This is a genomic window from Aureimonas sp. N4 (assembly GCF_001463925.1).
Lineage (GTDB): Bacteria > Pseudomonadota > Alphaproteobacteria > Rhizobiales > Rhizobiaceae > Aureimonas > Aureimonas ureilytica_A.
On record NZ_BBWS01000010.1, the window covers coordinates 1 to 54,872 of the forward strand.

Below are 54,872 nucleotides of genomic sequence, written 5' to 3' on the forward strand. Positions count from 1 at the left end.
CTGTCTACCTTGCGGAGCCTGTGAAAACAGGGCCGCGACATAGCGAGTGCGCTCGTGAAACACAAGCACCGCCCGAATCGCCGTCCCTAACGAAAGGTGAAAACATCGGCTGAAATTGTGTTCTCAACCGAAAAAGGGACCTGCCTCCTGGCAAGTCCCTTCATTCCCGCAGTTCCATCGTTCCTTGCAGTCCCGTCGGATCAGGTGGCGGCGGCTGCGTCCATCCATTGTTTGTGGCGGTCTTCGTCCGCGAAGGCTTTTTGGAAATAGGCCCGCGCTTCGGCGGGTGCGGCGTCGTTCCTGGAGGCCTGATCATAGGCCATCTTGGTCTCGATCTCGTTGGTCGCCATGGCTTTCAATACGGTCCGATCGCCGACGAGACCGGCCAGAACGACCTTGCCCTTGGTCAGCAGTTCCTTGGCGTCGCCTTCCGTGGGCGCCTCGATCCCGAGCGGTGAGGCCATGCGTCGCAGTTCCCGCGCATGAGCTTCGTGATCCTGCTTGAAGGCCGCGATCTTTTCGCGCGAGGCAGGGTCTTCAAGCCGGTCGATCGTCGCCTGATAGGCGGACATGGCGTCATGTTCGAGGATCAGCAGATTCTGCACCATCTTGTCGAACGTGGATTCGGTTCCGACCGTCGTGACCATGGGTCTCTCCTTGTTGGAAGTCCAAGGAGAAGAAGCGAGCGGATCGACCGTTCCGAACGGCTTTGGTAATCGCGCAATGTTAGGAGACCAACAGGCGCAGCCAAACAGCCTTTGCGTCATGCCATCATGCATGATCGATTCGGACGTGGGATGGACTACAGATCCGTCTCGGTCTTGCTGAGAACCGATCAAAACCCTTCTGATTTCGCGTCAGCGATATGGAGCGGGTAGCGGGAATCGAACCCGCATATTCAGCTTGGAAGGCTGCTGCTCTACCACTGAGCTATACCCGCATTCGTATTCCCTGGAACATATGGTGGAGGGAGTTGGATTTGAACCAACGTAGGCTAAGCCAACGGATTTACAGTCCGTCCCCTTTAACCACTCGGGCATCCCTCCATACTGCTTCAGGGTCTAGAAGCAGGAAGCGTTCGGCTCGCCGTCGCTTCGTGTGCCGGCCTTATGCAGCGCCGCGCCGCGCCTGTCAACACGTCTTCACAAACAAGCCGCAAGCTCGTTTCGAAGCGGTGCTCAGGCGCTACCGAAAGCCCGCGCAGCCGGGCTTTCGAGCGCACACAGCCTATTCAGACGGCCCCTCCATGCTCTAGAAAGAGGCATGAGCGACGACACCCCATCCTCGCGCACCCCCAAGGATGCGCATTACGCCAAGCTTCGACGCGCCCATCGCGAGCGCACACGAGGCCCCCTCCCCGCCGATTCGCGCAAGAAACCCGCGCCCCGGCCCGGCAAACCCGGCCCGGCCGACCGCGTGAGGCTCTATGGCATCCACACGGTGGAAGCGGCTCTCGGCAATCGCGAGCGCGTGCTGCATCGCCTCTATGCGACGCGCAACGCCCTCAACCGTCTCGAAATCGACGAGGCGAACCCGCCCTGCCCGCTCGAAATCGTGGAGCCGCGCTTCCTCGATTCAGAGCTGGGCAGCGACGCCGTACACCAGGGCGTGATGCTGGAGGCCGATCCGCTTCGCGCCAAGCGCCTGTCGGATCTGGGCGCAAGCGACCTGATTCTGGTCCTGGATCAGGTGACGGACCCGCATAATGTCGGCGCGCTACTGCGCTCGGCCGTGGCCTTCGGCGCGGGCGCTGTGGTGACCACCAGCCGCCACTCGCCGCAGGAATCGGGCGTTCTCGCCAAGTCGGCTTCCGGCGCGCTCGAATTCATACCCTATGTCCAGATCACCAATCTCGCCGATGCGCTGAACGAGATAGCCGAACTCGGCTTCCAGACGATCGGGCTCGATTCGGAAGGCGAAGGCGAACTCGAACCTGCATTGAGCGGAACACGAATCGCCCTTGTGCTCGGTTCGGAAGGCAAGGGCCTGCGTCAGAAGACGCGCGAGACCGTCTCGGTGCTCACGCGGCTGGAAATGCCCGGCGCGATTCGCTCGCTCAACGTCTCCAATGCCGCCGCCGTCGCGCTCTATGCGGCGCGTCGCTTCATGGGCAGCGCGCAGCGCGGCTGACCCAACCCTATCGGGCGGCGCGCCGGCAGGCCGCCCGATACACATCCCCCAAGTTCGCGAGGGGCTCGGTGGGCTCGGGCGCTTCGTCCCGGCTCTGGCGTCCTTCCAAACGTTGCAACACGAGACGCTCAAACAGAAGCCGCTGCTCCAGCGTGCTTACCAGACGCCGCTGCCGCTCCACCCGCTTCTCCAGTGTCATCGTCACATTCCCGTCAGATCGCTGGCTGCCTGCCTCGGCTCGCCTTTTAGCGCCCGTGGCTTACGGTAAAAAGGCTGGCATTATCCGGGGCTTGTGGCATAGGCCACACTTCATAAACCATGCGAGGGATGACAGGCTCGTCACCTTCCGCGTGTGGACTCGCGCGGGGGAGTCCTTGGGGGGAACGGATGAAAGCACTTCTCTTCGTCAGCCAGTGCATAGACCGGCTGTCGGCCGGCTTCGCCGTGATCGCGGACTATCTGGTCCTGATCGCGGTTCTGATCAGCGCCGGTAACGCGCTGTTGCGATACACCTTGAACATGAGCTCGAACGGCCTCCTGGAAATCCAGTGGTACATGTTCGCGGCGATCGTTCTCCTGGGCGCAGCTTATACGCTGCGCATGAACGAGCATGTACGCGTCGATCTTGTTTATTCCATGCTTTCGGTGCGCGGACGGCTGCTGATCGACATTTTCGGCTTCGTCGTCCTGTTCCTGCCGGTGATCGGCTATCTTTTCTGGCTGACCTTCCCCTTCTTCTGGCGCTCCTTCGTCACGGGCGAAGCGTCGATGAATGCGGGCGGCCTCATTCTCTGGCCAGCGAAGCTCACCCTGCCGCTCGGCTTCGGGCTCTTGTTCCTTCAGGGCCTGTCCGAGCTGATCAAGCGCCTTGCGGCGCTGAACGGCCTGATCACGCTCGAAACCAAATACGAAAAGCCGCTTCAGTAACTCGGCGTCCGGGGGGACATTTTCATGTTTGAATACGGTCCGATGCCGCCGATGATGTTCGGCGCGATGATCGTCTTTCTGCTGCTGGGCTTTCCGGTGGCGTTCTCGTTGGCTGCCGTCGGCATGTTGTTCGGCGTGCTCGGCGTGGTCTTCGACCATTTCAGCCCTGCGCTTCTGAACGCGCTGCCCTTGCGCTTCTACGGCACGATCTCGAACGATCTGCTGCTCGCAATCCCCTTCTTCACCTTCATGGGCGCGATTCTGGAGCGCTGCGGGCTGGCGGAAGACCTGCTCGAGGGCTCCGGCCAGCTCTTCGGGCCGGTTCCGGGCGGCCTCGCCTATGCGGTCGTGATCGTCGGCGCGGTGCTCGGCGCCATCACCGGCACGGTCGCCGCGTCCGTGATCGCGATGGGCGTCGTCTCGCTGCCCGTGATGATGCGCTACGGCTACGATATGCGGCTGGCGACCGGCGTCATCGCGGCGTCGGGCACGATCACGCAGGTGATCCCGCCCTCGCTGGTTCTGATCATTCTGGCCGACCAGCTCGGCCGCTCGGTCGGCGACATGTATGCCGGCGCGATCGGCCCATCGCTCCTCCAGATCGCCCTGTTCCTCGGCTTCATCTTCGTCGTCTCGAAGATTCAGCCGCATCGCATGCCGCCGCTGCCGCCCGAAGCGCGCACCAAGAGCGGGCGCGAGCTGCTCTGGCAGGTGGCCAAGGGCATGGTGCCCTCGCTGGCGCTGATCTTCCTCGTGCTTGGCACGATGTTCATGGGCCTTGCGACGCCGACGGAAGCGGGCGCGATGGGCTCGGTCGGGGCGATTCTCCTCGCGGCGCTGCACGGCCGTCTGTCCTGGTCGCTGACGCGTCAAGCCATGGCGATGACCATGCGCCTCACCGCCATGGTCGTCTTCATCCTGATCGGCTCCACCGTCTTCAGCCTCGTCTTCCAAGGGATGGATGGCGGCCACTGGATCGAATATCTCCTGTCTCACATCCCCGGCGGGGTCGTGGGCTTCCTGATCTTCGTCAACATCTTCATCTTCTTCATCGCCTTCTTCCTCGACTTCTTCGAAATCGCCTTCATCATCGTGCCGCTTCTGGCGCCGGTAGCGGACTCGCTCGGCATCGATCTCGTCTGGTTCGGCGTGCTGCTCTGCGTGAACATGCAGACGGCCTTCATGCACCCGCCCTTCGGCTTTGCGCTGTTCTATCTGCGCGGCATCGCCCCGCCCAACGTGAAGACCTCCGACATCTATCTTGGGGCCATTCCCTGGCTCGGCCTCCAGCTCATTCTCGTGCTGGTGCTGATTCTCTGGCCGCAGTCGGTGACCTACTTCCTCAAAAAGGAAGCCGTGGTGGACCCGAGCACCATCCAGCTCAACGTCCCGATGCCCGGAATGCCAGCACCGGGCGGCGCGCCCGCGCCGGGAGCCGCGCCGAGCTTCGGCCAGCCAGCGGCCCCGAGCTTCGGTCAGCCCGCAGCGCCCAGCTTCGGCGCTCCCGCGCCGGCACCTAGCTTCGGCCAGCCGGCCGCGCCGTCCTTCGGGCAGCCGGCTTCCCCCGCTCCGGCCCCCGCGCCCAGCTTCGGCGCTCCGGCGACGCAGCCGTGACAACAAAAAAGCCGGCGGTCTCCCGCCGGCTTTTTTGTTCTGTCGGAGCGCGACCCTATCTACCTGCCGCCTGCTGCGAATAGACATAGGTGTCATAGGAATATTCCGCGACGCGGAACCACTCGTAGCTCTGCGAGCGGAACGTCTTCCAAGGGTCGTAGATCGCCTTCCACTTCGGATTGCTCTCCGACAGCGAAGCGTAAAGCTTCATCGCCGAATCGTAGGCGCCGTCCAGAATGTCGCGCGGCAGCGGGCGCAGCTGAACGCCCTTGCCGACGAGCGAGCGGATCGCCTGCATGTTCTTCACGTCGTAGAGCGCCAGCATGTTGATATTGGCGGCTTTCGCGGCCGTATCCAGCGCCACCTTGTAGCTTGCCGGCAGCGTCTCGTAGCGCTCCTTGTTGAAGAGGAAATGGACGGTCAGCCCGCCCTCCCAGAAGGCCGGGTAATAGTAATACGGGGCGACTTGATAGAAGCCGAGCTTCTCGTCGTCATAAGGGCCGATCCATTCCGTCGCGTCGATCGTCCCGCGTTCCAGCGCGGGATAGATGTCACCGCCGGCCAGCTGCTGCGGCACGACGCCGAGCGGCTCCATCACCCGGCCCGCAAGGCCCGCAATGCGCATCTTGAGGCCCTTGAGATCGGCCAGCGAGTTGATCTCCTTGCGGAACCAGCCGCCCATCTGGACGCCCGTATTGCCGCCCGGCAGGCCCTTCACGCCGTATCCGGCCAGGAACGTGTCGAACAGCTCGTTGCCGCCGCCATGGTAGAGCCAGGCATTCTGCTGGCGCGCATTGAGGCCGAAGGGAATGGTCGCGCCGATCGCGAAGGTCGGGTCCTTGCCGACGTAATAATAACAGGCCGTGTGCGCCGCCTCGACCGTGCCGTCCTGCACGGCGTCGAGCGCCTGAAGGCCCGGCACGAGTTCGCCGGCCGGAAACACGTCGATCTTGAAGCGACCATCCGTCATTTCGGAAATGGTCTTGGAGAGAACCTCCGCGCCGCCGAAGATCGTATCGAGCGTGTTGGGAAAGCTCGACGTCAGACGCCAGCGAATTTCCGGTGCGCTCTGCGCCAAGGCCGGCTTGGCGAGTGCCGAGCCGGTCGCCAACGCGCCACCCGCCAAGCCCGCCTTGAAAATGAATTTACGACGATCCACGCCGAGTCCTCCCTGAACACCCCCTCCGCGGGGCATGGCATTCTGGGAGGACATCAGCTCCACACGCAAGGCGCGTCGGTACCTTCACGAAAGCGTGTCAGAGGCGGCGGACCGCCTCTGACGAGATCACGAAGCCCGGCTTATTTCCCGGCGGCCTGCTGGGAATAGACATAGGTGTCGTTCGTGTATTCCGCGACACGGAACCACTCGTAGATCTGCGTGCGGAACTGGCTCCACGGATCGTACATCGCCTTCCACTTCGGGTTCGACGCGTCGAGCTTGGCGTAGAGCTGCTGGGCCGACCCATAGGCCGCGTCGAGCACATCGCGCGGCAACGGGCGAAGCTGCACGCCCTTGCCCACGAGCGAGCGAATCGCGCGCATGTTCTTCACGTCGTAATCGGCGAGCATCCGCGTGTTGCAGACGGTGGAAGCCGCCTCCAGTGCCGCTCGGTAGGTCGCCGGCAGTTCCTCGGTCTTGGCCTTGTTGAAGATGTAGTGGACGGTCGGCCCCGCTTCCCAGAAAGCCGGGTAATAGTAGTACGGGGCAACCTGATAGAAGCCGAGCTTCTCGTCGTCATAGGGGCCGACGAACTCGGTCGCGTCCAGCGTGCCGCGCTCCAGCGCCGGATACACGTCGCCGCCGGCCAGCTGCTGCGCGACGACGCCGAGCGGGGCGAGCACTTGGCCCGCGATGCCGGCGATGCGCATCTTCAGACCCTGAAGATCGGCCAGCGAGTTGATTTCCTTACGGAACCAGCCGCCCATCTGCGTGCCGGTGTTGCCGCCGGGATGCGCCACCACGCCGTAATCGGCAAGGAACGCGTTCACCGCTTCGTTGCCCCCGCCATTATAGAGCCAGGCATTCTGCTGGCGGGCGTTGAGGCCGAAGGGGATGGCCGAGCCGATGGCAAAGGTCGGATCCTTGCCGACGTAGTAATAGAGAACGGTATGCGCCGCCTCGACCGTGCCCCCCTGCACGGCGTCGAGCGCCTGAAGGCCGGGTACGAGCTCGCCGGCCGGAAACACGTCGATCTTGAACTTGCCGTCGGTCAGGTCCGACACCGTTTTGGAGAAAAGCTGCGACGAGCCGAACAGCGTGTCGAGCGTGTTCGGAAAGCTCGACGTCATGCGCCAGCGCAGATCCGGCGTGCCTTGCGCCAAGGCGGGTGCCGCCAGCGTCAGGCTGGCGCCGGCCGTCAGCCCGGCCGACCGAATGAATGTACGACGATCCATGGAATTCCCCCCAGCGGCCCGGCTCGTGATGGAAAGCCTAGGCCGGTGCAATCTCTGCCAACCTCGCGCGGCCGATGAGAGTGGCCGCGTCGCTCTTTCCCTACACGAAACTTGCGCGATCGAAAATTAGAGGTGTCATCCGCCGGACATCGTGATATGGACGCGTCGTGGCCGGCTTAGCTCAGCTGGTAGAGCACCTGATTTGTAATCAGGGGGTCGCGGGTTCGAGCCCTGCAGCCGGCACCACGGGTCCACAAACTTCCCCTTCATCGTTGATCTCTGTGGTTTTTCCCGCGTTTGACGGCGTCGGGTAAATTTCTGAGCATGGCAGTTTGCTCCCGATGTCTCGGTCGAGCCTTGCCTCTTCTTCTGACCCTCACCAATATTGATTGAATCGTATTTTCAATAAAACCCGCCAATGAGAGCAAGCATGTTTTCGCCATAGGCGGCAGACATGCAAATGGCGTGGCCGTTACTGATCAGTTGGTTCGATCTTTAACGGTTTTTTCCATCCCACCTGAACGGCCGGTGGCCAATCTGGCCCCACGCTGAACATGCTGATGGAGCCTATCGATGGCCAAAAAAACGAAAACGAAAGCCGTGAAGGTCGAGACCGGCGAGCCGACGACCAAGCGCGGCCTGTCGCGCAAGGTCAAGATTCTGGCCGGCTGCGCCACGATGTTCGCCATCGTTTCAGGGGCCGGTGGGGCCTATCTTCTGACGCAGTCGCCCGCCCATGCCGTCGAGACGGTTGAAGCCGGCCCGCCCGCCATTCCGGTTCCGATGCCGGTGGAACTCGTCGCGTCCGCTGCGCAGCTTCAGGCAAGCGATTATCAGATCGTGTCGATCTTCCGGAACGAGGCGATCGTCGCGACGCGCGACAATCTCGTTCGCCTGAAGATCGGCTCGTCCGCGCCGGGCATCGGCACGGTGACCGCCATTCAGGCCGGCGACAATGGCGGCGGCGCCATCGTCGGCACGGACGCGACTTTGAAAAGCCTCTGACGGCACGCGAGGCCCGATCTCGGGCGGAGATGGTCCGTCTTCGCGAAATCGATCGTCTCCCCTTCTCGCGTTCCTTCCCAACTCACCATTCGGAAAGGCCAGCCTTCGGGCTGGCCTTTCGCGTTTGCGGCTTCGTTTCGGGGATGACGCCCCTTTTCGAATGGCGGGCTCCGCTATATCCATTCGGACATATCGGATCAGCTGAGGGGTCGTCCGTGACGAATCGTAGATGCCTGTTTCGTCTTTTGACTGCCGTGGCCCTCGTGATCGGCGGGCTGTGCCAGGCTCCCGCTCACGCGCAGGACAAGGCTCCCGTGGTCTTTGCGGCCGCGAGCCTCAAGAACGCGTTGGACGATGCGAATGCGGCTTGGAAGCAGGCCGGCGGCTCCGGCGCGACATTGTCCTATGCCGCGAGTTCAGCGCTCGCGAAGCAAATCGAGGCCGGCGCGCCGGCCGATCTCTTCGCCTCCGCCGATCTCGCCTGGATGGACTATCTCACGGGGCGCAAGCTGATCCGGCCGGACAGCCGCGTCGATCTTCTCGGAAACGATCTGGTTCTGATCGCACCGGCAAACTCGACTGTCTCGGCCGAGATCGCATCGGGCTTTCCGCTCCGTTCGATGCTTTCAGGGGGCAAGCTCGCCATGGCGAATGTGGATTCGGTGCCGGCGGGCAAATATGGCAAAGCCTCGCTGCAAAAGCTCGGCGTCTGGAGCGATGTGGAAGGCAGCGTGGCACAGGCCGAAAACGTGCGCGCCGCGCTGCTCCTCGTATCTCGCGGCGAAGCGCCGCTCGGCATCGTGTATAAGACGGACGCGGTGTCCGACCCGAGTGTTCGAATCGTCGCGACCTTTCACGCCGATTCGCACGAGCCGATTGTCTATCCCTTTGCCCTGACGGCGGACACGAACTCGACGCAAGCCGAAGCCTTTCTCACCTTTCTGAAAAGCGACGCCGCCGCCGCGCTGTTTCGGAAACAGGGTTTCACGATCCTCGATCCGGCCCGCCCGTAAGCGTCGGGCGAGGTCGAGGCATGGAAACAGCGTGGGGCTTCAGCGCGGACGAATGGACGGCCGTGCGGCTCAGCCTTCGCGTGGCGAGCGTCGCGACGCTGGCCAGCCTGCCCTTCGCGCTCCTGGTTGCCTGGCTCCTCGTGCGCACCCGCTTTCCTGGCAAGGCGCTGCTGAACGGTCTCGTTCATCTGCCGCTGGTTCTGCCCCCGGTGGTCACGGGCTACGTTCTGCTGCTGCTGTTCGGGCGGCGCGGGCCGCTGGGCGTGTTCTTCGAGTCCTGGTTCGGACTGGTCTTCTCGTTCCGCTGGACCGGCGCCGCGCTCGCCTCCGCCGTGATGGGCTTTCCGCTGATGGTGCGGGCCATTCGATTGTCGCTGGAGGCGATCGACCGCCGGCTGGAGGATGCCGGCGCGACGCTCGGCGCGGGCCCAGTCTGGGTGTTCCTTCTCGTGACCCTGCCCCTCGCCCTGCCCGGCATTCTGGCGGGCCTCATTCTGGGTTTCGCCAAGGCGATGGGCGAATTCGGCGCGACCATCACCTTCGTCTCCAACATTCCCGGCGAAACGCAGACGCTTCCGGCCGCGATCTATACGCTCACCCAAGTACCGGGCGGCGACGCGGCGGCGCTGCGCCTGACGGCACTCTCCGTCGCTCTCTCCATGGCCGCACTGATCGCCTCCGAATGGCTGGCGACGCGGCTCAGCCGACGCGTCGGCTCTGCATGAGCCTCGATGTGTCCGTGCGTCAACGCCTCGGCGCGTTTCAACTCGACATCGCCTTCCGCGCCGAAGGCGGGCTGACCGCGCTGTTCGGACGCTCGGGCTCGGGCAAGACCTCGCTGGTGAATCTCGTCGCTGGCCTCACGCGGCCGAATGAGGGGCGGATTGCGATGGGAGACCGTGTGCTGGCCGATACGAAGACCGGACTGTTCGTCCCCGCCCATCGACGCCGGATCGGCTATGTCTTCCAGGACGCGCGCCTGTTTCCCCATCTGACGGTTCGACAGAACCTTGTCTTCGGCCGATGGTTCGCCCCTTGGGCGGAACGACGCACGGATTTCGACGGCGTGGTCGATCTCCTCGGCCTGTCATCGCTTCTCGCGCGCCGTCCTCAGCGCCTCTCGGGCGGCGAAAAGCAGCGGGTCGCCATCGGCCGCGCGCTTCTGACCAACCCTCGCCTTCTCCTGATGGACGAACCGCTGGCGGCACTGGACGAAGCGCGGAAGGCGGAGATCATCCCCTATATCGAACGGCTGCGCGACGAAGCGGGCATGCCGATCCTCTATGTCAGCCATTCCGTTTCCGAAGTACGCCGTCTCGCCTCGCATCTGGTGGTTCTCGCTGACGGTCGCGTCGTCGCCGACGGGCCGGCTGCCGGCGTGATGGATCGTCTCGACCTGTTTCCGCTCGCAGCCGATCAGGAGCCGGGCCGAGAACTCGATGCACAGGTCGTCTCGCATGACCCATCCTATGGACTGACCACCGTCGCATTGGCAGGCGCGCGGTTTCATCTCCCCACCGTCGCCGCTCGAATCGGCAGTCCTCTGCGGCTGCGCATCCGCGCGCGCGACGTGATGATCGCGACACGAGCGCCGGAGGGTATCAGCGCGCTGAATGTCGCGCGCGGACGGATCGTGTCCGTCCGGCCCGATGGCCCCAGCGGCATGGATCTGGTGCTGGATTGCGCCGGCGACGAAATCCTCGCGCGCATCACGCGCCGCTCGTTCGACGAACTCGGCCTGCATCCCGGCACCACGGTCTATGCCGTGGTCAAGGCGGTGGCCTTCCGCCCGGCCGGCGAGCGCCGGCCAGAGGACTGATCTCAGACGAAGCGCAGCGTCGCCAGCGGCTTCAGCGCAGCCGCCAACGGATCGATGGCGGCGGGCGGGCTTTCATCCACTGCGACCACGCAGGACGCAAAGGCGACGGGCTCGCGCAAAAGAGCCGCAAAGGCCGTCGCCCAATCCTGTGTGTCTTGTCGGACAGGAATACTGGTTGATGTGATCTGCGCCAATTTAGGATCGGCGAGAAGTCCAGCCAGCCGTGCGGGTGCAAGCTCCAACAAAGCGGCCGGGGTAATGAGGCGGCCCCTGAAGCCGGCCGGCCGATAGCCATCCGCGATCAGCCAATCGGCGAGGCCGGGCGCACGCCCCGCCGCCTGGAGAAGCGGGCCTACGCGCATCCAGGCTGCCTCGGCGCGGCGGCCGGGCACGGTGACGAGAAGAATCGTCCGAGTCTCCATGCTGTTGGCCTGTGCGCCCCAGGGACGGGCCACGACCCCGCCAGCCAACGCCAGCCCACCAGCCAGAACCGCGCGGCGTGTCGGACCACTCGTCACGCCTTTCATGATCCGCCTTCCTCGATCTGGATGGTCTGGCGTAGAAGCCGCGTGCGGTCGGCCGAGGGGCCGACGAGGATTTCGTATTCGCCCGGCTCGACGGAGGGCGTCAGATCAGGGCCGGGAAAGGCGAGCGCGGCCACGGGCAGCGTCAGCATCGTGCGGGCCTCCTCGCCCGGACGCAGCGCCAGGCGATTGAAGCCTTTGAGTTCGAGCAGCGGCCGGGCGACGCGCGCCACGGGCTTCCGCACGAACAGGAAGACCGTTTCCTCCGCCAGATGCTCGCCGTCATTGGCGAGATCGACCGCGACGGTGATCGTCTCGTTGCCCTTCGGCCGCTTCGGCTCGACGGTGAGCGAGGCATAGCGGACCTGTCCATAGGTCAGACCATGGCCGAAGGCGAAGAGCGGCGTCGTCGGCAGGTCGATATATTTGCTGGTATAGTGCCCATCGGATGCGGGCCGGCCCGATGGCCGTTCGCCGAAGAAGATCGGCACCTGCCCGACCGAGCGCGGCCAGGTGATCGGCAGTCGGCCCGAAGGCGAGGCGCGCCCGGTCAGAAGATCGGCGACTGCATGACCGGCCTCGCTGCCGAGGAACCATGTCGCCAGAACCGCATCGGCGCGGGCAAAAAGCCAAGGCACGGCGATCGGCCGGCCGGAGGACAGGAGCACGACGGTCGGCCGGCCGAGATCGAGAACGGCGCGGGCGAAATTGGCTTGATCACCCGGCAGGTCGAGCCCCGTGCGGCTTGCGGCTTCGCCGCTCATGTCGCGCGCCTCGCCGATGGCCAGGATCACGAGATCGGCCTCGCGGCAGAAGGCCAGCGCCGCTTCCGGCCCGCCCTCTTCCGCCTCGTCCACACCGACGCCGCGCGCGTGGGAAATGGCGCAGTCCGGCCTGGCCTCACGCAGCCCTTGCAGAAAGGTGACGCACTCGCCCGCCTCCCCCGCGCCGGACCAGCTTCCCATCATGTCCGTCGCCGCATCGGCCAAGGGGCCGACCATAGCGATCCGCTGCGGACGCTCGGACAGGGGCAGAACCGAACGGCGATGGCTCAGCAACACGGCCGAGCGCCGCGCCGCCTCGCGCGCCAGCGGGCGGTGCTCGGGCAGAAGCGCCCCGGCGCCCTCACCGCCGGGCGCAAGCCCGCGCATCGGATCGTCGAAGAGGCCGAGACGCTCCTTCAGCGCCAGGACGCGGCGCGTGCTCGTCTCGATCTCGCCAAGGGTCACAAGCCCGCGTTCCAGGGCAAGAGGCAGCCCTTGCTCATAAGCGCCGCTCATCATGTCGATATCGACCCCGGCCTTCAGCGCCAGTGCGGCGGCTTCGGTAAGATCGGTCGCGACGCCATGCGCGACGAGTTCCGCAATCGCGTTGTAATCGCTGATGACGACGCCATCGAACCCCGCCTCGCCGCGCAGCCAGCCGTTCAGGAGCGGGCCATTGGCCGTCATCGGAACGCCCGATAGATCGGAAAAAGCTGGCATGACGGCCGCGCAGCCCGCCGCGATGGCCGCTTGAAACGGTGGCAGATAGGCTTCGCGCAGCGTGCGCTCGGACATGTCGGTCGAGGCATAGTCGCGCCCCGCCGAGGCCGCGCCATAGGCGACGAAATGCTTCACGGTGGCCGCCACGCTCCTCGGATCGGACAGATCGTCCCCTTGAAAGCCGCGTACCTTGGCCGCGCCGAACAGCGACTGAACGTAAGGGTCCTCGCCCGCGCCCTCGACCACGCGGCCCCAGCGCGGATCGCGCGAGACGTCGAGCATGGGTGCGAAGGTGAGCGCCACGCCGTCGACGGCCGCTTCACGCGCGCTCGCCCGCGCCGTCGCCTCCCAAAGCGACGGGTCGAAGGCAGCGGCTTCGGCCAGCGGCACGGGAAACACCGTGCGATGCCCGTGCACCACGTCGAAGCCCAGCAGCAGCGGGATTTTCAGGCGCGATTCTTCGATCGCGACGCGCTGGATATCGCGCACAGATCTTGGGCCGAAGACGTTGAGGAGGCTCCCCGCCCGCCCCTCGCGCACCGCGCCGGACGCATCGCCGCCGAGAATCGGCCCGGTGACGGAAAAGCCGGCGGCCAGCATGTTGAGCTGGCCGATCTTCTCCGTCAGCGTCATCTGCGACAGAAGCGCGTCGATGCGCGATGCGGACATGGGCAGGTCTCCGTCTCGAGAGATGTCTTGGACCATGGCGATGGGCCGCCTATCAACCGGTCCTGCGACGAGAATGAGGCCGCGCGTAGGGGCCTGCCCCAGGCGCGGGCCGCTTGCCGGCTGACCATCTCCATGGATAAGCATGGTCTTTCGTCCATGGGAGAGGTGCGCGGATGGCCGTCTTTTCGGTTCGTCACAAGACGGTGTTCTACTACGCTCGGCCGGTCTCGTTCGGTGAGCACAGGCTCCTGTTTCGCCCGCGCGACAGCTACGACCAGCGCCTTCTCAACTCCACGCTCGATATCGATCCGGCCCCGGCCGACATTCGATGGATGCACGACGTCTTCGGAAACTGCGTCGCTCTGGTCCGCTTCGACACGCCGGCCAAGCGCCTGTCCTTCGACGCGCGGCTGACGGTGGATCACGCCCCGCAGGCCGCGCCCGACTTCCAGATCGACCCGGCCGCCCTCACCTATCCGTTCGACTATGGCGCGGACGATCGGCTCGATCTCGGACGGACCATCGAGCGCCATTATCCCGACCCGCAGGACGAGGTCGGCAAATGGGCGCGGCGCTTCCTCGCCCACGGGGACCGGCACACGGATACGGGCAAGCTCCTGATGACGCTGTGCTACGCGATCCGCGAGTGCTTCTCCTATGCGCGCCGACACGAGCGAGGGACGCAGACGCCCTACGAGACGCTGCTGCTGCGCAAGGGCACCTGCCGCGACTTCGCGTTGTTCATGATGGAGGCCGTTCGCTCGCTCGGCTTCGCCGCCCGCTTCGTCACCGGCTATATCTATGTGCCGGATCGGGATGGGTCGGATACGCTGGGCGGCGGCGCCACTCATGCCTGGTGCCAGGTTTTCCTGCCGGGCGCCGGGTGGATCGAATTCGACCCGACCAACGGCATCGTCGGCAATCGTGATCTGATCCGGGTGGCCGTGGTCCGCGACCCCACGCAGGCGACGCCCTTGTCCGGTACCTTCAGCGGCGCCGCTGCCGACAGTCTCGGCATGACGGTGCAGGTCAACGTCATCACCGAAGGTAGATTGGAAGGGACACTGCCTATCGAAGAGGCAATTTGTAAAAAGATTGGAACATAAGCAGCGTTCGTGCCTTCATAGCGAAACGGCGCACTCCGCGCCGCGCGAAGGGGACTCACGAATGCGGATCAAGGCAGGCTTCACGCTGGGATATGAATGCGCGCAGCCCACGCCCATGCTTCTCGTCCTGAATATCCACCCATCGCGACGGGTCGATCTTTTGAGTGAGCAGGTGCTTTACTTCGACCAGCAAGTGCAGCCTTGGACCTACACGGACGGGTTCGGCAACTCCTGCACGCGCATTCTCGCGCCGGCCGGCACGACGCATATTTCTACGAGCTTCGAAATCTACGACTCCGGCGAGCCTGACGCCGTTGCCTGGAACGCCGTGCAGCACGAAATTCAGGACCTGCCCGACGAGGTGCTCGTCTATCTTCTTGGCAGCCGCTATTGCGACACCGACAAGCTCGCGAACTTTGCCTGGCAGCAATTCGGGCACACCGCGCCGGGCTGGGGCCGAGTGCAGGCCGTCTGCGATTTCGTGCACAACCATATCGCCTTCAACTATCAGAACGCCGACTCCACGCGCTCGGCGCATGGCGGGTTCACGGATCGCACCGGCGTTTGCCGCGATTTCGCGCATCTGGCGATCACGCTCTGCCGCTGCCTCAACATCCCCGCGCGCTACTGCACGGGCTATCTTGGCGACTTCGGCGTTCCTCTTTCGCCCGCTCCCATGGACTTCAGCGCTTGGTTCCAGGTCTATCTCAGCGGCCGCTGGTACACGTTCGACGCGCGTCACAATTTCCCGCGCATCGGCCGAATTCTGATGGCGACAGGCCGGGACGCGACAGACGTCGCCCTGTCCACCAATTTCGGCCCTGCCCTCCTTTCGCATTTCCATGTCGTTACCGAGGAAGCGTTCGCCTACGCCTGACGGCGAGGTGATCTGCGACGGATTCGTCAGCCGGCTCATGAGCACGGAACGGGCGAGCCCTTGCCCGATTGCAGTTTCGATAGCGCCGCAGGGCGCTCGGACTTCAATCGGATAGGTAGGACATGGCCGATAGCACGCAGATTCGAGAACATATGGAAATCCTCGGCTCCGACGGGGAGCATGTTGGAACCGTCGATCGCCTCGATGGTGCGCGTATGAAGCTGACGCGCACCGACCCGGCCGCCAGGGGCGAACACCACTTCATCCATGTGGACTCGGTGGAAAGCGTGGAAGATGGCAAGGTCCGCCTGAACCGGACCGGCGCGCAGGCGCGCGACGAATGGGGCGTGGAAAGCGTCGGTGGCACCACGGCGGGGGATGATGAGCATGGCGCCGAGCCCCGCTCGGCGAGAGTCGGCTCATGAGCCGCCTTCCGAACCATCCGCAAACCGGCATCCGCGCCGCGCTCATGGCTGCTGCGCTGCTCACCGTCTCGCCGGCCGCCTTCGCGCAAGTGCCCTCGCCCGCACAGGCTGCGCCCAAGCTCGAAAAGCTGGCCGATTTCCCCCATCAGGTGACGGGCGTGACCGTTGCCGAGGATGGCCGCGTCTTCGTCAACTTCCCACGCTGGACCGAGGATTCGCCCGTATCCGTCGCCGAACTCACCAAGGCCGGCACGCTCAAGCCCTATCCGAGCGACGAATGGAACGCGTGGCGCAACGCGCGCAAGGACAAGATGGACGCCAGCCAGCACTGGGTCTGCGTCCAGAGCGTGGTGGCCGATGGGCGCGGCCATGTCTGGGTGCTCGATGCCGCCGCGCCCGCGCAGTCGCTTCTCGTGCCGAAGGGCGCCAAGCTCGTGCGCATTGATCTCGCGACCAATCAGATCGGGCAGACCATCGCTTTCGACGAGACGGCCGCGCCGCAGGGCTCATATCTCAACGATGTTCGCTTTTCGCCGGACGGTCGCCACGCCTTCATCACCGATTCCGGTGCCAAGGGCGCGCTTCTGGTGGTGGATCTCGAAAGCGGAAAAGCCCAGCGTGTGTTGGACGGCCATCCGTCCACACAGGTCGAAAAGGGGGTTGAGGTCAAAGCCGACGGCCAAGTGCTGCGCCGTCCCGATGGGCGCGGCGTGGAGTTCTCCGCCGATGGCATCGCCCTGTCGAAGGACGGCCAGTATCTCTATTGGCAGGCGATCAAGGGCAAAACACTCTATCGCGTCGCGACTGAAAAGCTGATCGGCTCCGGTCTGAAGGGAGAGGATGTATCCGGCGCTGTGGAGCCCTTCGGCGAGAACGGTGTGGCGGACGGGCTTCTGATCGGGCGCGAGAGCGGAGCCATGTATGTGACCGCGCCGGAGGAAGATGCCGTGAAACGGCGCGACCTTTCCGCCGGCCCATCGGGCAAGCCGGAAATCCTCGTGAAGGACGAGCGGTTGCGCTGGCCCGATACGTTCAGCGAAGCGCCGGATGGCTCGGTCTATGTCACGACCTCGCGCATTCAGGACTCCGCCTTCTTCAAACCGGACGCACCGGCCAGCCTGCCAACGCAGCTTTGGCGAATCAGCTTCGGCGAGTGAGCCTGCGCAATTCGTAGAAAAGGCCGGCGCTTTGCCGGCCTTTTCGTTGCAACCCGTGCGACGGCAACAACAAGGGAAAGCCTCGCCCGACTTGCAGCCGAGGCCCGCAAACGGCATGGAGACGGCAGGAATGTTTGTCGCCGCGCCAAGTTCGCGGCCTTGAGACTGAAAAAGGCTTCATCATGAGCGCCGCAACGGACATGACGCAGACTGCGTCCGCCGTGCCGACCGGCTATGCCGCCCGTCGCACCTTCGCCATCATCTCCCACCCGGACGCCGGCAAGACGACGCTGACGGAAAAGCTGCTGCTCGCCGGCGGCGCCATCAACATGGCCGGCGCGGTCAAGGCGCGCGGCGAGAACCGCCGCGCCCGGTCCGACTGGATGGAGATCGAGCAGTCGCGCGGCATCTCCGTCACCTCTTCGGTCATGACCTTCGAGCGCGAGGGCATCACCTTCAACCTGCTCGACACGCCGGGCCACTCGGATTTCTCCGAAGACACCTATCGCACGCTGACCGCCGTCGACAGCGCCATCATGGTGGTGGACGCGGCCAAGGGCATCGAGTCCCAAACGCGCAAGCTCTTCGAGATCTGCCGCCTGCGCGACATTCCGATCATCACCTTCGTCAACAAGGTGGACCGCGAAGGCCGCAGCCCGTTCGAGGTGCTGGACGAGATCGAGGAGGCGCTGGCGCTCACCGTCTCTCCGCAGGTCTGGCCGGTCGGCATGGGAACCGACTTTCAAGGCTGCTACGACTTCGCCCATGACGAGTTCATCTACTCAAAGGCTCGCGCCAACGGCCCCTGCGACAGTCTGAAGAAGGTCGAAGGGCTGGACGACCCGGCCTTCACCTCCATGATCGCGCCTCACGTGCTGGAGCGCTTCGCGGAAGAGGCGGAACTCGCTCGCGAGGGCTATGCGAGCTTCGACGCCGACGCCTATCGCCAGGGCCATCTGACGCCCGTCGTCTTCGGCAGCGCGCTGCGCGACTTCTCGGTGGATCAGCTCTTGCGCATCGTCGCGCGCTTTGCCCCGCCGCCGCGCCCGCAGCCCTCCGACAAGGGGCCGGTCGAGCCGACCAATGACGAGGTTTCGGCCTTCGTCTTCAAGGTTCAGGCCAATATGGACCCGAACCACCGCGACCGCGTCGCCTTCGTTCGTTTCTGCTCGGGCCATTTCAAGCGCGGCATGAAGCTGAATCATGTGCGCTCGGGCAAGCCGCTGGCCGTCAACAATCCGATCTACTTCTTCGCGCAGGAGCGCGCGCTGACGGAGGAAGCCTTCGCGGGCGACGTGATCGGCATTCCCAACCATGGCACGCTGCGCGTCGGCGACACGCTGACCGAAGGGGCGGCCTTCCGCTTCACAGGCCTGCCCTCCTTCGCGCCCGAAGTCATGCGCCGCGTGCGCCTGGAAGACACGATGCGCATGAAGCAGCTGCGCCGCGCGCTGGAGGACTTGGCCGAGGAAGGCCTCGTGCAGGTCTTCAAACCGATGTTCGGCTCGAACTGGATCGTCGGCGTCGTCGGCCCGCTCCAGCTCGACGTTCTCGCCTCGCGCATTCGGGGCGAATACAAGACCGAGATCGGCTTCGAGCCCGTGCCCTATTCCACCGCGCGGTGGATTTCTTCGGCCGAGGAGCGCAAGCTCAAGGACTTCATCAAGGACAACGGCATGAGCATCGCGCTCGATCGCGACGAGCGGCCGGTCTTCCTGCCCAAGAGCGATTGGGAACTCCGCTACGCCCGCGAGCGCAACCCGGACATCTCCTTCGACGAGACACGCGAGCTGGTTTCGGTCTGACGTCGATGAAGCCGGCGGGCGCGATCGGTGCCCTCCGGCCCTTTTCGCGAGTTCCCCCTGTCGGAGCCGTCGGCCCGTGAGACGATGGCCTGGGCGGAAATCGCCTCGCGGCGATGGCGTGGGCGGCAAACGCCTGACGGCGACTGCCGGAGGTGACGCACCGTTTCCTCGGGGTGAGGTTGACCGTTCCCCTTCGCGCCGCAACATTGCGCCCAACTCGCATCGCAAGGGAGACTCAGCATGAAAAAGGTCGCCGTTCTCGTCGGCTCGCTCCGCAAGGATTCCATCAACCGCAAATTCGCCCAGTCGCTGGGCAAGCTCGCGGAAGGCCGGCTGGAATTTCACTTCGTCGAACTCGGAGACGTGCCGATGTACAATGACGATCTCCTGGCGGACATGCCCGCGCCCGTCGCCCGCCTGAAAAGCGAGATCGCCTCGGCCGACGCGGTGCTCTTCGTCTCGCCCGAATATAACCGCTCCTTCCCCGCCGTCCTGAAGAACGCCATCGACTGGGGTACCCGCCCCTATGGCCAGAACGTCTTCGCGGCCAAGCCCGGCGGTCTCGTCGGCACCTCGCCGGGCGCGGGCGGCGCTGGCATCGGCCAGAACCACCTGAAGAGCGTGCTCAACGTCGTGGACATCGTGCTCATGGGCCAGCCGGAAGTCTATTTCCACTACAAGCCGGAGCTTTTCGCCGAGGATGGCTCGGTGACGGACGAGGCGACCAAGGCCTTCCTTCAGCGCTATGTCGACCGTTTCGTGCAGTGGATCGAGCGCACGTCGGAGCCCAAGGTCAACGCCCAGCCCGACGCGGCCTGAGCCTCAGGGCAGATCGCGCATCGCGATCCTGACGATCCCGCGCGCGTCCATCTCAGCTCGGGCGCGCGCGAGCGAACCATCGAGATCGATGCCGCGGCAGGCATCCTCGACCACCACGACCTCCAGCCCTGCTTCGCGTGCGTCAAACGCCGTCCAGGCGACGCAGAAATCCGTGGCGAGGCCGCAGAGAAACACGCGGTCGACGCCAAGATCGCCGACATATCCGGCCAGCCCCGTGGGGCTCACGCGATCCGCCTCGCGAAATCCCGAATAGCTGTCGACGGCAGGGTTCAGGCCCTTGCGGATCACCGCCCGCGCGTGGGGAATGTCGAGGCCGTGGTGGAACTCCGCCCCGTTCGTCCCCTGAATGCAATGATCGGGCCAGAGAACCTGCGTGCCATAGGACAGTTCTACCGTCTCGAACGGCGTCTTGCCATGGGTCGAGGCGAAGGAGGCGTGGCCGGCTGGGTGCCAGTCCTGCGTCAGGATCACATGCCGGAAGCGCCGGCCCAGCGCATTGGCAAGCGGCACGACGGCATCGCCCTCAGTCACGGCCAGCGCGCCGCCCGGGCAGAAATCGTTCTGCACATCCACCACCACCAACGCGTCGCGGTCACTCGGGGTCAGGTCCATGGATTCGCCCTTCTGAAAGACCCGCTCACGCTAAGCGGGAGACCCCTCTCCTGCCAAGCACCTGCTGCGGCGCAGCGGGAACGAAGCGAAGCCTTCGCGGGTTCGACCTCCATGAGTTCCGAGTGGAGGACACGGCGATGAAATGGACCCTCGTCATGGCATCGATCAGCCTGATGGCGGGCCTGTCCGCCGCCTCGGCCCAAAGCGATCTTGATGCCCTTCGCTGGAAGAACCGCATCCTTATCCTCTTCGCGCCGGAGACGAACGACCCCGCGCTCACCCAGCAGAAGCAGCGCCTCCTGTCGGATCGCGAAGCCCTGTCGGAGCGCGACCTCGTGGTGCTGAGCGTCGCGGGCGAGCGGGTCGAGGCTCTGTACGGAGACCCGAAGGCGCAGCACAGCGCGGCCGCGCTGCGCCGCCATTTCGGCTTGGGGGCCAAGCCAGATTTCGAAGCCATCCTGATCGGCAAGGATGGCGGCGTGAAATGGCGCAGCGACGCGCCGTTCGAGCCCAAGGCCATGAACGCCGTCATCGACGCCATGCCGATGCGGCGCTCGCAGCGCTGACCTTTCGATGCGGAAGGCTTAGGTCTTTCGCTTTTTCTTCTCGTCCTTCACCATGCGCTCATATTGCTCGACGAGCTTCGGGTCGGCAGGCTTGGGCGAGAGGTCGACGCCGGCCGACAGGCGGTCGGCGATCATGCCCAGCGCCTCGATGCGCGCATGGCGCTTGTCATTGGCGGGCACCACGAGCCAGGGCGCGCAATGGCTGGAGGTTCGCTCCAGCATTTCGTTCGCGGCGTCCTCGTATTCCGACCATTTGTCGCGGTTGCGAAAATCCTCGTAGGAGAGCTTCCAGCGTTTCAGCGGATCGTTCATCCTATCCTCGAACCGTCTCATCTGCTCCTCGGCATCAATGAACAGGAAAATCTTGACGATGCGCGTTCCCGCGTCGGTCAGGAGGCGCTCGAACTCGTTGATTTCCCCATAGGCGCGCCCCCATTCCGCCGGCTTGGCGAAGCCCTCAACTCGTTCCACCAGAACGCGGCCGTACCAGGAGCGGTCGAAGACGCAGATTTCTCCCGTAGCCGGAAGCCTCGCCCAGAAGCGCGAGAGATAATGATGCTGCAGGTCCTGCGGCGTCGGCGCGGCAATGGGCCAGACCTTGAAGCCGCGCGGGTCCATCACGGCCGACATGCGCCGGATCGCGCCGCCCTTGCCGGCCGCGTCCCATCCCTCGAACACCACCACGGCGCTATCGCCCGTGTGGAGATAGGCCTGCTGGATTTCCTGAAATTTCAGCTGAATGGCCTTGAGGCGGTCCTCGTAGAACGCCTTGTCGAGCTTGGCTCCCACGTCGAGCCTGTCGAGCGGCCGGTGGCCTGCATGGGTCGTGTCCTCGTGATGCGCCATGGAAAACTCGTCTCCTGTCTCGAACGTCCCGCCATAGCTATCGGCCGGGCCTCGACCGACCAGTGGCGACACCTCAAAGAGCGCAAGCCGCTGCTCGAACCATAGCCAACCATAGGTTTGGATCGTTGCGGCCGATCGCACGTTTCTCATGCAAGCCCGATCTTGGGCGAGGCTTCGAAAGACCCCATGCTGCAATCCGTGACGATCGAAACGCAGGCCTCGAATGTCGATGCGCTGGTGCCGCTTCACCCCTTGGGCGCGACCGCGAGTCTCATTCGCGAGCGAGTGGCAGAAGCGAAGGGCCGCCCGATCGTCTATGTCGCGCAGACGGTCCGCCGTGCGAAAGAGCTGATGGCCATTCTCGCCGGCTTCGACCCGGACCGCTCGCTGGCGTTCTTTCCGCCATGGGACTGCCTGCCCTATGACGGGAGCTCACCGTCCCGCTCGGTCATGGGGCAGCGCATGGGCGTCTTGCGCTGGCTGACCAACCCGGACAACAAGCCCGAGATCGTGCTAACCACCGCCGAGGCTCTTCTGCGCCGTGTGCCCCCGGCCTCCATCTGGAATGGGCTGCATCGCGAGTTTCGCGTCGGCGACCGGATCGAAATCGGCGAGGTCGAATCCTATCTGCGCGGTGTCGGCTATGTCTTCGACGACCGGGTGGACGAGCCGGGCGAGGCCGCGATCCGGGGCCGGGTCATCGACTTCTTCCCCGCCGCCGCGCCTCTGCCTTGCCGCATCGAGCATGAAGACGGGATCGTCAGCGCGATCCGCTCCTATGATCCGGTCACACAGAGAACGCTGGGCTCCAGCGAGATGTTGATCGTCGATCCCGCGAGCGAGGTTCCCGGTATGGCCCCTGCGCCCTCCGGCGAAAGCGTCGGCCGAGAGCACTGGCTCTGCCAGCATTACGAAACGGGGCTCGCCACGCTGTTCGACTATGTGGACGAGGCCAGCGTTCTTCTGGAAGACGGGGTGGAGCTTCGCGTCGGCTCGTTCTTCGAAACAGTCGCCAATGGTTTCGAGGAAGCCGGTGCCGGCCGAGGCAAGCGCCGCGCGCCCAAGCCGGAGCGCATGTTCCTCCAGCGTGAGGAATGGGAGACGCTTGTCGGCACGCGTCTTCTGGCGACGATCCATGATGGCAAGGAGTCCTTCGAGCTGCCGCGTTTCGCCGAGATGGACGCGCCCTGGCGTGCTTTGGCCGACTATCTCGGCAGCCAAAGCAAGAACATGACCGTCATTCTCGCCGCGCCCGATCAGGGGCTTCTGAAGGAATGGTCACGTCGCTTCCGCCGCAATCTCGGCCGCAGCCTCGAACTCGACGCGGATTGGGCGACAGCGCTCGCGTCCAAGAAGAAAGACGCAGGCTTCGGACTGGTTCTTCCCGTCGCGCATGGGTTCAGGGTGCCGGGCCACAAGGCCGTCGTCGTCACCGTGCAGGATCTCGGCGGCTCGTCGGCGGTCTCGCGGCGCGCGGACTCGGCCTCTTCGCTTCTGGCACCGGCCGATGCCACCTTCTCGCTCGGCGACGCGCTGGTCCATCTCGACCACGGCATCGGCCTTCTGGAAGGGCTGACGGAGGTCGAGCAGGACGGCACCAAACGGGACGCGGTTCGCCTGCGCTATGCCGACAATGCCACGCTGCTCGTGCCGGTACGCGAGATCGGTGCGCTCTGGCGTTATGGCGGCCAAGGCACAGGCGTGACACTCGACCGCCTCAAGGGCGGCAACTGGATCGAGCGACGCAATCGCCTGCTTCAGGACGTGCATCGGACGGCCGAGGGGCTGGTCGAGATGGCGCGTGCCAAGGCCAAGCGCCGCACCAAGGCCCTGCGGCCCGACCGGCGCGATTTCGAGCGCTTCTGCGGCCGCTTCCCGCATGAACTGTCGAACGATCAGGCAGCGGCGGTGGATGCCGTGCTGGAGGATCTCGCGAGCGGAAAGCCTATGGATCGCCTCGTTTGCGGCGATGTCGGCTTCGGCAAGACGGAGGTCGCCCTCCGGGCGGCAGCGGCCGTCGCCTTCAGCGGCCGTCAGGTGGCCATCGTCGCACCGACAACCGTTCTTGCGCAGCAGCACATGCGCACGGTCCAACGCCGGTTTGCGGGCTTCGGCATCGAAGTCGCCCACCTCTCGCGGCTTTCGACCCCCGCCGAAGCCCGCCGCGTCAAGGCGGGGCTGGCGGACGGTTCGATCCGTATCGTGGTCGGCACCCATGCCGTCGGTGGCAAGGGCGTCGGCTTCGCCGATCTTGGCCTGATGGTGATCGACGAGGAGCAGCGCTTCGGCGCCAAGCAGAAGGAAACCCTGCGCTCCCTCGGAAAGGACGCTCATCTTCTGACGCTGACGGCAACGCCCATTCCGCGGACTTTGCAGGCGAGCTTCGTCGGGTTGAACGATCTCAGCATCGTCGCGACGCCGCCGGTTCTGCGCCAGCCTATCCAAACGGTTCTGGCGTCGTTCGAGGATGACCGCGTGCGCGAAGCCTTGGAGCGCGAGACCAGACGTGGTGGCCAGAGCTTTGTCGTTTGCCCGCGTGTCGAGGATATCGAGCCCATGCGCGAGCGCCTGACGCGGATCGTGCCCGATCTCGCCTTGGCCGTGGTTCACGGCAAGCTGCCGGCCGAGGAGGTGGACGACACGATGCTGCGCTTCACCGAAGGGCATGGCGACGTTCTCCTCGCGACCAACATCATCGAGAGCGGATTGGACGTGCCGGCCGCCAACACGATGATCGTCTGGCACCCGGATCGCTTCGGCCTGTCGCAACTGCACCAGCTTCGCGGGCGCGTGGGACGCGGCACACGGCGGGGCGTCGCCTATCTCCTGACCGAGCCCGGTCGGTCGCTGACGCCAGAGACCGAGCGCCGCCTTCGCACTCTGGAAGCGCTGAACCGCCTCGGCGCGGGCTTCGAAATCAGCGCGCGCGATCTCGACATGCGCGGCGCGGGCGAGCTTCTGGGCGAGGAGCAGGCGGGCCATCTCCAGCTCGTCGGCCTCGCGCTCTATCGGCATGTGCTCGGCCGCGCGTTGACCGTCGCGAATGGCGGCGCGGTTCTGGACGAATGGCGGCCCGACGTGGCGCTGGGCGTCGCTGGACGCATCCCGGCCGAGTACGTGCCCGACGAGGAAACCCGTCTCAATCTTTATGCCGAGATCGACCGGGCGCATGACCGCGCCGGTCTCGACGAACTCGCCGCCGACATCGAAGATCGTTTCGGCAAGCCGCCCGCTGCCACGCGTACGCTTCTGAAACTGGCGGAAGTGCGGGTCCGTTGCGCCGAACTCGGCATCCAGAAAATGGCGGCCGGTCCGAAAGGCATCGCGGCCACGTTCCGAACAAAGGACGACGCCAAGCTCGCAGCGGCAGCCAAACTCCCCAAGGATTGGAAGTGGACCGATATGAAGCTCGTGTATCCCATCGCGACGCAAACCGTCGCCGAGAGATTCGAGGCGGCGACCCATCTTCTGGACAGGGTGGACCCGGCCGAAGAATGAGCGCGCGGGTCTCGGCCGATTTCGTCCGGCCTCACGCGATCCCGGACGAGGTGGAGCATGTCTTCGCGATCGGAGACGTGCATGGGCGTGTGGACGAGCTTGCGGCGCTCCTCACCCGATTCGAGCAGAGCACGGGTGCGACGCGGCGCAGCGCGCTCGTCTTTTTGGGCGACGTCGTGGATCGTGGCCCGTCGAGCCGCGAGGTCGTGGCGCTGGTGGATCAGGCCCTGTCGCGCTGGCCGGACAGCGTGTTCTGCCTCGGCAATCACGATGACTGGTTTCATCGCTTCCTTCTGGCCGATCTCGATTTCGAGGAGGAAGTCGATCTCTGGCTGATGCAGGGCGGGGAGGAGACGCTGCGCTCCTTCGGGGCCGACCCGCTGCGGCCGCGCGAGGCGCGAGAGAGCGTCCTGCGCGAGCACCCCGTCTGCATCGACCTGCTCGGCCGCGCCGTTCTCCTCGCCACGTGGAAGGGGTTCGTCTTCGTCCACGCCGGCATCGACCCGGCTGCGTCGCTGGAACGCCAGACGCGCCGCACTTGCCTCTGGACTCGCGCGCCGTTTCTAGGCCATCGCGCTCCTCTGCCCGGCCTCGTCGTCCACGGGCACACGCCGCAGGTTCCCGCCCGCCCTCACGTGACCGAAAACCGCATCTCGCTCGACACCGGTGCTTTCTTCAGCGGTACGTTGACGGCGCTGGAAATCGACGGCGCACGATCGGAAATCCGCTTCTGGCAATCCCGGCATGGCGGGAAAGCCCAACGTGTCGACCCGGTCGTGCTGGAGCGCGGATACGACCTGCCGTTTCGGCCCGATGCGTTGCAGCCGGGTGTGTTCACCCTCGCATTCCAAAGCCTCTCCGATAAGGGCTGAGCGATCTTTCTATGCCCCGCGGATGCGCCGCGACTGGGCGCTCATAGCAGGGCACAAAAAAGGGCGGCCGAGGCCGCCCAGTTTGGCTGGAGTATCGAGCCATGAAAGAACCCGATGCCTGTTAAGTGGTTAAGTCAGGAGAAGGTTGCCATAACCCTTACGAATGTTTCACGAGACATGTTCTCCCCATTTTCACACCGCGTCGCAACCAAGGACAAGGCGTGACGTTATGGCAGCGCTGACGGGCGCGGTCCGTCAGGCGTGTTTTTGACTGGCGATCGCCTTCTGCGATCGAGTCCAGCGAAGTTGAGGAGAACCCCATGTTCCGCGACAAGCCTTCGGCCTACGAGCGCGTGACGGATGCCCTGAGCGACATCGCAGATCGAATCGGAGAACTCGAAACCCAGGTCGCGGACCGCCTTCACCTGCGCCCCTCGCGCGCCGAGCGCATTCGCCGCGCGGTGGAGCATGAGGTCGGGCGCCTCTACGGCGATCATGGTGCGTCGCGTTATCTGCCGTCTTTTCTCAGTGGCTGGTCGCTCCCCTCCTCCAGCGATGCCAAGGCCGGCTTCTACAAGGCCAAGCGCTCGATCGAGGACGGCACGGCGGATGCCCGCAGCCGCTTGTCGGACAGCGCGTCCGATGCTCGCGATCACCTGTCCTCCTTCTCGCTTCCCTCGCTCTTCAGCCAGCGCGCCAGCTTCCATGGCGGTCGCGGCTATCAGCGCGGCGTCGATTTCTTTCGCGAGCGTCCGAACACGTCGGCGGTGGTGGTCGCCGGTGGCGCGATCCTCGCGCTCGGCGCGGCCGTCTACGTCACCAAAAAGATCGCCGATCATGCCGAAGAGCCCGACTATGAGGTCGTGCGCCGGGACGGCGATGTCGAAGTGCGCGACTATGACGCCATGATCGTCGCCGAAACGGTGAAGACCGGCTATCACGAGAAGGCCCGCCGTCGCGGCTTCGAGACGCTCTACGATTTCATCTCGGCCAACAATCGCTCGGGCAAGAAGATCGCGATGACCGTGCCCGTGCTTCAGCAGCTGTCGGATAGCGAAGGGCGCACCAAGGGCTGGGCCGTGCGCTTCATCATGCCGAAGAAATACACCAAGGCGAGCCTGCCGACGCCGAACTCGCATGATGTCGCGATCAAGGAAGTCGATGCCAAGCGCATCGTCGCGATCCGTTTCAGCGGCAATTTCACGGCGTCCACCGCATCCAAGAAGCTGATGACGCTGTACAATTATCTGGCGGACGAGAACCTGAAGCAGAAGGGCGACCCGATCTACGCGTTCTACAACGCGCCGTGGACGCCGGGCTTCATGCGCCGCAACGAAATCCTGATCGAAGTCGAACGCTGATCCGATCAGCGGTCCTGAACGTCTCGAAGGCGCGAGCGGAACACCCCGCCCGCGCCTTTCGCTTGAATGCGTCTCGCGTCACCCGAGCGTTCATCCGGGCTGTTGCATCGCCCCGGCTTCGGGCCGTACCAAAGTGGCATGACCCATGCCGACTCCCCACTCCCTGAATCCCTGAGCATAGACGCTGACGGACGCGCCTTTCATCTCGATCCGCGCGATCCCACCTTTTTCGCCGATCCCTATCCGGCCTATGCGGCGCTTTACGCCCAAGCGCCGGTGGCCTTCTGGCACGAGGCCGGTTGTCTCGCGGTCGCCTCGCATCCTCTGGTCGAGCGCATTCTGAAGTCGCGCGATTTTGGACGCGTCCTGTCGCAGGACGGCAGTGGGCGGCCGGTGCGCGGCGAAATCCCAGAGCATCTCGCGCATTTCTACGAGCTCGAGAACCATTCGCTGCTCGACCTGGAAGCCCCGGCCCATACACGGCTGCGCGCGCTCCTGACCCGCGCCTTCGTGTCGCGACGAATCGAAGCGCTCGCGCCCGAGATCACCTCCATCGTCGAAGACCTGATCGATCGCTTCGATCCCTCCTCGCCGGTCGAAATCGTCTCGGCCTTTGCCGAACCGCTACCGGTTGCCGTCATCGCTGGGTTGATCGGCGTGCCGCGCGAGGATGCGGGCCATCTCCTGCGCTGGTCGCACGCGATGGTCGCCATGTATCAGATGGGCCGCACGCCTGAGATCGAGCATCGGGCGAACGCAGCCGCGCGCGAGTTCCGCGACTATCTCCTTCGGGTGATCGGCGAAAAGCGCCGCAAGCCGACGGACGATCTCCTGTCCGGGCTGATCGAGGCCGAGACGGATAGCGGCAAGCTGACGGAAGAGGAACTCGTCTCGCTCGTCGTCCTGCTTCTCAACGCCGGCCATGAGGCGACGGTGCATCAGATCGGCAATGCGCTGGCGGCGCTCGCGCGGCAACATGTGCCGCTTGCCCCGCTGGGCGAAGACGATACGCTTCTGGAACGCACGGTGGAGGAAGCGCTGCGCTTCGATACGCCGCTTCATCTCTTCCGCCGCTTTGCCCTGCGCGATGTCGAAATCGGAGATCGGGGCCTGAAGCGGGGCGAGGAAGTCGCGCTGCTTCTGGCGGCGGCCAATCACGATCCGGCGGTGTTTCCCGAGCCCGGACGTTTCGATGCCGGACGCGCGCGCATTCCGCATGTCTCCTTCGGGGCGGGCGTCCATTTCTGCATCGGCGCTCCGCTCGCCCGACTGGAACTCAAGATCGCCTTCCGGGGCTTGGCCCGACGCTATCCGAAGATTGCTCCCGCCTCGCCGCCGCGCTTTCGCGACAGCTATCACTTTCGCGGCGTCGAGCGGCTCGACGTCACGCTCTGAGCTCCGTCGTCAGAGCCGGATCACATAGCGTTTGCGCGTCGTCTCTTCGACGCGCCAGCGCCCCTTGAAGCCTGGGCGCAGAACAAAGGCGTCCCCTGCCGTCACGCGGCGCTCCGCCCCGCCCTCCTCGATCAGCACGGAGGCGCCTGACAAGATTTCGCAATATTCCCATTCGATATATTCGACCCGCCATTCGCCGGGCGTGGATTCCCAAATCCCGGCATAGAGTCCATCGGCCTTCTCGAGATTCCAGGTTCGATGGATGGGATCGCCCATTGTGACCTTCTCGGCAGCAGGACGGCTTTCCTCGGGGGTGATCCCTTCGGGATCGAGGGCGAGAAAGCTTGTCATGGGGAACTCCTTGGGCGTCAGCTTGTATCAGTCTGGTTGACATGCGGCAGGACCGGGGGCGGTTCGAGGCGATTAAAGCGCCTGCACAAGTGCGGTATCAAGAGGCCTATTTTTGGGTATTTTAATACCGTATTTATAAGTTATTGTTTTCGTTATCCTTATAAAGGCTGCGCGACGGCTCCGTCCTTTCGGACGCCCTTGCCAATCGTCTACGCCTTCGTTATGGAACCGTCATCAAGAGCGGCGCGAGCCGCCCTTTTCGTATGGCCGGGATTGGTTTCGCGGCTGACGCGCGACTGACCCAAAGGGTATTTTCATGAAGACCTTCTCGCAGAAGTCCGAGACGGTGGTGAAGAAGTGGATCGTCATCGACGCCGAAGGGCTCGTTGTCGGCCGTCTCGCCTCCCTCGTGGCGCTTCGCCTCCGCGGCAAGCATAAGCCTTCCTTCACGCCCCATGTCGATGATGGCGACAACGTCATCATCGTGAACGCCGACAAGGTCGTGTTCACGGGTAAGAAGTACGAGGACAAGACGTACTACTGGCACACCGGTTATGCCGGCGGCATCAAGGAGCGCAAGGCTCGCCAGATCCTCGAAGGCCGCTTCCCCGAGCGCGTGCTCGAGAAGGCCGTCGAGCGCATGCTGCCGCGCGGCCCGCTCGGCCGTCGCCAGCTCAAGAACCTGCGCGTCTATGCCGGTGCCGCGCACCCGCATGAAGCCCAGTCGCCCGAGACGCTCGACGTCAAGGTGCTGAACTCCAAGAACTCGAGGGCTGCATAATGGCCGACCTGAACTCGCTGCAGGGCCTCGCCGGCGCTGGCGTCACGGAAGCGGCTGCTCCCGTTCACGTCCAGAAGCTCGACTCGAACGGTCGCGCCTACGCCACCGGCAAGCGCAAGGACGCGGTCGCTCGCGTCTGGGTCAAGCCCGGCTCGGGCAAGATCACCGTCAACGAGAAGGACTTCGCGGACTATTTCGCGCGTCCGGTTCTCCAGATGGTGCTCCGTCAGCCGATCGTCGCCGCTTCGCGCGACGGCCAGTTCGACATCATCGTGACGGTTGCCGGCGGCGGCCTCTCCGGCCAGGCCGGTGCGGTTCGTCACGGCATTTCGCGCGCCCTCACCTACTATGAGCCGGGCCTGCGCTCGATCCTCAAGAAGGGCGGCTTCCTGACCCGCGACTCGCGTACCGTCGAGCGTAAGAAGTACGGCAAGGCCAAGGCCCGCCGCTCCTTCCAGTTCTCGAAGCGCTAATCGCTTCTCGCAAGCGCCAAGCTTCATCGAAGCGCAACGCTTCACCGAAGCGCCAAGCTTCGAACGGACCAACGGGAAAGGGCTTCGGGAAACCGGAGCCCTTTTTCTTTGCGAGCGGCACAGCCGTCTTTGACTTCAAGCTGTCGCCCTCTTGGCCTATGTCTGGCGGCAATTCGAAACGGGGTTCCCATGGCCAGCAAGTCGATCGACCATGCCTTTACCGCCGCCGGCCCGCTGGGCGCGGCCAGCGACCCGACCTATGCCGGCGCGCTCTCCTTCATGCGGCGGCGCTTTTCCAAGGACGTGGCGGGCTCGGATGTGGCGGTCTGGGGAATTCCCTTCGATTCGGCCGTGTCGAACCGGCCGGGCGCGCGCTTCGGACCGCAGGCTTTGCGGCGGGCTTCGGCCATTTTCGACAACGACCCGCAATATCCCTTTCAGCAGGATTTTTTCGAAACGCTGGATGTCGTGGACTACGGCGATTGTCTTCTCGACTACCGCCTGCCCGAGCGCGCCCATCTGGCGATGCGCGAACAGGCGGCCGCGCTTCTGGAGAAGACCGGCTTTCTCCTGACCTTGGGCGGCGATCATTCGATCACCTTCCCGCTGCTTCAAGCCCATGCCGCCAAGCACGGGCCGGTCAGCCTCGTGCATTTCGACGCGCATCAGGACACATGGGAACTGGCCACCGACACCCATGGCCGGCCGCGCGTCGATCATGGCTCCTTCGTCTCGGCCGCGCTGCGCGAAGGGCTGATCGATCCGACCACCTCGATCCAGATCGGCATCCGCACCCACGCGCCCGAGACCGGCGGCATCGACATTCTCTATGGCCACGAGTTGGAGGACCTGTCGTCCTCCGCGATCGCGCAGCGCATCATCGAGAAGACGGCGGGCGGGAACTGCTACCTGACCTTCGACATCGACTGCATCGACGTCGCCTTCGCGCCCGGCACGGGAACACCCGTCGCGGGCGGACCATCGAGCGCCAAGATGCTAGCCGTACTGCACAAGCTGGGTGCGCTCAATCTTATCGGCGCCGATGTGGTGGAAGTCTCGCCGCCCTATGATCACGCCGACATGACAGCCATCGCAGGCTCGACGGTTGCCATGTATCTGGTCGGCCTTCTCGCCGCGCGAAAAGCCGGCCGCTGAGCCTCCTCATCCCTTCCCGCCTTCCCTCAGACAGGTCACGACGCTCATGAAACCGCGCATTTTCATCGACGGCGAACACGGAACCACCGGCCTCCAGATCCGCGTCCGCATGGCCGACCGGAGCGACGTGGAGCTTCTGTCGATTCCCGAAGCCGAGCGGCGCAACGCTTCGCTGCGCGAGGAGCTTCTGAAAGCCGCCGACATCGCCATCCTCTGTCTGCCGGACGATGCGGCGCGCGAGGCCGTGGCCCTCATCGGCCCCGATGCCTCGACCCGTGTCATCGACACGTCGACCGCGCACCGGGTCGATCCGAACTGGGCCTATGGGTTTGCGGAACTCGCCAAGGGCCAAGGCGAGGCTATCGCCAAGGCACGGCTCGTCGCCAATCCCGGCTGCTACCCGACGGGTGCCATCGCGCTCCTGCGCCCGCTCCGCGATGCCGGCCTCCTGGCTGAGACTCAGCCGGTGACCGTCAACGCCGTGTCGGGCTATACGGGCGGCGGCAAGCAGATGATCGCGCAGATGGAGGATGCCACCCGCGACGATCACATCGACGCGCCGCACTTCCTCTATGGGCTCGACCTCGCCCACAAGCACCTGCCGGAAATGCGCGTCTTTGGAAAGCTCGACCGCGATCCGATCTTCGCGCCCTCGGTCGGCCGCTTCGCGCAAGGCATGATCGTTCAGGTGCCGTTCCACGCCGAGGCTGTGAACGGCGCCAGCGCGGAGCGCCTGCGCGAGGCGCTGGCCGATCACTATGCCGGCCAGTCGATCGTGGACGTGGCGAGCGCTGGGGAAACGGCGGGGCTGAAGCGCATCGACCCGACCGAACTCGCCGGCACGGATCGCATGAAGCTCTTCGTCTTCGGCTCGAAGGACGGCGCGCGCTTCAATCTCGTCGCCCTTCTCGACAATCTCGGCAAGGGTGCGTCAGGCGCGGCCGTCCAGAACATGGACCTGATGCTGCAGGGCTGACCCGTTAGGCAGCGGCTGGAAGGGGATAGGCCCCTTTCAGCTCCCGCGCATGGAACACAGCGCCGGCGAGCACCAAGAGCGCGCCTGCCTGATGCAGAAGCGCCCAGCCGATCGGCACCTGCAAGAGCAGCGTGGTGATCCCGAGCGCGGCCTGCAGAGTGACGAGACCGGCGAGATGCGTCGCCATCTTGGCATGGCGCGAGCCGGGCGCGAGGCGGCGCGCGGCAATGGCGTGAAGCAGCGCGACGGTGAAAAGCAGATAGGCGCCACAGCGATGCATGAACTGCACCGTCATCACATTCTCGAAGAAGTTGCGCCAAGCCGGTGACATCGCGAGAAGATTGGCCGGCACGATCTGCCCGTCCATCAGCGGCCAAGTGTTGAAGCTGAGACCGGCATTGAGACCGGCCACCAGGCCACCGAGATAGATCTGGAGCAAGGCCAGCGCGACCAGCAGCGCACCGACTTTGGCGGAATGGCCCGTCGGGGGCGCTTCGATCCGTTGTGGCGATAGACCCTTGGCGATCCAGAGGGTCGAAGCGAAGATGATGCAGGCCATGGTGAGATGAACCGCCAGCCGATACTGGCTGACCTCGGTGCGCTCCACGAGACCCGAGGCCACCATCCACCAACCGATGCCTCCTTGAACACCGCCGAGCGCCAGAAGCCCGACGAGGCGCGGCTTCAGCCAAGGCTCGATCCGCCCCGTCAGCCAGAAGAAGGCCAGCGGAAGGGCGAAGGCGAAGCCGACGCTGCGCGCCAGAAACCGGTGCGCCCATTCCCACCAGTAGATCGTCTGGAAGTCCGACAAGCTCATGCCCTTGTTGAGCAATTGATATTGCGGGATCTGACGGTAGAGATCGAATTCCTCTTGCCACTGCGCCTGCGAGAGCGGCGGAACGATACCGTGAATCGGCTTCCATTCCGTGATCGACAGGCCGGATTCGGTCAGACGCGTGGCTCCGCCCACGACGACCAGCGCAAGGATCAGCGCCGCGACGCCATAGAGCCAGAAGCGAATGAGACGGCGCGAGCGTGCCCAGCCGTCGGCTTCGCGGGCAAGGGTGGGGGCATGGGTCGATAGGGTCATATCTGTCTTGAACCGGCTTGCGAACTCAGCCGCTTCATCCCCTTGTTTTCGGCCGATCGGATCGGCAATCTAGGACCGGACCCGAAGGGTTTGCGAAATGGGCCCTGCCCCGAGGTTTGGTACGATGTGCCACGCTTGGCAAGGGTCATCGGGTCGCGGCACCATCACGTCTGCGTCCCAAACCGGAGGTTTCCCATGCCCATCCGATTGAAGAAGCTCATCGGCACGCTGCTGCTGGTCGGCTTCGTCGCGGTCTATGCCGTGGTGGCGACGGCCTATGCCACTCTTTATCTGGCGGAGTCAGCGGCTTACATCCATTTGCTGTACTTCTTCGCGACCGGCATCCTCTGGGTTGTGCCGGCCATGTTCGTGATCAAATGGATGGAAGGCGCGCGGCGTTCCTGAAGCGTCGCGGCGACACCCACGCCGACATCGGCGTCAAGCGCTTTGCCGGTCCCGCACCAGGATCATATCGGCGAAGCCGCTTTCCGCCAGCGTTCCGACGGCCGCGTCGGTTTCGCTTGACGAGCACCCCTCGACCGACACGAGCAGCGCGGCCTCTGCGTCGATCATGGTCTTGAGACGCGTCGTATCGACCCGCCCGGCGTCGATCAGCAGCGTTTCGTAGCTGCGCTCCATGAAGTCGAGCGCATGGCGGCGTTCGCTCCAGCGCCCCGTGTCGTCCTCACCCTGGAGGCTGCGACCGGCGGCCACGATGTCCGCGCCGGTGGCGAAATCACGCCGGGCAATCTCGGAAAAATTCGCGTCGCCGCGCACGAGGTCGATGAGCCCGGGCTCGCTGGGAGCCAGTCCCATGGCGCGTGCGGCGTCCTGTGTTTTCGACAAATCGACCAGCAGCACGGAGCGGCCCCGCAGCGCAAGTCGGCGCGCCAGATCGACGCTGAGCGGTCGCCCATCGCCCTCGCCGGCCGCCACCACGATGGCGCGGGACAACTCGCTCGCCCGCAGCGCCTCGATCACATCGTCGATCATCGCGACTTCCGGCCGGCTCGGGGCTTCACTTGTGAAGGACACGGCCGGCAAGATCGGCCCGGCCTCGATCTCCTCCTTGCGCCGCAAGGAACGCGACAGGGCGAGAAAGAATGAGGATCCGAGAAAGCCCGCGACGCTCCCGGCAAGCGCGCCCGGCCAAAGCGAAAGCGAGCGCTGTGTTGGCGGGAGTTGCGTCTGCGCGATCAGGGGCTTGGCCGCTGTTGCTTGCGCATCGGGTGAGGCGGCCTCCTCCGATCCCCGCTTGGCACGCCACGCGGCCAGATCCGCTCGCGCGGCTGTCAGATCGGCCCTCAGGGTGTCTCTGGCCCGCATCCGGGAATCGGGATCGGCCGAAGCGGAGGCGCTGGGTGTCAGGGCGCGCAGAGCCGCTCCGTTGGCCGCGCGTTCCGCCCGCAGATCGGCGAGCAGCGTTTCACGCTGCTGCTCGATATCCGCGGTCAGCTGGCGCAGGCGCAGACGCACCATCTGCACACGCGGATGGGACTCGTCGAACTGTGCCGCGAGTTCGTCAGCCTTGGGCTTGAGCGTTCGAGTCTCGGCCACGAGTCGCCGCCAAGTATCCCACCCTTGCCAGAGGTTCGAAGGGGCATCCCCCTCCTCGCCCTTCTCGACCGCAACGATAGCCGCATCGAGGTCCGCCTGCCGCTGCTCCAGCAAGGCTCGCGCGGCGATTTCCTGACCCTCGGCGGCTGCCGGTGCGGGCGAGGCGCTGATCACCGCGTCGAAATCCGCCAATCGACGCTCGGCATCCGCCATGCGCGCTTCTAAATCCTTCAACGCCGGATCTTGAGCCGAGTTTTGGGCCGGATCGGGCGCCGCGTCGTTCGCGCTTTGCGGCGCGCCCGCTCTTCCATCCGCCGCCGCCAGACGCTTGGCCGGGCTCGGCACACGGGCCAGGAGATCGGCGACGATCAGGCGAACACGCTTTTCGGCAAGAGCGGCGCTTCCGGCATCGGCCCAGACCACGCTCCTCGAACTCGACAGGGATGTCACGCCCGCGCGCCGGCTGACGCTGCCTTCGAGCGGCCCCGAACTCCGGTTCAGAAGGTCGTTGAGGGAGACGACCTCGTCCGCCTCTGCCTCGTCCGCACGGGTCTCATGGCGGATCAGATCGTGAATTTCGGCATTGGTCCAGGATGGCAGAGGCGCGCCATCGGCGGAAAGCTCGATCCGGGCCCGGTGCACGGGGGGTACGAGCGAAACGGCGAAAGCGGCGATCGCGCCGGACAGGACCGTGGACGCACCGACGATCCCAAGGCGCCGCGCGACGTCGCGCGGCCCCTTTAGATCGTCCTGTCCCCGCTGCGGCCAGATCGCCGGCATGGTTTGCCCTTCCTGTCGCACGCCGCCCCTTGGATCGATTCTCGTATCCGTCATCGAGTTCGAGGATAGAAGGTTGAAATTCGCGGACAATATGCACGTGAGTTTACGTACGGTTAACCCTAATTCGAGAATGTTGGCGCGGGCGAGTCGCCCGACACGCGATTTGACGCTTTTCTGGAGTGAGACCCATGCGCGCCGGCTTCGTGACGATGGTATTGATCGGAGCGCTGCTGTCGGGCTGCGTGACGGCGAAACCGCCCGCCCCTGCGTTTCATGCGGTTTTGAACCAACCCTACAAGCTCGACGCGGGCGATCGAATCCGCGTGACGGTGTTCGAGCAGGACAACCTGTCCAACATCTATGCTGTGGATAAGTCCGGCTATCTGTCGCTACCGCTGGTCGGGGCGGTGCCCGCGCGCGGCAAAACGACCGAACAGGTGCAGGCCGCGATCACGGCGGCGCTTCGGAACGGCTATCTGCGCTCGCCCGATGTCTCGGTTCAGGTCGAGCAATATCGCCCCTTCTTCATCATGGGCGAAGTCGCGAGCGGCGGCCAATACTCCTATGTTCCGGGCATGACGGCCCAGAACGCCATCGCCATTGCCGGCGGCTTCTCCTCGCGCGCCGACCAGCGCACGGTGGACATCACGCGGCAGGTCAATGGTCAGGTCATCACAGGGCGCGTGTTGATCTCCGATCCGATCATTCCCGGTGACACGATTTCCGTTCGCGAAAGGCTATTTTGATTTCGGCGCGTCGGCTCAAACTCCTTTAGCCTTTGACCGCTAGATCTGACGTCAGCCGGACGGTTCATTCGCTCCTTCAAGAGAGCCCGCCGGCGCAAGGGTGGCGATCGGATGAAGAACAGGAAGCCAAAGGCCAATCTTTTCGAGCGCGATATCGTTCGCACCTATCGTCCGGACGAGAAGGAGATCAAGCGGGATGCGGCGGAGGTCGAGCTGCCGGTCAACGCCCGTCGTCTGGCTCAGATGTTGGAGCGCCGCGTTCTGTCGCCCCGTCTGGCGAGCGGGCTCGTTCGTCTCTTCGAGATCGTCGTGCTCGGCCTTCTCGCGATCATCTGCCTCCGCAACTCTGTCGATGGTCTGATCGCGCGCCTCAGCCTCAGCGCGCTCCTGATCGTCGTCCTGGCCGCAATGATGCAGATGACCCACGGCTATGAGCCTGCGGTGCTGCGTTCGCGCCGCTCGCAGTTCCTTCGCCTGGGCGCCTCGATCTTTTCCGCCACGATCATCGTCGGCTTATGCGCCTCCCTCACCGGCAAGCTGACCTGGGCGCTGACCCACGATCTCTGGATTTGGGCCATCGCCGGCTTCGGCCTTTTGAGCGTCGTGCGCTTTTTCCTGGCCCGGCGGATGCGCCGATGGGTTCGCAACGGCTTCATGGAGCGGCGCGCGATCCTGGTGGGCGGCGGCAGCGCGGCGGAGGCCTTCATTCGCCGCCTCGAAATGCACCCCGACAACGATGTGCGTATCTGCGGCATCTTCGATGACCGGAGCGACGACCGCTCCCCGCCGATCGTGGCGGGCTATCCCAAGCTCGGCTCCATCGCGCAATTGACCGAGTTCGCGCGGCGCGCCCGTATCGACATGCTGATCGTAACCCTGCCGATGAGCGCACAAGCCCGGCTGCTCTCGATCATGCGTGAACTCTGGGTTCTGCCGCTGGATATTCGCGTCGCCGCCTCCTCGGCCGACTTGCGGTTCCGCTCCCGTTCGCATTCGTTCCTGGGCGACATTCCGCTTCTGAACGCCTTCGATCGGCCGCTCGCGGAATGGAGCATGATCACCAAGCGCACGCTCGATCTCGTGGTCGGCACATTCGCGCTGATCGCGCTGAGCCCGGTCATGATGGCGACGGCGATCGCCATCAAGCTCGACAGCCCCGGCCCTGTTTTCTTTCGCCAGAAGCGCCACGGCTTCAACAATCAGATCATCAATGTCTGGAAATTCCGCTCGCTGCGCCATGAGATGGCCGATCCTCTCGCGCGCAAGATCGTCACCCATAACGACCCGCGCGTCACGCGCGTCGGTCGCTTCATCCGGCGCAGTTCCATCGACGAGCTGCCGCAGCTGTTCAACGTGCTGACGGGCGAACTCTCGCTGGTCGGCCCACGCCCGCACGCGGTCCATGCCCGCTCGAGCTTCGACGCGACGTTCACCGAAATCGTCGACGGCTATTTCGGGCGGCACAAGGTCAAGCCCGGCATCACGGGTTGGGCCCAGATCAATGGCTGGCGCGGCGAAATCGACGACAGCGAAAAGCTCAAGAAGCGCTTCGACTACGATCTCTATTACATCGAGAACTGGTCCCTGCTTCTGGACATCCGCATTCTCGTGATAACGCCCATCAGCCTGCTGCGCAGCCAAGGCGCATACTGAAACGAAAAGGCCGGCGCGGAATGATCGCGCCGGCCGACCACCTCAGATGGCGGCGATAACGATGATCTCGACGAAGTAGTCGGGCGTGGCGAGCTTCGACTCGCCAGTCGCGCGCGCGGGCTTGTTGGACGGATCGACCCAAGCATCCCACACGGCATTCATGGCGCCGAAATCCTTCATGTCGGCGAGCCAGACGGTCGCCTGAAGGATCTTGGACTTGTCGGTGCCGGCCTCGGCCAGGAGGCGATCGATCTCGGACAGCACCGTCTTGGTCTGAGCGGTCACATCCTCACCGGGATTGCCGACCTGACCCGCGAGATAGACCGTGTTGCCGTGAACGACGGCCGCGCTCATGCGATGACCGGGCTCGATGCGACGAATGCTCATACGAAATCCTTCCGCTTTGGGCTTTGTGCCGGCTGCGTTCTAGATGCGAATGAGCAAGGTCAGCAAGCGTTTCCAGCCATGATCAAGCGATGCGGTTCGGCCCGCCTCAGCGGGGCGACCACACCCTGGCGGTCTGCGGCTCGCGGCCGGACGAGGCGCCAAAGCGCGACGACGTGGAAACTTTTCCGTAGAGGTCTGACAGGCGCTCGACCATGCCCTGCTCGACGGCTTCGTTTTCGGTTATCAGCCCCGCCTCAAGGGCGGTGACGATATCGGACGCTGTCATGGAGTTCCCCATTTCATCAGGGCGGGAGTCAGACGAACACTTTGTTTCCAGCTTGGTTCCGTAGAGATTTACGGAATTTTAACCATTTAGCCGCCGAAGAACAGTCCCTTTGGCGATTTGAAACGATCAAGATTCGCATCGAACGGCGTGGCTGCGGCACCGGCACTCTGGCTTCCGGCCGGTGCTGCTCCAGTTTGCCGTTTCGAACCACCTGCAGCCCGGTCGCTCAACAGCGTCGGGCTCTCCCGATCTGGAGACATTCGATGCGCCTTCCCGTGTTCGCAGCCGCCTTGCTTATCGGCTCAACCTTGGCGAGCGGGGCTTTCGCCGCACCCGTCACTGTCTCGTCCAAGATCGATACCGAAGGCGGCGTCCTCGGCAACATGATCATGTTGGCGCTGCAGAATGGCGGGATTGAGACGACCGACCGCATTCAGCTGGGCGGAACGCCGGTGGTGCGCAAGGCCATCACATCGGGCGAGATCGACATCTATCCCGAATATACAGGCAATGCGGCCTTCTTCTTCAACCGCGCCGAGGACCCGCTCTGGAAGGACGCGGCCAAGGCCTATGCGGAGGCCAAGAAGCTCGACTACGACGCCAACAAGATCGTCTGGCTGACGCCCTCGCCGGCCAACAACACCTGGGGCATCGCGCTGCGCGGCGATGTCGCGGACCAGAACAAGCTGACGACGCTCAGCGAGTTCGGCTCTTATGTGGCCAAGGGCGGCGACGTGAAGCTCGCCGCCTCCGCCGAATTCGTGAACTCCGCCTCCGCCCTGCCCTCGTTCCAGACGACCTATGGCTTCACGCTGAAGCCAGATCAGTTGCTGACGCTTTCGGGCGGCGACACGGCGGCGACGATCGCGGCGGCAGCCCAGAACACCAACGGCGTCAACGCCGCCATGGTCTATGGCACGGATGGCGGCATCGCGGCCTCCAATCTCAAGGTGCTGGAGGACGACAAGAACGTGCAGCCGGTCTATCAGCCCGCGCCGATCGTTCGCGAAACCGTGTTGAAGGAGCACCCGGAGATCGAAGGCCTGCTGAAGCCGATCTTCGAGAGCCTCGATCTCGTGACGCTGCAGGAGCTGAACGGCCGCGTCCAGCTCGGCGGCGAGCCGGCGCGCGCGGTGGCCGAAGACTATCTGCGCTCGAAGAATCTCCTGAAATAGGATTCACGCGCCGACCAACGAAAAGAGCCCGGCCGCATCATGCAGCCGGGCTCTTTTCGTTTCAGCGGTCGGGCTTGGGTCCTACTGCTTCGCCTCGCCCTTGCGGGCCTGCGCTTCGCAGACCTCCACATGCTTGCGGAGCGCTTCGGTCGACAGGATGGACGCGATGGAGCGGATGTTGCGTCCCTGCATCTGTGGGAGGTTCTGAACCTCCTGCAGACGAACGAGAAGCTCGGCTCTGCTGCTCATGACTGTCTCCTTTCCCTTTGGTGTGGAACGGCTTCGGCCCGCCGGACAGACTGTCCGGCCGGCTTCAATGCGCCGTCAGGAGCGCCGCTTGCTGCGGCAATTCGATGTCGACTTCCAGCGTCGACATCTGATCTTTGCGGTCCATCTTCACCTTGACCTTGTCCCGGTTGATGGGAACATGGCGCGCGATGACGGCCAAAATTTCCTCGCGCAGCACGGCGACGAGATCGGACTGTCCAATCTCGGCGCGTTCGTGGGCGAGCAGGATCTGGAGGCGCTCACGCGCCGCCGGGGCGGTGGTCCGCTGCTTGTTGAAGAAGTTGAAGAGGCTCATGCAGCCCTCCGGCTGAAGAACTTGCCCAGAAGACCGCGCTTGTCCGTCGGCACGTTCATGGGGACGGTCTGACCCATGAGCCGCTTAGCGGCGTCCATATAGGCCCGCGCCGGCGCGCTCTGGGCGTCCGACAGCGTGACCGGCGTGCCGAGGTTCGACGCGCGCAGAACTTCCGCGCTTTCCGGTACGATGCCCAGAAGCGGGATGGAGAGAATTTCCAGAACGTCGTCGACCTTGAGCATGTCCCCACGCTCGGCACGAATGGGGTCGTAGCGCGTCAGAAGCAGATGCTTCTCGATGCGGCCGCCCTTTTCGGCGCGCAGCGTCTTGGAATCGAGAAGGCCGATGATGCGATCGGAATCACGCACCGAGGACACTTCCGGGTTGGTGACGACGACGGCGAGATCGGCATGGCGCATCGCCAGCGTCGCGCCGCGTTCGATGCCGGCCGGGCTGTCGCAGATCACCCAGTCGAACTGCGCGCGGAGCTGATCCATGACGCGATCGACGCCGTCCTGGGTCAGGTTGTCCTTGTCGCGGGTCTGCGAGGCCGGAAGCAGGCAGAGCGTGTCGACGCGCTTGTCGCGGATCAGCGCCTGGTTGAGGTTCGCGTCGCCCTGAACCACGTTGATGAGGTCGTAGACCACGCGCCGCTCGGCGCCCATCACGAGGTCCAGATTGCGCAGGCCGACGTCAAAGTCCACCACGACGACCTTCTGGCCGCTCTGTGCCAGAGCTGCGCCCAGCGCGGCGGTCGAGGTGGTCTTTCCGACGCCCCCTTTGCCCGATGTCACCACCATCACCTCAGCCATGTCAGGCCTTTCCCTGTTGTCGTTTTTTTCGTTTCGTTTCGTTCGGCCGTCGCACCCGCCTGGAGGCGAGCTCAGTTCGATAGGACCACGGTTCTCAGAGCCGTGTCGTCGAGCCAGATGTGGACGGGCTGGCCCAGCATCTTGGGGTCGAGGTCCTCGGCGGTCTTGTAGAGACCGTCGATGGCGATCAGTTCGGCCTCAAGCTTGCGGCAGAAGATGCGCGCATTGGCATTGCCGGCCGACCCTGCCAGCGCCCGCCCCCGCAGGGCGCCGTAGACATGAATCGAACCGCCGGCGATGACCTCGGCCCCCGAGGCGACATGGCCGAGAACGGTGACGTCCCCTTCTGGGAAGATGATCGACTGGCCCGAGCGAACCGGCGTGTCGATCACCAGCGCCGGCGTGACGGGCGGCGCCGTCATGCGCGGAACGGCGGGCGCTTGAGGCGCCGCGCCGGATTTCGCCGCCGCCGGGGCGGAGGTTTCGTCGGGCATCTCGATGTCAGCGGCGTTGCGGCCGCCGCGCATTTCCGGCGGCATCCCCGGCCCGAGAATCGAAGGCAGTGCGCCTTCGATGCCCATGACGCGGACATTGCGCTTGGTCAGTTCCGCGAGCAGATCGGCCAGCTGCTCGCGGGTGATCGGCAGACCCGCCACATCCAGAACGATGGGCCGGCCCAGGAAAAAGCCCGTGGAGCGCCGGGCAAGGTCGTCCAGCTGCGCGAGCCAGTCGCGGAACGGCAGTTCGGGCGACAGGACCAGCGCGAGAAAGGATCGGCCGCGCAGGCGGACCGCTTTGCTGTTCGGTAGGGCTTCGGTCATCTTCATTAACGCTTTGTTGCTGAGGGAGTTAAACCGTTCAGCCTTAACTGAGGGTTAACTCTTCGCCGACCTGCGGCAGATGGAGGCGGCCGAAGCCCCCTGGCGCGGGGGTATGGCCTGCTGGATTCTATGGATGCCAAACAAAAAGGGCATCCCGATCAATGGGATGCCCATAGTGGCGAAACGCGGCAAAGGTTCCGCCTCTCAATCGCGAAAGATCACCGTCTTGTCCTTGTTCAGGATCACGCGGTTGTCGAGATGCCAAGCGATGGCGCGCGACAGGACGCGGCGCTCGATGTCGCGGCCCTTGCGCACGAGGTCTTCCGGCGCGTCATGATGCGATATGCGCTCGACATCCTGCTCGATGATTGGGCCCTCGTCGAGATCGGCCGTCACATAGTGTGCCGTCGCGCCGATCAGCTTCACCCCGCGCCGATGCGCCTGATGATAGGGCTTGGCGCCCTTGAAGCCGGGCAGGAAGGAGTGATGGATGTTGATGCAGCGGCCCGAGAGATAGGCCGAGAGTTCGTCCGACAGGATTTGCATGTAGCGCGCGAGCACCACGAGGTCGGCGCCGGTTTCCTCCACGATGCGGATGATGTCGGCCTCCTGCTGCGGCTTGGTGTCGCGCGTGATCGGCAGATAGTGAAACGGAATGCCGTCGAAATCATGATGGGCATAGGTCTCGCGCGGGTAGTTCGAGACGATGCCCACGATGTCCATGCGCAACTCATCAATCCGCCAGCGATAGAGAAGATCGGCGAGGCAGTGATCGAAGCGCGAGACGAGGATCAGCACCTTCTGGCGCGCATCGTTGGCCGCGATGCGCCAATCCATGCCGAACCGCTCGGCGATCGCGGAGAAGGCCGTGGTCAGGCTTTCGACCCGCACCACCGATTCCACGATGGCAAAACGCACGCGCATGAAGAAGCGACCGGTTTCCGGGTCGTCGAACTGGTGCGCCTCGCGAATGTCCGCGCCATTGTCGTAGAGATGCCGCGACACGGCAGCGACAATGCCCGGACGGTTCGCACAGGACAGGGTCAGAATATATTCGGGGCTGGGCACGGCACACTCCGGCAGGCGCGAGAGCCCTCCCCGGAACCTTCGTTCAAGAGGAAGACCCTCACCATTTGTTTTCAGGCATAGGCCGAAGCCGAAGCGGGGTCGCTTCGGCTGAGCAGGCGCTGGACATGCCCTCCCCTAACCGATCCCACGGCCGCCGGGAAGCGAGGCGGAGAGCGGCGCATGGCCCCGGCTCAGATCGAGCCCGCTTCCACCATGTAATTGTTGGCGGTGCACATGGCCGCGTCGTCGGAGGCGAGGAACAAGGTCATGCGCGCGAGATAGACCGGCTCGATCGGAAACGGCAGGCACTGGCGCTTGAGATGGGCCTCCAGCGCCTCGGGCGTCACCCAAAGCTCCTTCTGGCGCTCGGTCATGATCCAGCCGGGAACCACCGTGTTGACGCGGATGCGATGGGGGCCGAGATCGCGCGCAAAGGAGCGCGTCATGCCGTGCACGGCCGATTTCGCGGTCGTATAGACCGGCATTCCGCCGCCCGCTTCCCACCAGGAGTTCGAGCCGAAATTGATGACCGATCCGCCGCCGGCCGCGATCATGCCGGGCGCGACGGCCTGGATGGCGAAGAACATGTGCCGCAGATTGGTGGCGATGCGCTCGTCGTAATAATCCGGGGTTACGTCCTCCCAGCCGTGGCGATCGTCCCGCGCGGCATTATTGACGAGGACGGTGGCCGGTCCGAGCCAGGCTTCGAGCCGTGCGAAGGCAGCGCGCAGCGCATCGATATCGCGGAGGTCGCAGGGCTCGAAGGCCACGTCGCAATCCTTGCCCGACAGGTCTTCAGCCAGCTTGGCTCCGCGCTCGGCATCGATATCCACGAAGCCCACCTTGGAGCCCTGATCGACAAAGGCGCGCACGATGTCCGCCCCGATGCCAGACGCGCCGCCCGTGACGAAAACTGTGCGCCCGCGCAGGCTGGGATAGATGGCATAGGACATGAAACCTCCCGGCAGGCGATAGGCCCGCTTTGTGTGAAGCCGGATTGGCAAGGCACCGAACGGGCGTCAAGACACCTGTCTAAGCAAATGTGCCGCGGTCTCGATTGAGCTGCCAGACCTTAAGATTGAGCGCGCCGGCGACGCAGACCCAGGCCAGATAAGGCACGAGCAGAAACGCCGCTGTCCGGCTATAGGGCCAGAAGGCCAGGATATTGACCGCGATGGCGAGGCCCAGCAGCGTTATGTCGAGAAAGGCGAGGTCGGGCCGCCGCCGGCCGAAGAACAGCATCGACCAAAGGAAATTCAGGATCATCTGCCCCAGGAAGATGCCGAACGGGATGATCACGAAGCCGGCCTGCCGCCAGACCAGCCACCCGCTGATGGCGATCAGGAGGTAAAGCACGCTCCAGACGATCGGGAAGGCGCGGTTGGGCGGCGTCCAGGATGGTTTCGTCAGCCCCTGATACCAAGTGCCCGGCTTGAAGACGATGCCGCTGGCGGCGATCAGCCCCGAGAACAGGATGAAGCCGAGAAGGATGAGAATGGAAGTCGTCATGGGAGAGTCCACCAATCTGTCATGCGCCTAACGCCCCATGCGCCTGCCGCGTCGTCACGACGCACGGGGCGTATCGACCGGCGAGTTCTCGATAGACGGTAGCATGAGGGGTCAAATCCAACCGGTAACGCGCAGGCCGACGACAGCCAAAGACACGACCGCCAACCCCATCTGCATCGGTCGCAGTCCCGCGAAATAGTTCGGCACTTCCTCCCTGCGCGCAGCGATCGGGTCCAGCACCGCCAGCGAAAGATAAGCTAGGAGGAGAAGAGCTGTCGCGAGGCCGAACCGCCCGGCTCCGGTCAGCAGGATCGAGCCGATGCCGGCGAGAAAAAGCCACATCATCATCGCCAACTGGCTGAGATGGGCGCCATCGGGCATACGGAAGCTCACCCCGCGCCGCACGCCCGACAGGAACGTCACGATTGCCCCGGCCCAGACGAGGGTCAGCGGCAGGAGCGTCGCGCTCCAGTCCGGCAGAACGAAGAGCGAAAGCGCGCCCGCCGTGATCGGCACGATCGCCGCATAGGCCAGCAGCCAATCCTCCGGGGGCGGGCGAAGCGGCTCGTGGATAGGCAGGGTGATCGTTTCAGGTGCGCGCTGGGTCATGGAAGGCGAGTTAGGCAACACCTCTCGCTCTTCCAGCGCGCGGGCGCCACGCATCGCCGCTTTTCGTCCCAAGAGAGGCTTGACCGCCCTATTCGCCTCACTCGCCGCGCGATAAGCCGCACCTCATCGCTCCCAGCGGACCCGTTCGACCTTGCGCAAGCTCCTGTTCGTCGTAACCGAAGATTGGTTCTTCGCGTCTCACTTCCTCCCCATGGCCCGCGTTGGCCTGAAGCTTGGGCTGGACGTGGTGGTGGTGACGCGCGTTCGCGATCATGCCGAAATCATCGAGGCGACCGGTGCCCGCGTCGTCGCGCTGGAAGCCGAGCGCCGGAGCACCAACCCGCTTCACGCGCTGGACACGGCACGGCGGCTGGCTGCCATCCTGCGCCGCGAGCGGCCCGATCTCGTTCACTGCATCTCGCTGAAGCCCATTCTCGTCGGCGGCCTCGCCGCCCGACTGGCAGGCGTGAAGCGGACCGTCTTCGCACTGACCGGCCTCGGCTTTCTCGGCGCGCGGCAGGACGGGACGGCGCGCCTTGCCCGCCGGATCGTTCGCACCTTCGTGCGTTGGGGGCTGGAGACCGCTGGCACGCATTACCTGTTCGAGAACCATGACGACCCGCGCCTGCTCGGTTTGGACCCCGCTTCGCCCCAGGTGACGATCGTCAATGGTGCCGGCATCGATCCTGCACGCTATCCCGCCTCTCCCCTGCCCGAGGGAGATACATTGCGCCTTGCCCTCGTCGCCCGCCTTCTCTGGTCGAAGGGCGTGGACACGGCCGTCGAGGCCGTTCGGCTCGCCCGTTCGAACGGCACGAATGTCGAGCTCGACCTTTACGGCTCACCCGATCCCTCCAACCCCAAGGCGGTGCCGCTGGACATGCTGCACGATTGGTCGCGCGAGCCGGGCCTGCGCTGGTACGGGCCGACCCGCGACATCGCCTCCGTCTGGCGCGAGCACGATCTGGCCATCCTACCCTCACGCGGCGGCGAAGGTCTGCCCCGCACGCTTCTGGAATCGGCGGCCTGCGGGCGCGCGGCCTTGACGACGGACGTTCCGGGCTGCCGCGATTTCGTTCGCGATGGCGAAGACGGATATGTTCTGCCCGTCGGCGATGCCGCCGGCTTCGCGGCCCGGATCGAAGAACTCGCGCAAGATCGCGCGCGCCTCTCGGCCCTGGGCGAGAGCGCGGCGGCCCGTGTGCGCAGAGGCTATACCGAAGAGGATGTGATGGCGACCGTCGCCGCGCTCTACCGTCGCATGGGTCTCGGCTAGCGCCATCACGCGCTTGCGCCCCGGCCCATCAATCGTGATAGGCCCTCCCTTCGCCTCGCTTGGATTTCGCGCCGCGAGGCTTTAGAGCCTGTTTGGAAACTCCACCGGGTCGGTCCGGGGGTTCTTTTACGGCCTCGGTTTGTCGTCAATATCAGCCGATGCCGCCGGCATCGACTGCGTTTGCCTCCGCCCGAAGACCGAAAAATCCCTCGCCAGCCCTCCGCCGGGGAGTTTCCAAACAGGCTCTGAGCGCTGAGACGCTGCGGATGCGCGTCGCCGCATCCGTTTCTGACGAGGACCCCGACATGACCCAACCGATTCCGTTCATCGATCTGGCCACGCAGCGCGATCTCATTCGCGAGCGGATCGAAGCGCGGCTCGGCCGGATCATGGATCAGGGCTCGTTCATCCAGGGGCCCGAGGTGGCCGAGTTCGAAACGGCGCTTTCGGCCTTCAGCGGGATGAAGGAGACGATCTCCTGCGCCTCGGGAACGGATGCGCTCCTGATGCCGCTCATGGCCTGGAACATCGGGCCGGGCGATGCCGTCTTCGTGCCGAGCTTCACCTTCGCGGCGACGGCCGAGGTCGTCGGCCTCACCGGCGCGACGGCCGTTTTCGTCGATGTCCTGCCCGATACGTTCAACATGGACCCCGCGCACCTGCGCCAGACGGTGGCGGACGTCGCCAGCCGAGGCGAGCTGCGCCCGCGCGCGATCATCGCAGTGGACCTGTTCGGCCAGATCGCCGACTACGCGCCGATCCGCGCGACGGCGGACGAGTTCGGCTTGAAGCTGATTTCCGATGCGGCGCAGGGCTTCGGCTCGACGCGCGACGGGCATCTCGCCGGGCACTGGGCCGATGTCGTGGCCACCAGCTTCTACCCCGCCAAGCCGCTCGGCTGCTACGGCGACGGTGGTGCGATCCAGACCGACGACGAAGAGCTCGCCGCCATCCTGCGCTCCATTCGCATCCATGGCAGCGGCAGCGACAAATATGACAATGTCCGCCTGGGACTGACTGCCCGTCTCGACTCGTTCCAGGCCGCTGTCCTGAACGAGAAGCTGCCGCTCTTTGCCGGCGAGATCGAAGCGCGGATGCGCATTGCCGCGCGCTATAGTGAGATGCTGCTCGGCGTCGCCCCTCAGACGATCGCCGACGATGTCGTCTCCACCTGGGCGCAATACACGATCCGGGTGCCCGGCGGCCGGCGGGACGCCTTCATGGCCGCGATGAAAGAGCGCGGCGTCCCGACCGTCATCTATTACGGCAAGGGCCTGCACCAGCAGACGGCCTATCGCCACTTCCCGGTCGGCGGCAACGGCCTGCCCGTGACGGAAGCGCTATGCGGCGAGGTGGTGAGCCTGCCCATGCACGCCTATCTCTCGGACGAGACACAGGATCGCATCGTGCAGGCGGTGGCGGAATCGTTGAGCGCCGTTCAGGTCGCCTGAGCCCAAGGAGTTCTGGGGCGGAGCGAGAACCGCTCGCCCCTCCCGTTTCACCCCGAGATCGAACGGCGCGGCCGCCGCATCATAATACGGAACACCACGCGCGCGACGACGAACATCGGTCGCGGCAGATGGTGGTAAAGATGATGGGCCACCAGCATCAGGCGGGGATAACGCCGCCAGAGCTCCGGCACCGGAAGAATGAACGGGTTCTCGAGCGGCCGTAGTTCCGTCCGGGCGAGTGACGCCATCTCACTGAACGAGGCCCCCTCGCGCGACGCCCTGCGCAAGGCCGGAACGGCTTCGGCGGCCGTCGCAATCATGCCGCGTCGCTCGGCCAAAAGCGCGAAGAGACGCTCCAGTGCATGGGCCACCGTTCCGTCGAGCTGGCCCTTTTCGCGCTCGAACAGCGTTTTCAGCTTCGGCTCGTTCAGAGCTTCGAGCGCGCCCCGCCGGAACCAGAACATGGAACTGGCGGCGAAATGGTCACTCTCCAACGCTTCGAGATCGAGAGGAAGCTGGAGGGCATCCGCCACCCGGCGCAAAGCGCGCGCGTTCAGGCCGATGCGGCTATCGAGCGACAGCATATGGTTGGCCGGTGCAACCAGTCCAATGCGCGTATCCTCTTCCATCAGAGCCAGCGGCTCCGGCACCGTTTCCCCGGCAGCGGGGCGAAGCAGCGTGCCGGTCAGATGCAGCCGCCACGCTTCTCCGTCGCTGCGATGCTTGGAGCGCTTGGTGTGCAGTTTCAGGCCGACCCCAAAGTTCGGGCCGACTTCTTTCAGCGCCAGAAGAAAGGGTAGGACGTCCCGCCCCCGGTTCTCCACATCGATCCGTCTTTGACGCACGAGATGCGGGCTCTGGACGGTCACCAATTCGAGCGCCGGGTTCGGACAGGTCAGAACGACCTCGAACGGCCGATCGAAGCTTCGGGCGATCTCCTCGGCCATCTCCGCCCAGACATCGGGGTAGAAGACATGGACGAAGATGACGGGAACGTCGTATTTCAAGGAGCCTCGTTCGCGGCCAGAGCCGCCATGCAGCGGGACACGCCTTCGGTCCATTCGGGCAGGCTATGGCCGAAGGATTGACGGAAGCGTGTCGTGTCGAGACGCGAATTGGCCGGGCGTTTGGCGGGCGTCGGATAATCGGCCGTGGTGATCGGCTCCACCGTCACGTGCTTGCCACCCGTCTCGGCCAAACGTGAGAAGATCGCCTCGGAGAAACCGGCCCAGGTCGTCTCCCCTTCGGACACCATGTGGAACACGCCGCGCTTGGACGCATCTCCCGGTGCACTCACGAGCGCACGGGATACGGCGACGATGCCCTCGGCAATATCGGGAGCGTAGGTCGGCGTTCCCCGCTGATCGGCGACGACGCGCAAGAGATCGCGCGTTTGCGAAAGACGCAGCATGGTCTTCAGGAAGTTCGCGCCATAGGGACCGTAGACCCAGGCCGTGCGCAGGATCGCGTGGTTCGGATTGGCCTGTGCGACCAGCCGCTCGCCCTCGAGCTTGGAGCGGCCGTAGGCGCCCTGCGGTCCGGTCGGATCGCTCTCGACATAGGGTCCCGCCTTGTCACCGGCAAAGACATAGTCGGTCGAGATATGAACGACCGGAAGCCCAGCCGCGGCGGCAGCAGCCGCGACGTGGCCGGCGCCCTCGGCGTTGACCGCATAGGCTGCCGCCTCGTCGCTTTCCGCCTTATCCACCGCCGTATAGGCGGCGGCGTTCACCACGACATCCGGCCGATGCTCGGCGATGGCGCGCTCGATCGAGGCGCGATCGGTGAGATCGAGCGTCGGGCGGCCGAGCGCCACCACCTCCACATCGGACCCCGAGAGCGCCAGAAGCGCCTGCGCGACCTGACCGTCGCGCCCTGTCACGAGAAGCCGCATCGCCGTCACGCCTTCGCGCCGAGACGCTCGCCGCTATAGCGGCCTTCGCGAATCGGCTGCCACCAACCCTTGTTGTCGAGATACCAGCGAACCGTCTTTTCGAGACCGGTCTCGAACGTCTCCTGCGCCTTCCAGCCCAGCTCCGTTTCGATGCGAGTGGCGTCGATCGCATAGCGCAGATCATGGCCCGGACGATCGGTCACGAAGTCGATCAGCGAACGGCGCTTGGTGCCATCGGGCAGCGGCGACAGGCGATCCAGCGTGTCGCAGATCGTCTCCACCACGGTCAGGTTGGAGCGCTCGTTGCGCCCGCCGATATTGTAGGACCGGCCAAGCTCGCCCTGGGTCGCGACCAACGCCAAAGCCCGAGCGTGATCCTCGACATAGAGCCAGTCGCGCACATTCTCGCCCTTGCCGTAGACCGGCAGGCGCTTGCCCTCCAGCCCGTTGAGGATGATCAGCGGGATCAGCTTCTCGGGGAAATGGTAGGGGCCATAATTGTTCGAGCAATTCGAGAGGACGACCGGCAGATGGTAGGTATGGTGCCAAGCCATCGCCAGATGGTCGGACGCCGCCTTCGACGCCGAATAGGGCGAGGACGGCGCATAAGGCGTGTCTTCTGTGAAAAGGCTGTCGTCCAGCGGCAGATCGCCGAACACTTCGTCGGTCGAGATATGATGAAAGCGGAAGCCCGCCTTCTTCTCGCCTTCCAAGCCGGACCAGTAGGTGCGCGCCGCTTCCAGAAGCTCGTACGTGCCCACGATATTGGTCTGGATGAAGTCGCCCGGTCCATCGATGGAGCGATCCACATGGCTTTCGGCGGCCAGATGCATGATCGCATCGACCGCTTCGCGGCGCAGCAGATCCAGCACGAAGGCGCGATCGAGAATATCGCCCTTCACGAAAGAATAGCGCAGGTTCGAGGCGATCGAATCCAGGGAGGACAGGCTGGCGGCATAGGTCAGCTTGTCGAAGTTGATCACCGAATGATCGGTGTCATTGATCAGATGCCGGCAGACGGCCGAGCCGATGAAGCCGGCGCCGCCGGTGACGAGAATCTTCATGATGGTCAGGCCTCGTAGACGAAGGGCGACTCGATGTCGCGAAGATGCGGCGCGGCCTCATCCTTAGTAGAGAGGATCGGCTGACGTCCTCCCAGCGGCCATTCGATTGCGAAATCCGGATCGTCGAAGCGGATCGAACGGTCGTGCTGCCCGCTATAGGGCGCGCTCACCTTGTAGAAGACTTCCGTATGCGGCACGAGCGTGACGAAGCCATGCGCGAAGCCGACGGGCACCAGAATCTGGTTGAAGCTTTCGGCCGAAAGCTCCAGCGCGACCCACTTCCCATAGGTGGGCGATTTCAGGCGGATATCGACCGCGACATCCAAGATCTTGCCGCGAAGCACGCGCACGAGCTTGTCCTGCGCGAAAGGCGGCTCCTGGTAATGGAGGCCCCGCAACGTAAAGGCCTCGGCCGAGTAGGACTGATTGTCCTGCATCCAGTCCTTGTCCACGCCACTGGCGCGCAGACGCTCGCGATTGAAGGTTTCGGAAAAGAAGCCGCGTTCGTCCCCGAATTTTCTCGGTGTGATTTCCAGAACGTCCGGTATTTCCAGAGCGCGGACTTCGAGCATGAAACAACCTTCGCCTGTTGGTTTTGAACGCGTTTACAGTTATTGCCCGCATTGCGGCAAGAAGGGAAGCAGCGCGAACTGCCCCGGCCAAGCCTGCACGAGCGGAATGGGTTAACAGGACGGATGGAGGCATGGCGATGAAGGGGATCATTCTGGCGGGTGGAAGCGGCACCCGGCTGCACCCGATGACGCTGACGGCGTCGAAGCAGCTGCTTCCCGTCTACGACAAGCCGATGATCTATTATCCGCTGTCGGTGCTGATGCTCGCCGGCATCAAGGATATTCTCATCATCTCGACTCCGCACGACCTGCCGCGCTTCCGCGCGCTGCTCGGCACGGGCGAGCGCTGGGGCATGAGGTTCACCTATGCCGAGCAGCCGAGCCCGGACGGCTTGGCGCAAGCATATCTGATCGGCGAGGACTTCGTCGGTGGCGAAAAGTCGGCACTGATTCTCGGCGACAACGTCTTCTACGGCCACGGTCTGCCCGAGCTTCTGGGCAGTGCCGTGCAGCGCGACAGCGGCGCGAGCGTCTTCGCCTACCACGTCAACGATCCCGAGCGGTACGGCGTCGTCGCCTTCGACCAAGAGGGGCGTGCCACCTCAATCGAGGAAAAGCCGCTCAAGCCCGCGTCGAACTGGGCGGTGACGGGACTTTATTTCTACGACGGACGTGCATCCGAGATCGCCCGCTCGCTCAAGCCCTCGCCGCGCGGCGAGCTGGAGATCACCGATCTCAACCGGGTCTATCTGGAAGAAGGCTCGCTCAGCGTCGAGTGCATGGGGCGCGGCTTCGCCTGGCTCGACACGGGCACGCCCGATTCCCTTCTTCAGGCAGCGGAGTTCGTGCGCACGCTCGAACATCGTCAGGGTTTCAAAGTCTGCTGCCCCGAGGAGATCGCCTTCAATCTTGGCTTCATCGATGCCGACCAGCTGACGCGCCTCGGCAAGGAACTCGGCAAGAGCCAATACGGCATCTATCTTCAGAAGATCGCGGCTGGCGGCCTCTGATCGTCAGCCTCGCTTGTCGCAGGCGAGGCGAACCTATATCAGCGCGACTTCGCTGGGCGGCTCTTCCCGCCCGGCCATGGTGGCCGATGGCGCATGAAGCGCCGAGGTCGCCACGATGCCTGCTGGAAAGGACCATCGGCAGAATGTCTTCCACGGATGCTCCTGTCTATGTCTCGAACGGTCGAGCCGACCGCGCGGACCGGATGCGCGAATGCCTTGCGGACTTTTCCAAGGGGCTCGGCCTGCGTGAACTCTGGCTGTTTCTCGGCTGGCGCGACGTGCGCAAGCATTATCAGCGCTCGCTGCTCGGTCCATTCTGGCTGACCTTGTCCATGGGATTCATGGTGCTGGGTTTGGGCGTTCTCTATTCCCAGATCTTCAAGCAGCCCATTCAGGATTATCTGCCCTTCCTGGCGGTCGGCTTCATCACCTGGGGCCTGATCAGCGGCTTGATCGTGGGCAGCTGCGACGTCTATTCGTCCGCCGCCTCGTCCGTGCGGCAGGTTCGGATGCCGCTCAGCATCTATGTCTACCAGTTCGTCTGGCGGCAGATCATCACCTTCGGGCATAATTTCATCATCTATATCGCTGTCGCTCTTTATTTCGGGCTTTGGCCGGGCTTGAACGGGCTGATGTTCCTTCCGGCCTTCGTCCTGATCACGGCGAACGGCTTCTTCATGGCCATGATTCTCGGGCCGCTCTGCGCGCGCTTCCGTGATATTCCGATGATCATTCAAAGCGTCGTGCAGATCGTCTTCTTCATGACGCCAATCCTCTGGGACGCGAAGCAGGTGCCCGAGCGCGCGCTGTTTCTCCACGCCAATCCCTTCTATCACTTCATCGAGATCATCCGCGATCCCCTGCTCGGCCATGCCGCCTCGCTGGAAAACTGGGGCGTCTGCATCGCCATCACGCTGGCGATGGGCTTCGTCGCCTTCCACTTCTTCGCGCGCTATCGTCCGCGCATCGCTTACTGGGCCTGATCCCAAATGGCTTCGATCAAGTTCGAGAACGTCTCGGTCGACATTCCCGTGTTCAACGCGAGCAATCGCTCGCTGAAGAACAATGTTCTGTCGGCTGCGACGGGCGGCCAGATCCAACCGCGCGACAGCGGCCGGATGTCGGTTCGGGCCATCGACAATGTCTCCTTCGACCTGACGCACGGCACGCGCGTCGGCCTGATCGGACACAATGGCGCGGGCAAGTCGACCATGCTGCGCGTCATCGCCGGCATCTATGCGCCGACGGGAGGCCGCGTCAGCGTCGAGGGCGATGTGGCGCCGATGTTCGACATCGGCTTCGGCATGGACCCGGATGCGACGGGCTGGGACAACATCATCCTGCGCGGCATGTTGCTCGGCTATTCCAAGCGCGAGATCCACGAGCGCGCAAAGGACATCGCCCTCGTCAGCGATCTCGGCGAGTTTCTGGACATGCCAATCCGAACCTATTCGGCGGGCATGGCGACGCGTCTCGCCTTCGCCGTTTCGACGTCGATCCGCCCCGACATCCTGCTGATCGACGAGGGCATCGGCGCGGGCGACGCGGCCTTCATCGCGCAGGCGCGCGAGCGGATGAGCCGTTTCATCGGCGAAGCCGGTCTCCTCGTTCTCGCCTCCCATGCCGACGACATGCTGCGTCAGTGGTGCCAGACGGGCATCTGGATGGAACATGGGCGTATGCGGATGCAGGGCGAGATCGACGAGGTGCTGGCTGCCTATCATGCCTCGCTCGGGCAGGGCTGAGACGCGCCCAACGAAGGCGGCGGAGGATCACCCTGCCCCGCCGGCTAGTCGCGACCTGCGAGATTCATGCCGTCGGGATACCTCGCCGCCGAAGCGAGAACCATCCAGC

Annotated in this window: 56 protein-coding genes and 3 tRNA genes; 32 read left to right on the forward strand and 27 right to left on the reverse strand. The window is 64.5% G+C overall.

All coding sequences use genetic code 11. The annotated features are described in order from the left end of the window. Positions 1-200: 200 nt before the first annotated feature. The 3 genes from AUL28_RS03375 to AUL28_RS03385 all read right to left on the reverse strand — a co-directional run bounded on the left by AUL28_RS03375 (position 201) and on the right by AUL28_RS03385 (position 1,046). Entirely contained in the window at positions 201-647 is a 447-nt protein-coding gene (locus AUL28_RS03375) for a DUF2383 domain-containing protein (protein ID WP_062230670.1), read from the reverse strand. Positions 648-866: 219 nt separating this feature from the next. Then, positions 867-940 (reverse strand) — tRNA-Gly (locus AUL28_RS03380). Between the two features lie 21 nt (positions 941-961). Then, positions 962-1,046 (reverse strand) — tRNA-Tyr (locus tag AUL28_RS03385). A gap of 217 nt (positions 1,047-1,263) precedes the next feature. Between AUL28_RS03385 and AUL28_RS03390 the strand changes: the two genes are divergently transcribed. Then, positions 1,264-2,130 carry a TrmH family RNA methyltransferase gene (locus AUL28_RS03390; RefSeq protein WP_062230671.1) on the forward strand — a complete coding sequence of 289 codons (867 nt, stop codon included), beginning with the start codon at positions 1,264-1,266 and terminating at the stop codon, positions 2,128-2,130. A 7-nt stretch (positions 2,131-2,137) separates the two neighbouring features. Here AUL28_RS03390 and AUL28_RS03395 read toward each other — a convergent pair whose 3' ends face one another. Further along, positions 2,138-2,329, reverse strand: a complete 192-nt coding sequence (locus tag AUL28_RS03395) for a hypothetical protein (protein ID WP_062230672.1) — start codon at positions 2,327-2,329, stop codon at positions 2,138-2,140. Positions 2,330-2,517: 188 nt separating this feature from the next. On the opposite strand from AUL28_RS03395, the gene AUL28_RS03400 reads away from it, so the two are divergent. Next, positions 2,518-3,057 carry a TRAP transporter small permease subunit gene (locus tag AUL28_RS03400; RefSeq protein ID WP_058634256.1) on the forward strand — a complete coding sequence of 180 codons (540 nt, stop codon included), beginning with the start codon at positions 2,518-2,520 and terminating at the stop codon, positions 3,055-3,057. A gap of 24 nt (positions 3,058-3,081) precedes the next feature. Next, entirely contained in the window at positions 3,082-4,671 is a 1,590-nt protein-coding gene (locus AUL28_RS03405) for a TRAP transporter large permease (protein WP_062230673.1), read from the forward strand. A 55-nt stretch (positions 4,672-4,726) separates the two neighbouring features. On the opposite strand, the gene AUL28_RS03410 is transcribed toward AUL28_RS03405, so the two are convergent. Beyond that, positions 4,727-5,830 (reverse strand): TRAP transporter substrate-binding protein, encoded by a 1,104-nt coding sequence (locus AUL28_RS03410; protein WP_244493402.1) that lies wholly within the window; start codon positions 5,828-5,830, stop codon positions 4,727-4,729. 140 nt (positions 5,831-5,970) lie between these two features. Continuing rightward, a complete protein-coding gene (locus AUL28_RS03415) occupies positions 5,971-7,065 on the reverse strand; it encodes a TRAP transporter substrate-binding protein (protein ID WP_062230674.1) in 1,095 nt (364 codons plus the stop codon). 170 nt (positions 7,066-7,235) lie between these two features. Here AUL28_RS03415 and AUL28_RS03420 point away from each other — a divergent pair. The 5 genes from AUL28_RS03420 (at position 7,236) to modC (ending at position 10,902) form a co-directional block, all read left to right on the forward strand. Beyond that, positions 7,236-7,311, forward strand: a tRNA-Thr gene (locus AUL28_RS03420). Positions 7,312-7,665: 354 nt separating this feature from the next. After that, a complete protein-coding gene (locus AUL28_RS03425) occupies positions 7,666-8,070 on the forward strand; it encodes a hypothetical protein (RefSeq protein WP_192843388.1) in 405 nt (134 codons plus the stop codon). Positions 8,071-8,285: 215 nt separating this feature from the next. After that, positions 8,286-9,083, forward strand: a complete 798-nt coding sequence (gene modA / locus AUL28_RS03430) for a molybdate ABC transporter substrate-binding protein (protein ID WP_062230739.1) — start codon at positions 8,286-8,288, stop codon at positions 9,081-9,083. Between the two features lie 20 nt (positions 9,084-9,103). Continuing rightward, positions 9,104-9,808 carry a molybdate ABC transporter permease subunit gene (modB, locus tag AUL28_RS03435; protein ID WP_062230676.1) on the forward strand — a complete coding sequence of 235 codons (705 nt, stop codon included), beginning with the start codon at positions 9,104-9,106 and terminating at the stop codon, positions 9,806-9,808. Further along, entirely contained in the window at positions 9,805-10,902 is a 1,098-nt protein-coding gene (gene modC, locus AUL28_RS03440) for a molybdenum ABC transporter ATP-binding protein (protein WP_062230740.1), read from the forward strand. Before modB ends, modC begins: the two co-directional genes overlap by 4 nt. Before the next feature lie 2 nt (positions 10,903-10,904). Here the strand turns inward: modC and AUL28_RS03445 are convergent, their stop codons facing one another. Then, positions 10,905-11,429, reverse strand: coding sequence for a hypothetical protein (locus AUL28_RS03445; protein ID WP_062230677.1), 525 nt, complete (start codon positions 11,427-11,429; stop codon positions 10,905-10,907). Next, positions 11,426-13,579 (reverse strand): glycoside hydrolase family 3 N-terminal domain-containing protein, encoded by a 2,154-nt coding sequence (locus AUL28_RS03450; protein ID WP_062230678.1) that lies wholly within the window; start codon positions 13,577-13,579, stop codon positions 11,426-11,428. The genes AUL28_RS03445 and AUL28_RS03450 overlap by 4 nt, the downstream gene beginning before the upstream one ends. A gap of 173 nt (positions 13,580-13,752) precedes the next feature. On the opposite strand from AUL28_RS03450, the gene AUL28_RS03455 reads away from it, so the two are divergent. From AUL28_RS03455 to AUL28_RS03480, 6 genes are all read left to right on the forward strand, one after another. Next, positions 13,753-14,685, forward strand: coding sequence for a transglutaminase family protein (locus AUL28_RS03455; RefSeq protein WP_062230679.1), 933 nt, complete (start codon positions 13,753-13,755; stop codon positions 14,683-14,685). 61 nt (positions 14,686-14,746) lie between these two features. Then, complete coding sequence (locus AUL28_RS03460; RefSeq protein ID WP_058598946.1) at positions 14,747-15,562, forward strand: transglutaminase-like domain-containing protein; 816 nt, start codon at positions 14,747-14,749, stop codon at positions 15,560-15,562. A gap of 122 nt (positions 15,563-15,684) precedes the next feature. Continuing rightward, positions 15,685-15,987, forward strand: a complete 303-nt coding sequence (locus tag AUL28_RS03465) for a DUF2171 domain-containing protein (protein ID WP_082640225.1) — start codon at positions 15,685-15,687, stop codon at positions 15,985-15,987. Then, complete coding sequence (locus AUL28_RS03470; RefSeq protein ID WP_062230680.1) at positions 15,984-17,144, forward strand: SMP-30/gluconolactonase/LRE family protein; 1,161 nt, start codon at positions 15,984-15,986, stop codon at positions 17,142-17,144. Before AUL28_RS03465 ends, AUL28_RS03470 begins: the two co-directional genes overlap by 4 nt. 182 nt (positions 17,145-17,326) lie before the next feature. Then, positions 17,327-18,949, forward strand: a complete 1,623-nt coding sequence (locus AUL28_RS03475; RefSeq protein ID WP_082640226.1) for a peptide chain release factor 3 — start codon at positions 17,327-17,329, stop codon at positions 18,947-18,949. A gap of 240 nt (positions 18,950-19,189) precedes the next feature. After that, positions 19,190-19,768, forward strand: coding sequence for an NADPH-dependent FMN reductase (locus tag AUL28_RS03480; RefSeq protein ID WP_062230681.1), 579 nt, complete (start codon positions 19,190-19,192; stop codon positions 19,766-19,768). Positions 19,769-19,771: 3 nt separating this feature from the next. Here the strand turns inward: AUL28_RS03480 and pncA are convergent, their stop codons facing one another. Next, positions 19,772-20,401: a bifunctional nicotinamidase/pyrazinamidase gene (pncA, locus tag AUL28_RS03485; RefSeq protein WP_062216685.1), complete on the reverse strand. Its 630-nt coding sequence runs from the start codon at positions 20,399-20,401 to the stop codon at positions 19,772-19,774. Positions 20,402-20,538: 137 nt separating this feature from the next. On the opposite strand from pncA, the gene AUL28_RS03490 reads away from it, so the two are divergent. Continuing rightward, complete coding sequence (locus tag AUL28_RS03490) at positions 20,539-20,967, forward strand: DUF4174 domain-containing protein (protein WP_058598950.1); 429 nt, start codon at positions 20,539-20,541, stop codon at positions 20,965-20,967. Positions 20,968-20,985: 18 nt separating this feature from the next. Here AUL28_RS03490 and AUL28_RS03495 read toward each other — a convergent pair whose 3' ends face one another. Next, positions 20,986-21,963, reverse strand: a complete 978-nt coding sequence (locus tag AUL28_RS03495; RefSeq protein ID WP_244493403.1) for a polyphosphate kinase 2 family protein — start codon at positions 21,961-21,963, stop codon at positions 20,986-20,988. Positions 21,964-21,999: 36 nt separating this feature from the next. On the opposite strand from AUL28_RS03495, the gene AUL28_RS03500 reads away from it, so the two are divergent. From AUL28_RS03500 to AUL28_RS03515, 4 genes are all read left to right on the forward strand, one after another. Next, positions 22,000-25,311: a transcription-repair coupling factor gene (locus tag AUL28_RS03500; RefSeq protein ID WP_062230682.1), complete on the forward strand. Its 3,312-nt coding sequence runs from the start codon at positions 22,000-22,002 to the stop codon at positions 25,309-25,311. After that, on the forward strand, positions 25,308-26,183 hold the full coding sequence (locus AUL28_RS03505) for a metallophosphoesterase family protein (protein ID WP_062230683.1): 876 nt from the start codon (positions 25,308-25,310) through the stop codon (positions 26,181-26,183). The genes AUL28_RS03500 and AUL28_RS03505 overlap by 4 nt, the downstream gene beginning before the upstream one ends. A 320-nt stretch (positions 26,184-26,503) precedes the next feature. Further along, positions 26,504-27,544 carry an SOUL family heme-binding protein gene (locus tag AUL28_RS03510; protein WP_062230684.1) on the forward strand — a complete coding sequence of 347 codons (1,041 nt, stop codon included), beginning with the start codon at positions 26,504-26,506 and terminating at the stop codon, positions 27,542-27,544. Positions 27,545-27,682: 138 nt separating this feature from the next. Then, positions 27,683-28,939 (forward strand): cytochrome P450, encoded by a 1,257-nt coding sequence (locus tag AUL28_RS03515; protein WP_082640227.1) that lies wholly within the window; start codon positions 27,683-27,685, stop codon positions 28,937-28,939. A gap of 9 nt (positions 28,940-28,948) precedes the next feature. On the opposite strand, the gene AUL28_RS03520 is transcribed toward AUL28_RS03515, so the two are convergent. Beyond that, a complete protein-coding gene (locus AUL28_RS03520) occupies positions 28,949-29,290 on the reverse strand; it encodes a cupin domain-containing protein (protein WP_062230685.1) in 342 nt (113 codons plus the stop codon). Positions 29,291-29,606: 316 nt separating this feature from the next. Here AUL28_RS03520 and rplM point away from each other — a divergent pair, with 316 nt between their 5' ends. The 4 genes from rplM (at position 29,607) to argC (ending at position 32,675) form a co-directional block, all read left to right on the forward strand. Beyond that, a complete protein-coding gene (gene rplM, locus AUL28_RS03525) occupies positions 29,607-30,071 on the forward strand; it encodes a 50S ribosomal protein L13 (RefSeq protein ID WP_058598956.1) in 465 nt (154 codons plus the stop codon). Continuing rightward, on the forward strand, positions 30,071-30,544 hold the full coding sequence (rpsI, locus tag AUL28_RS03530; RefSeq protein ID WP_058598957.1) for a 30S ribosomal protein S9: 474 nt from the start codon (positions 30,071-30,073) through the stop codon (positions 30,542-30,544). Before rplM ends, rpsI begins: the two co-directional genes overlap by 1 nt. A gap of 189 nt (positions 30,545-30,733) precedes the next feature. Then, positions 30,734-31,699, forward strand: a complete 966-nt coding sequence (speB, locus tag AUL28_RS03535; RefSeq protein WP_062230686.1) for an agmatinase — start codon at positions 30,734-30,736, stop codon at positions 31,697-31,699. A gap of 46 nt (positions 31,700-31,745) precedes the next feature. After that, positions 31,746-32,675 (forward strand): N-acetyl-gamma-glutamyl-phosphate reductase, encoded by a 930-nt coding sequence (argC, locus tag AUL28_RS03540; RefSeq protein ID WP_062230687.1) that lies wholly within the window; start codon positions 31,746-31,748, stop codon positions 32,673-32,675. A gap of 4 nt (positions 32,676-32,679) precedes the next feature. On the opposite strand, the gene AUL28_RS03545 is transcribed toward argC, so the two are convergent. Further along, the gene (locus AUL28_RS03545; RefSeq protein ID WP_062230688.1) at positions 32,680-33,765 is read right to left on the reverse strand and encodes a COX15/CtaA family protein; all 1,086 of its coding nucleotides are present in this window, start codon (positions 33,763-33,765) and stop codon (positions 32,680-32,682) included. Between the two features lie 195 nt (positions 33,766-33,960). On the opposite strand from AUL28_RS03545, the gene AUL28_RS03550 reads away from it, so the two are divergent. Then, positions 33,961-34,170, forward strand: coding sequence for a DUF2842 domain-containing protein (locus tag AUL28_RS03550; protein ID WP_058598961.1), 210 nt, complete (start codon positions 33,961-33,963; stop codon positions 34,168-34,170). 33 nt (positions 34,171-34,203) lie between these two features. On the opposite strand, the gene AUL28_RS03555 is transcribed toward AUL28_RS03550, so the two are convergent. After that, entirely contained in the window at positions 34,204-36,102 is a 1,899-nt protein-coding gene (locus AUL28_RS03555) for a hypothetical protein (RefSeq protein WP_062230689.1), read from the reverse strand. Positions 36,103-36,311: 209 nt separating this feature from the next. Between AUL28_RS03555 and AUL28_RS03560 the strand changes: the two genes are divergently transcribed. Together AUL28_RS03560 and AUL28_RS03565 are read left to right on the forward strand one after the other, a co-directional pair. Next, positions 36,312-36,848 carry a polysaccharide biosynthesis/export family protein gene (locus tag AUL28_RS03560; protein ID WP_374700725.1) on the forward strand — a complete coding sequence of 179 codons (537 nt, stop codon included), beginning with the start codon at positions 36,312-36,314 and terminating at the stop codon, positions 36,846-36,848. A 111-nt stretch (positions 36,849-36,959) separates the two neighbouring features. Continuing rightward, positions 36,960-38,501 (forward strand): undecaprenyl-phosphate glucose phosphotransferase, encoded by a 1,542-nt coding sequence (locus AUL28_RS03565; protein WP_062230690.1) that lies wholly within the window; start codon positions 36,960-36,962, stop codon positions 38,499-38,501. A gap of 42 nt (positions 38,502-38,543) precedes the next feature. On the opposite strand, the gene AUL28_RS03570 is transcribed toward AUL28_RS03565, so the two are convergent. After that, a complete protein-coding gene (locus tag AUL28_RS03570; RefSeq protein ID WP_062216742.1) occupies positions 38,544-38,888 on the reverse strand; it encodes a RidA family protein in 345 nt (114 codons plus the stop codon). Positions 38,889-38,994: 106 nt separating this feature from the next. Continuing rightward, positions 38,995-39,174 (reverse strand): hypothetical protein, encoded by a 180-nt coding sequence (locus AUL28_RS03575; protein WP_156419877.1) that lies wholly within the window; start codon positions 39,172-39,174, stop codon positions 38,995-38,997. Positions 39,175-39,437: 263 nt separating this feature from the next. Here AUL28_RS03575 and osmF point away from each other — a divergent pair, with 263 nt between their 5' ends. Continuing rightward, positions 39,438-40,349, forward strand: coding sequence for a glycine betaine ABC transporter substrate-binding protein OsmF (gene osmF, locus AUL28_RS03580; RefSeq protein WP_192843389.1), 912 nt, complete (start codon positions 39,438-39,440; stop codon positions 40,347-40,349). Between the two features lie 81 nt (positions 40,350-40,430). Here osmF and AUL28_RS22970 read toward each other — a convergent pair whose 3' ends face one another. The 8 genes from AUL28_RS22970 to AUL28_RS03615 form a co-directional block, all read right to left on the reverse strand. Then, positions 40,431-40,598, reverse strand: a complete 168-nt coding sequence (locus tag AUL28_RS22970; RefSeq protein WP_192843390.1) for a hypothetical protein — start codon at positions 40,596-40,598, stop codon at positions 40,431-40,433. 64 nt (positions 40,599-40,662) lie between these two features. Further along, complete coding sequence (minE, locus tag AUL28_RS03585; RefSeq protein ID WP_058598967.1) at positions 40,663-40,932, reverse strand: cell division topological specificity factor MinE; 270 nt, start codon at positions 40,930-40,932, stop codon at positions 40,663-40,665. After that, the gene (gene minD, locus AUL28_RS03590; RefSeq protein WP_058598968.1) at positions 40,929-41,744 is read right to left on the reverse strand and encodes a septum site-determining protein MinD; all 816 of its coding nucleotides are present in this window, start codon (positions 41,742-41,744) and stop codon (positions 40,929-40,931) included. The genes minE and minD overlap by 4 nt, the downstream gene beginning before the upstream one ends. A 71-nt stretch (positions 41,745-41,815) precedes the next feature. Beyond that, on the reverse strand, positions 41,816-42,565 hold the full coding sequence (gene minC, locus AUL28_RS03595) for a septum site-determining protein MinC (RefSeq protein WP_058599031.1): 750 nt from the start codon (positions 42,563-42,565) through the stop codon (positions 41,816-41,818). A gap of 204 nt (positions 42,566-42,769) precedes the next feature. Continuing rightward, entirely contained in the window at positions 42,770-43,633 is an 864-nt protein-coding gene (gene purU, locus AUL28_RS03600; protein ID WP_058598969.1) for a formyltetrahydrofolate deformylase, read from the reverse strand. A gap of 191 nt (positions 43,634-43,824) precedes the next feature. After that, complete coding sequence (locus AUL28_RS03605) at positions 43,825-44,586, reverse strand: SDR family NAD(P)-dependent oxidoreductase (RefSeq protein ID WP_058598970.1); 762 nt, start codon at positions 44,584-44,586, stop codon at positions 43,825-43,827. Between the two features lie 79 nt (positions 44,587-44,665). Continuing rightward, positions 44,666-45,142 carry a TspO/MBR family protein gene (locus AUL28_RS03610; protein WP_058634284.1) on the reverse strand — a complete coding sequence of 159 codons (477 nt, stop codon included), beginning with the start codon at positions 45,140-45,142 and terminating at the stop codon, positions 44,666-44,668. A gap of 111 nt (positions 45,143-45,253) precedes the next feature. Next, the gene (locus AUL28_RS03615; RefSeq protein WP_082640229.1) at positions 45,254-45,805 is read right to left on the reverse strand and encodes a DUF3429 domain-containing protein; all 552 of its coding nucleotides are present in this window, start codon (positions 45,803-45,805) and stop codon (positions 45,254-45,256) included. Positions 45,806-45,902: 97 nt separating this feature from the next. Here AUL28_RS03615 and AUL28_RS03620 point away from each other — a divergent pair, with 97 nt between their 5' ends. Both AUL28_RS03620 and AUL28_RS03625 read left to right on the forward strand, forming a co-directional pair. Then, positions 45,903-47,027, forward strand: a complete 1,125-nt coding sequence (locus tag AUL28_RS03620; RefSeq protein ID WP_062230693.1) for a glycosyltransferase family 4 protein — start codon at positions 45,903-45,905, stop codon at positions 47,025-47,027. Positions 47,028-47,332: 305 nt separating this feature from the next. Continuing rightward, positions 47,333-48,478 (forward strand): DegT/DnrJ/EryC1/StrS family aminotransferase, encoded by a 1,146-nt coding sequence (locus AUL28_RS03625; protein WP_062230745.1) that lies wholly within the window; start codon positions 47,333-47,335, stop codon positions 48,476-48,478. Positions 48,479-48,525: 47 nt separating this feature from the next. Here AUL28_RS03625 and AUL28_RS03630 read toward each other — a convergent pair whose 3' ends face one another. From AUL28_RS03630 to rfbC, 4 genes are read right to left on the reverse strand one after another with little or no spacing between them, the layout of a single operon-like run. Next, positions 48,526-49,485 (reverse strand): rhamnan synthesis F family protein, encoded by a 960-nt coding sequence (locus AUL28_RS03630; protein WP_062230694.1) that lies wholly within the window; start codon positions 49,483-49,485, stop codon positions 48,526-48,528. After that, positions 49,482-50,372, reverse strand: a complete 891-nt coding sequence (gene rfbD, locus AUL28_RS03635; protein WP_062230695.1) for a dTDP-4-dehydrorhamnose reductase — start codon at positions 50,370-50,372, stop codon at positions 49,482-49,484. Before rfbD ends, AUL28_RS03630 begins: the two co-directional genes overlap by 4 nt. 5 nt (positions 50,373-50,377) lie before the next feature. Then, on the reverse strand, positions 50,378-51,436 hold the full coding sequence (gene rfbB / locus AUL28_RS03640; RefSeq protein WP_062230696.1) for a dTDP-glucose 4,6-dehydratase: 1,059 nt from the start codon (positions 51,434-51,436) through the stop codon (positions 50,378-50,380). A 5-nt stretch (positions 51,437-51,441) separates the two neighbouring features. Then, entirely contained in the window at positions 51,442-52,008 is a 567-nt protein-coding gene (gene rfbC, locus AUL28_RS03645; RefSeq protein ID WP_058598977.1) for a dTDP-4-dehydrorhamnose 3,5-epimerase, read from the reverse strand. A 137-nt stretch (positions 52,009-52,145) separates the two neighbouring features. Here rfbC and rfbA point away from each other — a divergent pair, with 137 nt between their 5' ends. From rfbA to AUL28_RS03660, 3 genes are all read left to right on the forward strand, one after another. Further along, positions 52,146-53,018: a glucose-1-phosphate thymidylyltransferase RfbA gene (gene rfbA, locus AUL28_RS03650; protein ID WP_062230746.1), complete on the forward strand. Its 873-nt coding sequence runs from the start codon at positions 52,146-52,148 to the stop codon at positions 53,016-53,018. Positions 53,019-53,161: 143 nt separating this feature from the next. Next, on the forward strand, positions 53,162-54,001 hold the full coding sequence (locus AUL28_RS03655; RefSeq protein WP_062230697.1) for an ABC transporter permease: 840 nt from the start codon (positions 53,162-53,164) through the stop codon (positions 53,999-54,001). Positions 54,002-54,007: 6 nt separating this feature from the next. Further along, the gene (locus AUL28_RS03660; protein ID WP_062230698.1) at positions 54,008-54,763 is read left to right on the forward strand and encodes an ABC transporter ATP-binding protein; all 756 of its coding nucleotides are present in this window, start codon (positions 54,008-54,010) and stop codon (positions 54,761-54,763) included. Positions 54,764-54,872 lie beyond the last annotated feature (109 nt).

Bases quoted from the DNA above. Each gene is read 5' to 3' on its own strand.
- AUL28_RS03515 (WP_082640227.1), top strand. From the start codon at position 27,683: ATGACCCATGCCGACTCCCCACTCCCTGAATCCCTGAGCATAGACGCT.
- AUL28_RS03610 (WP_058634284.1), bottom strand. From the start codon at position 45,142: ATGACGACTTCCATTCTCATCCTTCTCGGCTTCATCCTGTTCTCGGGG.
- AUL28_RS03550 (WP_058598961.1), top strand. From the start codon at position 33,961: ATGCCCATCCGATTGAAGAAGCTCATCGGCACGCTGCTGCTGGTCGGC.
- argC (WP_062230687.1), top strand. From the start codon at position 31,746: ATGAAACCGCGCATTTTCATCGACGGCGAACACGGAACCACCGGCCTC.
- AUL28_RS03415 (WP_062230674.1), bottom strand. From the start codon at position 7,065: ATGGATCGTCGTACATTCATTCGGTCGGCCGGGCTGACGGCCGGCGCC.
- AUL28_RS03445 (WP_062230677.1), bottom strand. From the start codon at position 11,429: ATGAAAGGCGTGACGAGTGGTCCGACACGCCGCGCGGTTCTGGCTGGT.
- AUL28_RS03625 (WP_062230745.1), top strand. From the start codon at position 47,333: ATGACCCAACCGATTCCGTTCATCGATCTGGCCACGCAGCGCGATCTC.
- AUL28_RS03605 (WP_058598970.1), bottom strand. From the start codon at position 44,586: ATGTCCTATGCCATCTATCCCAGCCTGCGCGGGCGCACAGTTTTCGTC.
- AUL28_RS03565 (WP_062230690.1), top strand. From the start codon at position 36,960: ATGAAGAACAGGAAGCCAAAGGCCAATCTTTTCGAGCGCGATATCGTT.
- AUL28_RS03480 (WP_062230681.1), top strand. From the start codon at position 19,190: ATGAAAAAGGTCGCCGTTCTCGTCGGCTCGCTCCGCAAGGATTCCATC.
- AUL28_RS03455 (WP_062230679.1), top strand. From the start codon at position 13,753: ATGGCCGTCTTTTCGGTTCGTCACAAGACGGTGTTCTACTACGCTCGG.
- rfbA (WP_062230746.1), top strand. From the start codon at position 52,146: ATGAAGGGGATCATTCTGGCGGGTGGAAGCGGCACCCGGCTGCACCCG.
- AUL28_RS03615 (WP_082640229.1), bottom strand. From the start codon at position 45,805: ATGCGTGGCGCCCGCGCGCTGGAAGAGCGAGAGGTGTTGCCTAACTCG.
- AUL28_RS03450 (WP_062230678.1), bottom strand. From the start codon at position 13,579: ATGTCCGCATCGCGCATCGACGCGCTTCTGTCGCAGATGACGCTGACG.
- AUL28_RS03405 (WP_062230673.1), top strand. From the start codon at position 3,082: ATGTTTGAATACGGTCCGATGCCGCCGATGATGTTCGGCGCGATGATC.
- modB (WP_062230676.1), top strand. From the start codon at position 9,104: ATGGAAACAGCGTGGGGCTTCAGCGCGGACGAATGGACGGCCGTGCGG.
- AUL28_RS03375 (WP_062230670.1), bottom strand. From the start codon at position 647: ATGGTCACGACGGTCGGAACCGAATCCACGTTCGACAAGATGGTGCAG.
- AUL28_RS03400 (WP_058634256.1), top strand. From the start codon at position 2,518: ATGAAAGCACTTCTCTTCGTCAGCCAGTGCATAGACCGGCTGTCGGCC.
- AUL28_RS03575 (WP_156419877.1), bottom strand. From the start codon at position 39,174: ATGACAGCGTCCGATATCGTCACCGCCCTTGAGGCGGGGCTGATAACC.
- AUL28_RS03390 (WP_062230671.1), top strand. From the start codon at position 1,264: ATGAGCGACGACACCCCATCCTCGCGCACCCCCAAGGATGCGCATTAC.
- AUL28_RS03465 (WP_082640225.1), top strand. From the start codon at position 15,685: ATGGCCGATAGCACGCAGATTCGAGAACATATGGAAATCCTCGGCTCC.
- AUL28_RS03500 (WP_062230682.1), top strand. From the start codon at position 22,000: ATGCTGCAATCCGTGACGATCGAAACGCAGGCCTCGAATGTCGATGCG.
- AUL28_RS03545 (WP_062230688.1), bottom strand. From the start codon at position 33,765: ATGACCCTATCGACCCATGCCCCCACCCTTGCCCGCGAAGCCGACGGC.
- AUL28_RS03660 (WP_062230698.1), top strand. From the start codon at position 54,008: ATGGCTTCGATCAAGTTCGAGAACGTCTCGGTCGACATTCCCGTGTTC.
- AUL28_RS03495 (WP_244493403.1), bottom strand. From the start codon at position 21,963: ATGAGAAACGTGCGATCGGCCGCAACGATCCAAACCTATGGTTGGCTA.
- pncA (WP_062216685.1), bottom strand. From the start codon at position 20,401: ATGGACCTGACCCCGAGTGACCGCGACGCGTTGGTGGTGGTGGATGTG.
- AUL28_RS03555 (WP_062230689.1), bottom strand. From the start codon at position 36,102: ATGCCGGCGATCTGGCCGCAGCGGGGACAGGACGATCTAAAGGGGCCG.
- AUL28_RS03475 (WP_082640226.1), top strand. From the start codon at position 17,327: ATGAGCGCCGCAACGGACATGACGCAGACTGCGTCCGCCGTGCCGACC.
- minC (WP_058599031.1), bottom strand. From the start codon at position 42,565: ATGACCGAAGCCCTACCGAACAGCAAAGCGGTCCGCCTGCGCGGCCGA.
- AUL28_RS03510 (WP_062230684.1), top strand. From the start codon at position 26,504: ATGTTCCGCGACAAGCCTTCGGCCTACGAGCGCGTGACGGATGCCCTG.
- AUL28_RS03505 (WP_062230683.1), top strand. From the start codon at position 25,308: ATGAGCGCGCGGGTCTCGGCCGATTTCGTCCGGCCTCACGCGATCCCG.
- minD (WP_058598968.1), bottom strand. From the start codon at position 41,744: ATGGCTGAGGTGATGGTGGTGACATCGGGCAAAGGGGGCGTCGGAAAG.
- AUL28_RS03655 (WP_062230697.1), top strand. From the start codon at position 53,162: ATGTCTTCCACGGATGCTCCTGTCTATGTCTCGAACGGTCGAGCCGAC.
- AUL28_RS03470 (WP_062230680.1), top strand. From the start codon at position 15,984: ATGAGCCGCCTTCCGAACCATCCGCAAACCGGCATCCGCGCCGCGCTC.
- AUL28_RS03490 (WP_058598950.1), top strand. From the start codon at position 20,539: ATGAAATGGACCCTCGTCATGGCATCGATCAGCCTGATGGCGGGCCTG.
- modC (WP_062230740.1), top strand. From the start codon at position 9,805: ATGAGCCTCGATGTGTCCGTGCGTCAACGCCTCGGCGCGTTTCAACTC.
- AUL28_RS22970 (WP_192843390.1), bottom strand. From the start codon at position 40,598: ATGAGCAGCAGAGCCGAGCTTCTCGTTCGTCTGCAGGAGGTTCAGAAC.
- rpsI (WP_058598957.1), top strand. From the start codon at position 30,071: ATGGCCGACCTGAACTCGCTGCAGGGCCTCGCCGGCGCTGGCGTCACG.
- rfbB (WP_062230696.1), bottom strand. From the start codon at position 51,436: ATGAAGATTCTCGTCACCGGCGGCGCCGGCTTCATCGGCTCGGCCGTC.
- AUL28_RS03395 (WP_062230672.1), bottom strand. From the start codon at position 2,329: ATGACACTGGAGAAGCGGGTGGAGCGGCAGCGGCGTCTGGTAAGCACG.
- AUL28_RS03460 (WP_058598946.1), top strand. From the start codon at position 14,747: ATGCGGATCAAGGCAGGCTTCACGCTGGGATATGAATGCGCGCAGCCC.
- speB (WP_062230686.1), top strand. From the start codon at position 30,734: ATGGCCAGCAAGTCGATCGACCATGCCTTTACCGCCGCCGGCCCGCTG.
- AUL28_RS03570 (WP_062216742.1), bottom strand. From the start codon at position 38,888: ATGAGCATTCGTCGCATCGAGCCCGGTCATCGCATGAGCGCGGCCGTC.
- rplM (WP_058598956.1), top strand. From the start codon at position 29,607: ATGAAGACCTTCTCGCAGAAGTCCGAGACGGTGGTGAAGAAGTGGATC.
- rfbD (WP_062230695.1), bottom strand. From the start codon at position 50,372: ATGCGGCTTCTCGTGACAGGGCGCGACGGTCAGGTCGCGCAGGCGCTT.
- AUL28_RS03560 (WP_374700725.1), top strand. From the start codon at position 36,312: ATGGTATTGATCGGAGCGCTGCTGTCGGGCTGCGTGACGGCGAAACCG.
- minE (WP_058598967.1), bottom strand. From the start codon at position 40,932: ATGAGCCTCTTCAACTTCTTCAACAAGCAGCGGACCACCGCCCCGGCG.
- AUL28_RS03520 (WP_062230685.1), bottom strand. From the start codon at position 29,290: ATGACAAGCTTTCTCGCCCTCGATCCCGAAGGGATCACCCCCGAGGAA.
- osmF (WP_192843389.1), top strand. From the start codon at position 39,438: ATGCGCCTTCCCGTGTTCGCAGCCGCCTTGCTTATCGGCTCAACCTTG.
- rfbC (WP_058598977.1), bottom strand. From the start codon at position 52,008: ATGCTCGAAGTCCGCGCTCTGGAAATACCGGACGTTCTGGAAATCACA.